The following is a 56856-nucleotide window of genomic DNA, read 5'->3' on the forward strand; positions in this document are numbered from 1 at the left end:
GCTCGACTTGCATGTGTTAAGCACGCCGCCAGCGTTCGTCCTGAGCCAGGATCAAACTCTCCGTAAAAGACTCTCGAAACAACGATCCGAAAACCGTGAATCAGTCATAAACATGAAAGAGTCAAATCACTAGCAAAAAAAACTCAACTAGCATTTCAAAACAACACCCGACAACAACCACCACAAGCGGATAGCTGATACATCGAATGCATACCACCAAAATAAAATTCGGCACTGACATTCATCGACACACTGTTGAGTTCTCAAAGAACACGCACACACCGTCGGCACCGCTTGCGCGGCAACTTCGGGGCTTACACGCTCATACCCCAGACATGACTCATCGTTCTGAATCTTGCCTGGGTGGTTCAGTGCGTACTCCGTACAACCTCGTTGTCCCGGTTTGTGAAGACCGGGTCGGTGTCCGTGTCGCTCTGACTCGACAAAAGTTACGCGAAGACCAACGCTTACGCAAATCGCCTGGTCAGATGTAATTTTCGTGTGAACATCTGACGCGCGGGGTCGATCAGACGATCGCGACGGCGTCGATCTCGACCAACATCTCTTCTCTGGGCAGTCCGGTGAAGACCGTGGTTCTACTCGGGAGGACATCGCCCGTTGTGTTCGCCGCGACGAACTCGCCGTAGGCCCCGTTCATGATCGAGAAGTCCTCGCGCTTGGTCAGGTACACCCTCAACATGACGACGTCGTCGAAGGAAGCGCCGCTGGCCTCCACGATGGCTTTGACATTCTCGAGCGTGCGGGTGGTCTGCGCAGCGACGTCGCCCGGGTACAGGTATTCGTTGGTGACAGGATCGACCGGTCCTTGTCCCGACACCTGGACGAATGGCCCTTTCCGCACTCCCTGGGAGAACGTATGTGCAGGCGCGGGGGCACCACTGGTACGGATTTCGATCTTCTCGCTCACTGTTTTCCTTCGTTCGGTTGATGGGTATTCGTTCGGTCCTGTATTTCGCGAGGATGCCAACCCAGTCCTTCGGAGATGGCGGTCGCTGCCCGTTGCACCTCGGGAAGCGTCGCAAGAACCTGGTCGTGGTCGAGCAGCATGTCGGGAACCGACATCGAGACCGCGGCCACGACGTCGCCTGTTCCATCGCGCACAGCGCAGCCGATGCAGTTGACGAACGATTCGTGCTCCTCCCGGTCCTCCGCGAATCCCTGCTCCAGGACCAGGTCCAGCTCGCGCAGGTATCGCTCGGCCGAGGTGATGGTTCGTTCCGTGAACGGTGTGTACGTGATGCGGTGTGCAATCTGTTCGCGCTCGGCCACGGGCCGCGCCGAGATCAGAATCTTTCCTACCGCCGTGCAATGCAGCGGAGCAGGTTTTCCGACCCGTGAGTACATCCGCACACTCTGTATGGCGTCGAATTTGTCGATGTAGATCACCTCGCCCGCCTCGTAGGTGGCCAGGTGAACGGTTTGACCGGTGACTTTGTTGAGCTCGGCCAGATGCGGCCTGGCAATGCTTCGAATGTCGCGCTGTTCCAGTGCACGGTTTGCCAACTCGAACAGCCTCGAACCCAACTGATACCGGTGATCGACATCGTGTTGGACGAATCTGTCGCCTTCCATCGTACGAAGCAGCCGGAGCACGGTGGTCTTGTGTACGCCGAGAACCGTCGCCAGGTCGTCGAGCGATCTCGATCCGTCACCGAGCAAACCAAGAATGGTCAGCGCTCGCGAGAGACTTTGACTCATTGCAACAACTCCGAACCTCGGGCCGACACCTCTGCGTAATCCACTGCCGCCCAGCCACAGTCGTCGAGTTCGGCCAGTTGCACCAGCACGTCGAGAGGCAGAACCGAGGCTATGTCGCCGTGCCCGGTCAGGGCACCCGCTGCACACAGATGGCCGAAGCGTACGCGTTCGGCGGCACATCTTCCCCACAGCAAGCCTGCCAGGTACCCACCAGCGAAAGCATCTCCCGCACCGATCTTTTCGACAACGTCGAGTCTGAGCGCCGGTACATCGAATCGAGCGGTGCCCTCGAAGGCCGTCACGGTGTGGGCGTCGTTCTTGATCACCAGGTGCCGCGGTTCGGGAAACAACGCGCGGAGCTCGTCCGGGTTCGACGTCCCGAACACCGACTGAGCTTCGTCGGCACCCATGAAGACCACGTCGCTTCCCCGAACATGTTCGCCGAGCACCCCCGGGGCTTCGGCTTCGCGGGACCTCCACAGCGCCGGCCGAAAGTTCAGATCGAAACTGACGACGGCGGGTCGACCCAGCAACTCCCTTGTCAGGTCGGCGGCCGTATTCGAGATGGCAACGGTGATTCCGGTGAAATGGACAAGGTCGGCATCGGACACCAGGACCGAGGCACGTTCGTCGAATCCAGTGGGCGACAGCGCGCTCGCGGCAGAGCCTGCGCGGAAGTACGTCATCGCACTGTCTCCGCGTGCGAGATCGTATTCGGTGCCGGAGCCCGAGCCGCGTTGCTTGATGTACATACCGGTAGGGCGCACGTCGTCGATCGCGACACCCGAGGTGTCGACTCCCGCGGCTGTCAGCTGTCGGACCAGATACCGGCCGAATCCGTCGTCGCCCACCCTGGAGATCCATGCAGCATCGACGCCCAACTGTGCGAACACGCTCGCCACGTTCGCTTCGGCACCTCCGGACATCCGGTGGAACGTGTCCGAGTCTTCCAGCGGGCCCGATTCCGCCACCAGAACGACGAGGCCTTCACCTACACACACCGCTCGTGGTGTTTTCACGTCGATCTCCTCGAACTCTTGCGGAACCCTGCCTGCCGTTGCAGACTACAAACCATAAACACATTGCGCAACTACCGTTGCAAAATACGCAACCACATTGATTCTTCCACGAGAGGGAGACGAACGTGATCGACGCCGCTGCCGTCGAGGCGCTGAATCAGCGAATCCTCGGACCCGAGCACAAAGCACTTCCCCCACGATCGTGGGGCCACACCGTCGAGAGCTTCTTGACGACGGATCCGCGATTGTCCGAGTTCACCACCCCGCTGCTCACCCTCGATCGCTCGCGCATCGCATCGAACATCTCGGTCATGGCCGACTGGGCCGCCCGCGCGGGGATGCTGTTGGCACCCCACGGCAAGACGTCGATGGCTCCTCAACTGTGGAAACAACAGCTCGATGCCGGCAGCTGGGCGATCACCCTGGCCACGGGATGGCAGGTTCAGGTGGCTCGCGCGTTCGGTGTCGAACGGATCATCCTCGCCAATGCGGAGATCGACCCCGTTGCTTTGACGTGGATTGCGGCCGAATTGGATTCGCACACCACCTTCGAGTTCTACTGCTGGGCAGACAGCGTCGCGACGGTCCTCGAGATGGATCGCATTCTCGCGGCACGAGGATCACGACCGGTTTCCGTCATCGTCGAACTCGGCGGCCCGCACGGTCGAACAGGAGCACGAACGGCCGAGGAAGCCACCGCCGTGGCACGCGCGATCGCCGCGTCGTCGCGCCTGACACTGGCAGGCGTCGGCGGCTACGAGGGGGCTTTGAGCCACGACCGCTCGCAACGCGGCCTCGAGGCGGTGCGGACCTACCTCGACAATGTCGCCGACCTCCATCGCACACTCGACGCCGAGGGCCTGTACGGCGAACATGCCATCGTGACCGCAGGCGGCAGCGCCTACCAAGATCTCGTCGTGGATCGGTTGCGAACACTGGCCACGGGCGAGGGCGTGCGTACCGATGTGGTGCTTCGCTCGGGTGCTTACGTGGTGCACGACGACGGCTTCTACTCCCAGATCTCGCCGCTGACTCCCGCGCGAACGGACGCGCCGCTGATGTCGGCGATGCACGGATGGGCTCGCACGGTTTCTCGCCCGGAGCCCGGACTCGCCCTGCTCGATGCAGGTAAACGCGATTTTCCGTTCGACGAGGGAATGCCTGTTGCCCAACATGTTCGAGGGGACGAGATCCTCGACCCAGGTGCCGAGGTGACCGCGTTGAACGACCAACACGCGTTCCTTCGGCTACCCGCCGAAGACGCCACCGCCTTGCCGGTGGGGACCGTCGTGAGACTGGGCCTGTCCCACCCGTGCACCGCCTTCGACAAATGGCGGCTCGTTCCCGTCGTCGACGACGCAGACATCGACGATCCCCGCGTGGTCGATCTCGTCCACACATTCTTCTAGAGAATCGAATCCCCATGCCCAGCATTCTCTTTCGAGGTGTCGATGTCATCGACGGCACCGGATCGCCGCGCCTGCGCCGCGACGTTCTCGTCCGCGACGGAATCATCGCATCGATCACCGAACCCGGAACCGTGCCCGGTGCGGACAGAATCGTCGACGCCTCGCCGGGGCAGGTCCTGTCCCCCGGCTTCATCGATATGCACGCTCATTCCGACCTTCGACTGCTGACCGACCCCGATCATTTCCCGAAAATCAGTCAGGGCGTCACGACCGAGGTCATCGGACAGGACGGCATCGCCTACGCTCCGATCGACGACGCGACACTGGACGTGGTGCGACGTCAGATCGCCGGATGGAACGGCAATCCCGTCGACTTGGACTTCTCGTGGCGTTCGGTCTCGGAGTACCTCGCTCGGCTCGACCGGGGTATCACTCCGAACGCGGCATATCTCGTTCCGCAGGGCACACTGCGCTATCTCGCGGTGGGCCCCGATCAGCGACCCGCTACAGCGCGCGAGATCGCTCACATGCAGGAGTTGTTGGCGCAGGGCTTGCACGAGGGCGCAGTCGGCATGTCCAGCGGGTTGACGTACACGCCCGGAATGTACGCGGACACCAGCGAATTGCACGCACTGTGCGAGGTGGTCGCGGACTTCGGTGGGTTCTACGCTCCGCACACCAGGTCGTACGGCGCGGGGGCGCTCGAGGCTTACCAGGAAATGCTCGATCTCTCCCGAGGTACGGGATGCGCACTGCATCTGACCCATGCAACGATGAACTTCGGCGTCAATCGGGGCCGGGCACGGGAGTTCTTGGACCGTGTCGATTCCGCGATCGCGGACGGATGCGATGTCACCCTCGATTCGTACCCGTATCTACCCGGAGCCACCACTTTGTCTGCCCTACTGCCGAGTTGGGCGATGTCGGGTGGGCCGGACCGAGCCCTGGAACGTCTCGACGATCCGGACATTCGCCGACGCATCACACAGGACGTCGACGTCGACGGCTCCGACGGTTGCCACGGAGTCACGGTCGAATGGGACACCATCGAACTCAGTGGTGTGGCCAATCCCGAACTCGATCGCTACGTCGGGCGGACGATGTCCGATATCGCAGCCGACGAGGGACGCGCACCGGTGGACGTGTTCTTCGACTTCCTTCGGCGCGACGCCTTGGCCACGACCATTCTGCAGCACGTCGGGCACGAGGAGAACGTGCGCGAGATCATGGCGCATCCGCACCATATGGGCGGCAGCGACGCGATTCTGGTGGGCGACAAGCCACATCCACGCGCCTGGGGAACCTTTCCACGCTATCTCGGACACTACGTGCGCGACGAGCAACTGCTGTCGCTCGAGGACTGCATCAATCACCTGACCGGTCGGCCGGCTGCGCGGCTCCGGCTGCAGGGACGCGGCACGATCACCGAAGGGTACGCAGCCGACCTGGTGCTATTCGATCCTGCTGCCGTTCGCGATACCGCCACCTTCGAGCAACCGAAGCAACAAGCCGAGGGCATCGTCCACGTCATGGTCAATGGCGCATTCGCGATCGATGATCGCCTCCCCACCCACTCACTGGCAGGGCGCGCCCTGCGGATGGATTCCACCGGAAAGCAGACGTCATGAACGCACTGTCGACGATTCTCGAGGACCGCGCCCTGTCGGTGGTCCGCGCCCCTCACATCTCCGATCCTGCGGCACTGGCAGATGCGCTCGCGCGCGGCGGAATTCGCGCGATGGAGCTCACCTTCACCACTCCGAACGTCCTCGAGCTGATCCGCGCTGCGTCGGCGTCGGGTGCCGTTGTCGGGGCGGGGACCGTTCTGACCGCCGATCAGGCCCGACAGGCGGTCGACGCGGGAGCCGGCTTCGTCGTGACGCCCGGGCTGCGACCGGATGTCGCGGCGATCGTCGCTGACGCAGGTATCCCGCTGATGATGGGTGCGCTGACTCCGTCCGAGGTGATGACCGCCCTCGACCTCGGGGCTGACGCGGTCAAGATATTTCCGGCACGAGCAGTAGGACCTGCATATTTCAAGGATTTGCTCGGCCCCTTTCCGGGCGCGCAACTCGTTCCGTCCGGCGGCGTCAACGCAGGTAACGCCGCACAATTCCTCGCATCCGGTGCCGTGGCAGTGACTGCAGGCACCGATGTGGTGTCACCGGCGTCGGTCGCCGAGGCCAGGTGGGACGACATCACCACACGAGCGCAGGCGTTCGTGGCAGCTATCAGTGCAGACATCAAGGAAGGCACGTCATGAATTCTGTGGTCGACTGGCTCAGAACCTCCACACCTGGTCTACTCGTGTTGTGCGGCATCGCAATTGCCGTGCTATTGGTAGTCATCATCAAGGTCAAACTCGAACCGTTCATCGCACTGCTCATCGTCGGCCTCGGATTGGCGCTGGCTGCGGGTTTGCCGGTCAACGAGATCGTCGGCACCGCGATCAAGAGCAACGAATCACTTCTCGAAACCGGATTCGGTGGCATTCTCGGCCACATCGCGGTGATCATCGGGCTCGGCACGGTCCTCGGTGCGATCCTCGAAAAATCTGGCGGCGCACAGGCATTGACCGCCAAACTACTGGGGGTGTTCGGAGAACGCGGCGCACCGGTAGCGATGGGCCTGCTGGGCTTGATCTTCGGCATCCCGGTGTTCTTCGACATCGGCATCTTCGTCTTGGCACCGCTGGTCTACGTTGCAGCACGACAGGGCGGAAAGTCGTTGGTGCTGTACGCGTTGCCGATGTTGGCCGGCCTGTCCATGACTCACGCATTCTTGCCGCCACACCCAGGGCCGGTTGCCCTCGGCGGGCTGCTCGAAGTGAACCTGGGCTGGCTCATCCTGTTCGGGTTCGTTTGCGGAATACCGGGTTTCATCGCCGCAGGCCTGGCCTGGGGTAGCTGGATCGGCAAGCGTGTCATCGTCGACGTCCCCGATGACTTCATCAACGACGGTGACGACGACGCGACCGGTGGTGGTGGCACGGGGGCCGTCGCCACCACCAAGCGCCCGGTCGTCACGACGCCTCCGTCGGTGGGAACCATCGGAGCGATCATCGCAGTTCCGTTGGTGTTGATCCTCGGTGCCACGTTCGGCAGCATCCTGCTCGATCCGGGCAATCTCCTCGAGGTGCTGACGTTCTTCGGCACACCGGCAGTCGCGTTGCTCATCGCAGTGCTGATCGCGTTCTACGTTCTGGGTATCCGTCGCGGGTCCACCGTCCAGGAGCTCAGCAAGTTGACCGGAGAATCGCTGCGGCCGGTGGGAATGCTGCTGCTCGTCGTCGGGGCCGGTGCATTCTTCGGAAAGGTCATCTCCGCCACGGGCATCGGGACGGCGCTGGCAGACACCATGGCGGCTGCAGGCCTACCCATCATCGTGTTGGCCTACATCATCAGTTGCGCGCTCAGAGTCGCTCAGGGCTCGGCGACTGTGGCCATCGTGACGACCGGCGGCATCGTCGGACCATTGGTGGCAGCGCAGGATTACTCGGCACCGGCCGTCGCGCTCATTGCCATGTCCATCGCAGCGGGTTCGATCATCGCCAGCCACGTCAACGACGGTGGCTTCTGGATCATCGCGAAGTTCTTCAATATGACCGTCAAACAGACGCTGCAGACGTGGACCGTACTCGAGACGATCCTGTCAGTGGTCAGCTTCGCGGTCGCGGGAATTCTCTTCGCGATCATCGCCTGAGGCGGTGGCGCGATCGGATGTCACTGGTGGCAGCCGGTCGCGCCACTGGGTCCGCACCTGGTCACCGACGAAGTGGGTGTTCTCCGCCGACATCTCCCGACTGCCCGATCGTCCGACGAGATCGTCGATTCGGTCGTCGAGACTGTGGGCGCGGGCCATCGCGTCGGAGGTGCGTGCCTCGTCTTCGGAGGACTCGACCAGATTCGCGAGCCGCACCAGCGCCGCCACCCGGCCGGTCAGCTGAGTCCACACCACTTCCAGTGCGCCACGACGTGATTCGACTTGGGCGGCCGTCTCCTCGTCGACCATCGTCTCGCCGATTCGGTTCAGCTCGTTCGCCACGGTCCGCAAAGACGAGGCATCGACCGAGATCTCGGTGAGCTCGACGAACAGATCGAGTTGATTGCGCTGGATCTCGAACACCGTGGACTGCCACGCCGGGGAACGACGTATTCGGTCGAACGACGTGCCCGCAAGAAACAGCAGGGTGTCGTACCGGTCGACGAAGCGGTCGTCCTTGCGATCGACGAACTGATCGACCACCCCGGTGGCCCACTCGACCTGCTCTGCCAGTGGAGTCCGCCGCGCAAACGTGCCGACCCGGTCCGTCGCCGCGTCGACCAGGGAAAGGCCACGTTCGGCAACAGGCCCGAACTTTCGCGGCGCGGGCGTCTGCATCAACGCATCGAAGACCGAATCGCGCTGGTCGAGATCGAGGTGCACGCCGTCTCGACGTTCCTTGCGCGCCGCCCGCACCCCAGCGGCATAGTGCCGATTCGACATCACCACGGTCGTGCGCTGGTGGCTGATGCGCTTGGTCAACTCGGCCACTCGAATTCGGTACACCAGCGACGAACCGGGCTTGTTGGTCGTGTCCTTGGCGCGCCACCGATCGCGCTCGTCCACGAGGTGTCGCAGAGTCCCGAATCCCCCGATCGATGGCAGCGAGCGCCCGGCGTGCCATCGGTTGACGAGAACGGCTCGTGTGGCCGCGTCCACCCGGCCGGCCGCGATTGCGATGGCACTCGCGTCGGACAGCGGTTCCGAATGACCGGGTAAACGGCAATCGGCACAGCGACTGTGTACCTCGGCGTCGAACCGAGCGCGCTGCTCGGCCGACTCGCTACCGTCATACCTGGACATCGTCTCTCCTCGGTCGGGCCGATCACGTCCGACCTAGCCGACGGATCGCTCGTGTTCGAGTGTTCCAGAAGGTCAGATCAGCCCGCGTAACGATTGCTCGGTCTGCGGCTTCTTCTCGGCAAGGAGTGTGCGCGCCACGTCGAGGCCTTCCCAGACGTTCCACATGAGCACTCCTCGAACCACGGCCTGATCGTCGAGGTAGTAGACGACGCCTTCCTTGCCTACCGACTTCCAGTCCTCGATGGTGCTCATGGACGTCGATACCGTGCCGATCGCCTGGTACCCGTCGTCGTAGATATCGGAGTAGAAGTACGGCGTGTACGAGTACGGCTCGGCCGCACCTGCCATGTTGCGTCCGGCAGCTTTGCCCATCTCGGTGGCGTTGTCGACATGCTCGACGCGTCGGCGACCGAGAATCGCGTCGGGATAGTTCGCTACGTCACCGGCGGCGTAGACATGTTCGTCCGCCGTCCTCAGCAGTTCGTCCACCACGATTCCGTCGTCCACCGCCAGCCCGGCACCGTCGGCGAGTTCGGTGCGGGGCTGCACGCCCAGCCCGAACACGGCACCGTCGGCCTCCAGGGTGGTTCCGTCGTCGAGTTGCAGTTGGACACGAGCCGACGCTTCTGCACCGGCCGTGACCTTCGTTGCCCGGCGCACGGTCACGCCGTGCTCGGCAAACCCTTTGTCGAACCCGGCGGCCAGGGTCGGCGGAAACATGTGTGCGCCGAGTATGTCCGCGGAGGTGACCAGCGTGACTTTCACACCCTGAAGCGACAGGGCCGACGCGAGTTCGGTGCCGATGTACCCGCCGCCGACGACGGCGATGTGCTCGGCAGTCTTCGTCAGTTCGCGCAGTGCCCGGTAGTCGGAAAAGGTACGGAAATAGACCACTCGCGGGCTGGGAGCGAGATCGATGCGCATCGGTTCGGCACCCGTCGCGAGGAGGAGGTCCCCGTATTCGTAATGATCTCCCGATTCGGTCGTCACGCTCGCGCGTGATCGGTCCACCGACGCAACCGAAACTCCGGTGTGTACCTGAGCGCCGGTGTCGGAGGCGGTGTCGAGCGGAACCTGATCGCGGCCGAACTCCGAATCCGTCCACAGCTTCTTCGACAGTGCCGGCCGTGTGTACGGCTCATCGGGGTCGGCTCCGAGTATTCCGATGGAACCGGTGCCGTCGATCTCGCGAATACCGCGAGCCGCACTGTCGGCAACCATTCCCCCGCCGATGATCAGGTAGTCGTAGCGCATCGTTCACTCCTCGAAAGGTCGACGTGTTCGATTCGGGGTACCCGAAACGCCTCGGGAACAACCCGGCGCACACGTGCCCGGCGGACCGCCGACGAGGAATCGGGCGGAGTGTATCGAGCATCACACCTCCAGATGGTTGGCCCAGGCCCGCCGAGTGGGCATGTTGGTTCGGGCGACTGAAGATCGTTCTGACTCGAGACGAGCTGTAACGGTTCCGTCCGGCCGAACGACTCACACCTCAGGACGCGAACAAAAGGAGACGATGTGACTGTTCAGATCGATTCGCTGGCAATCGGCACCGACACTGCCGATGTTGCGACAGCAGACGTCGACCAGCTCTTCGACGAGGTTTCAACGCTGGACGCCACCATCCTCGACGCCATCGAGCGCCGTACCCAATTGGCCCGCACTCTTGCTGCGTCGAGTTTCGAGGCCGCCCGCTCGGAGAACGCAGCAGACTCGTTCGACGATCTCGGCACCGACGGCCGCGTCTTTTCACGGATGCTGTCGCGTCTTGCTCAGATAACCCGGTAACGCTTCACACTCCCCCTTCGGCTTCGTAGTCCGCGACCCCGTCGAGCTCGGCTCGGCGGGGTCGTGTTGTGTCAGCAGGGACGTGCCCGGTGATTTTCGTGATCGGCACCTGTCAGTAGGAGCAAGGCCGTCGTACGACGGTTGTCGTCCGCTTGCTTCCCGCAGAGAAGGTGCATTCGATGTCCCGTTTGCTGTTCGCCAACATGCCTGTCCGTGATGTCGTCGCCACCCGTTCGTTCTTCGAGGGCCTTGGATTCGCCTTCAACGACGTCTTCAGCGACGAGAACACCGCCTCCATGATCGTCAGCGACCAGGCGACGGTGATGTTTCTGGCCACTTCACGTTTCGAGGACTTCATCTCCGACGCGATCTGCGACACCGGCTCGGCCCGTGAGGTCCTGATGTGCATCTCGGCCGACAGCCGCGAGGAGGTGGATTCGCTCACCGACGCAGCGATCGCTGCGGGTGGATCCCCGTGGATGGAGCCCCAGGACCACGGGTTCATGTACGGCCGGGCATTCCGAGACCTCGACAATCACGTCTGGGAAGTGATGTGGATGGACCCGTCAGCCATTCCGCAGAGCTGACCGGCAGGTGTCAGAGGCGGTCGGGTAGGCCGAATCGATCGAACAGGGACAGATCGAAGAAGCAGGCCACGTGCCCGACCCCTCGCGCATCGACATCGAGCACGTGCAGCTGGAACGGCCGGTGCACGCCGTCCTCGCCTTTCATGTACAGCCCGTATGCGGGTTGTCCGTTGGCTGCTGTCGGCACCATCCGCATATCGCCTGCTCCGTTCGCCGGGCAGTTGTTTCGGATGAGGGATCCGATCGTCTCGGCACCCTGATACCACCCCACGAACGGTGGCATCTCCCACACGGCGTCCGAGGTGAACAGCGTCACCAGGCCGTCGATGTCGTAACTCTCGAAGCACTCCACGTATCGAGTGAGCATGTCCTGCATCGCCGCGGATTCGATGGGCTCGACATCGTCGAGCTCGGGCGCGATCTCGTCCAGTCGCTCGCGGGCTCGCTGCAACAGACTGTTGACCGCAGTTGTCGTTGTCGCAAGAACCTCCGCGACCTCGGACGCTTTCCATTGCAACACCTCGCGCATCAGCAGAACGGCGCGCTGCCGAGACGACAGATGCTGCAGGGATGCAACGAAGGCCAGGCGCACGGATTCCTTCGCCACCAGGATTGCGGCGGGATCACTCGAGTCCCCCAGCTCGGAATCGGCAATGGGTTCGAGCCAGGCAATCTCGTTGTTCTGCACGAGTTCGTCGGTCGGACCGGAACTCGGCGCACCCAAGCCCGTAGGGAGCGGACGCTTCGACCTACCGTCCAGAGCGGTCAGGCAGGTATTGGTGGCAATTCGGTACAACCACGTACGCAGCGAGGAGCGGCCCTCGTACTTCTCGTACCCTCGCCATGCCCGAATGTACGTTTCCTGCAGTAGGTCCTCGGCGTCGTGGATCGATCCGGTCATGCGGTAGCAGTGCGCGAGCAGCTCGCGTCGGAACGGATCGAACTGTGCCAGGAAGTCATCCTGCTGCAGTGAGGCCGCGGTCATGCGCTAGAGCCTAAACCGCTGGCCGATACGCCACAGCTCGAACGCGCGCCGCGCCGCGGATTGCCCGCCGATCTGGGTTAATGTCGGCATCGTGACTTCGGGAGCGAGCATCGACGAGCTGGTGGAGGAGCTGTATCTGCAACGCCGCCGAGCGTGGGAAGCCGCTCTCGTCACCGCGCAGAACTTCCTCGAGACCATCGCCGACGAAATTCTCGAGGACGTCGATCGAGACCGACTCAACGCACAGACCGCACGAATCAAGGACCCAGGAAGATCGGCCGACAAATTGCGTCGGTACGTCTCCGAGGGCCGCGTGAGTGAGCCCTCGGAGGCCGATGCCGTCGCCGAGGCACTTCCCGATCTCGTCGGCGTCAAGGTGTTGTGCAAGACCCCGCGCGACCAACTGAGTTTCGTTGCTGCGCTCGAGCGTGCCTGCAACGACCCGGAATGCTCGGTTCGGTTCGCGCAACCACCCACCGATTACGTCGCTTTCCCCAAGCCGAGCGGTTACCGCGCATATCACGCCGTACTGGTGGTCAGGGTGGCAACGCATCAGGGTGACCTCGACGTGAAAGTGGAGGTTCAAGTCAAGACACGTCTACAGGACGCGTGGGGCGAGCTGACCCACGAGGACATGTACAAACCCGGTGAGGCCCTCAAACCGACCAAGAAGCACACCGATTACGCCGCGCATATGGCCCACTTGCTCGACCAGGTGGATGCGATGGCCGACGATCTCGCCGCTCAACTCGATTCGCTGACCGCTGCATCCAAGGAAGGCAACGTACTCGACACCGACCCCATCCCGAAAGACCCGGACTTCGTTCACGCGCGGGTCACTCGCACCGGGCCGCGGTATGCGTTGGCCGTCGGCCCGGACGGTCGCCGCGGGCTCGTACCCGCTCGCTCGGTGAAGGCCGTCATCGGCTCGACCGACCGCATCGCGGTCAACGACTATCTCGAAGTGGGCGACTACATCGACGTCGTTGTCGAGGATTCCGAGGACGCGCTCTACTACCATCTCACTTCGCAGCCGCCGCGCTACAGGCCGGCGAAGAAGCGCAAGCAGTGACCTGCACTTCTCAGGAACATCTCACGTCGGTCCGGTAAACATTTCTTCTCGTGACCACTACCGAGAGATCCACGGTCGTCACCGAAGTCGACACAGCGACCCATCCGACCAAGACCGACGACCGGATTGCGAGATTCCGCACTGCCGAGACGATGGTGCCTGCCATTGCGTTCGCCGTTCTGGCACCCCTGTATGCGGTGATGTCCGTGCTGGGCCATCGTCAGCTCCGTACGTCCGGCTTCGACCTGGGGATTTTCGTCCAGCAGATCGCGTCGTACTCGCAGTTTCGTGCACCCACGTCCGACCTGCTGGGCACCGGCTACAACACACTCGGCGATCACTTCTCCCCCATCACCGCACTGCTCGGTCCCGTCTATCGGGTGTTTCCGCACGCCGAGACGTTGTTGATCGCGCAAGCGGTGTTGTTCGCGTTGGCCGTGATCCCGATCAGCCGGCTTGCGGTGCAGAAATTCGGCACGGTCATCGGGATCGTGATCGCCGCGGCGTTCGGACTGTCGTGGGGTGTTCAGGCAGCGCTGAACTTCGACTTCCACGAGGTGGCGTTCGCGATGCCGCTGCTGGCCATGTCCATGGTCGCGCTGGTTCGTCGACGCTGGCTACCGGCTCTGGCCTGGGCTCTGCCGCTGGTGTTCGTCAAAGAGGACATGGGTTTGACAGTGGTCGTGATCGGAGCGCTGGTGGCGCTGTGGACGACCGGACGAACCCGAGTCCTGGGTGTGCTGACCGCCGTGTGGGGTCTGACCTGGGTAGTTCTCGCCGTCAAAGTGATCATCCCGCTGCTGAGCGCGGACAATTCATACGACCAGGGGTCGAAGCTGCCTCCTCTGGGTGAAGGTATCGCGGATACCGCGCACGGCCTGGTTGCGGGCGATTCTCGGGCGGCGACGGCCTTTCTGCTGCTCGCGGTCACCGGCTTCTTCGCTCTTCGCTCCCCTCTGCTGCTGATCGCCGTCCCGACGGTCGCGTGGCGGTTCCTCAGTGACAACACCAACTTCTGGAAGCCGATCTATCACTACAACGCGATTTTGATGGTCATCGTGTTCGTCGCACTGCTCGATGCGCTGGCGCGCAGCCACCGGCACGGCCAGCTCACGGCGCGCGGCAGGAACAGCATCGTCGCGTTCGTGGCCGTGTTCGCGGTCGTCGCGCTACCGTTCCTGCCCATGTCGCGCATCGTGCACGCGCAGGAATGGACGATCGATCCGCAGGCCGCGACTGCTCGGGACATTTCGAGTTGGATCCCTGCCGGCGACCGGGTTGCGGCGTCGAACAATCTCGTCGCCCAATTGGTCGCCGATCATGCCGTATCGGTCTTTCCGCAGCGCGCAACGGATTCGACCGTCCCGGACTGGATCGTCGTCAACCGCGAACGGCCTGCGGGATGGCCCGCCGACGAGAGCGGCGATCGCCAGGCGATCGATCGGGCGCTGTCGAGCGGCTACGACCTCGTCTACGAGGTCGACGGGATCGAGGTCTTGCACCGCGAGTGACGACGTCCTACTAGGGTTTGTTGGCATCGACCCACCGCGACGACCGCAAGGCAGGTACAGAACATCGACGCTCGAACCGGCGATCTCGGCGCCACCAAGACCGCATCGAAGCGTTCACCGTGGAACAGAAAGAACCCTTACCGCGCACAGGTGCTGAGCAACCGACTCCTGTCCGGGCCCGACTCCGCGAAAGAAGTTCGGCACTTCGCCATCGGACTGGGCGACAGTGGTATCACCTACGAAGCCGGCGACGGATTCGGCATCAAACCCGTCAACGACGCTGCACTGGTCTCTGCCGTCATCGCGCGACTCGGAGTGCCCGCGGACGTTCCGGTTCACACGAAATCGGGTGAGATCACCCTGACTCAGGCACTGACGACCGACTACGAAATCGGAATCCCGTCCGTGGACCTCATCGAGGCCGTGGCGGAAACAGCGGGCAACGCCGAACTCGACCACGTTCTGCAAAACGGCGACCGGGCGTCCTTCGACGCCTGGACGTGGGGTCGCGATGTCGTGGACGTTCTGGATCTCGATCCGTCCCTCGCTCTCGATCCGGCCGAATTCCTCGGTTTGCTTCGTCCGTTGCAACATCGGGTGTACTCGATCTCGTCGTCTCCGACAGCACACGAAGGCACTGTGCACCTGACGGTCTCGACCGTCAGGTATCGGTCGGCCGAGCGTGACCGCGGTGGCGTCTGCTCGACGTACCTGGCCGACAGAGTGGGCGAGGCGCAGGAGGCCGGTGTGTTCCTGTCGGCCAACAAGTCGTTCCGACTCCCCTCCGACGACACCCCGATCATCATGATCGGGCCCGGCACCGGGGTCGCACCGTTTCGAGCGTTTCTGCACGAGCGCCGAGCGCGCGGTGCCACGGGCAAGAATTGGTTGTTCTTCGGCGATCAGCACCGGTCGAGCGATTTCCTGTACGAGGACGAGCTCGTCGAGTTCGAGCGTGACGGCCTGCTGACTCGACTCGATGTGGCCTTCTCTCGTGATCAGCACGAGAAGATCTACGTTCAACACCGCATGCGCGAGGCGGGAGCGCAGTTGTTCGACTGGCTCGAATCGGGCGCGCATCTCTATGTCTGCGGTGATGCGGCCCGCATGGCGAAGAGCGTCGACGAGGCTGTGCACGACATCGTTGCCGAACACGGCGGCCGCTCTCCCGACGCTGCCGAGGACTACGTCGACGAACTCAAGCGATCCAAGCGCTACCTGCGGGACGTCTACTGACCGACGTGTTCTTGTCGGACCCCCTCACTACGGTCTGACTTCACAGGCATCAGTTCTCGTCCGAGAAGAGGGTTTGCACCGTGAACACACCGCAGAACGGCCATTTCGATTCCGCAACGGCGCTCGCGTGGGCTACGTTCACCGGGAATCTGCACGCCTGCATCCGGGCCCTGCCCCAGGGTGACTACGTCACGGTCACCGCCGCTCAAGCCAGTCCCGGCGAGCGTGGCCTGCGGCCGTACATCGATGTGGCGGCTTCTGATACCGGGCGCATGGTCGCGGTCGCAGCCATTCCGTCTCTGCTGTATCCGGAGGCACCCGATGCGACGGCCATGGACGTGCAATTGCTCGAGTTCGGCTGGCTGGATCGGGGCAAGCCGCTCGCAGACGGATCGGTCATCGATCTCACGCGAACCGATTCGAGAGCCGATGCTGCGCTCGTCGCGGAGATGATCACGCTCGCGTTTCGCGAGATCTGGAATGTTCCGCACCCATCGTTCCTCAGCGTCTGGGGCGTGGCGGCCGACGGTGTGTCCTCCGGGCCGGTGGACCTACAACGCGGGTCCGTCGGTAGCCCGGTCACACCGGGATCGGATGCGGACTGTCCCGAGGCAACGGTCGACGTTCCCGCCGCACTGCGGTCGCTGCAGGCGGTGTGCCAGTTGGTCGGTCGACGGGTCGACGCGCACACCGTTCTGTCCGTGTGCACCGGTAACAACCTGGACGAACTACTGGACCGTGCCATCGCGCTGCATCGCTCGGCCGCCGGTCGAGCTCACCGAACAGCGGACGCCGGTGGAGAAGGCTCCGCCGCGGTGTGGATCAACTTGGCCCGCACCTGGGGCTCGGTGGCCCGCAGCATCGACGCCGCTCTGGATGCGGATCGGCACGCGCGCAGGTGAGGGGCTACCGGACCGTTCTTCGTAGCCCACTCGCTCGCAACACCTGACGTTCGACGCCTGCACGGATCGCGTCCTCGGTCCCGATCACCCGCACGTGCTTTCGGGCTCGGGTGATCGCGGTGTACAGCAACTCGCGGGTCAGCAGAGTCGATGCCTCGGCGGGAAGAAGCACCGAAACCGTGTCGTACTGACTGCCCTGGCTGCGGTGGATCGTCATGGCGTAGACGGTGTGCACCGAGGAGAGCACGTTCGGGTGGATCAGCACGTGGCCGCGCCCGCGGGGGAACGCCGCCATCGGGGTTCCGTTGTCTCCGGAGATCACAACACCGGTGTCACCGTTGTAGATCCGCGCCTCGTGATCGTTCGCCGTTACCAGCAGTGGCTGGCCGGGGTACCAGAGCGACGGATCGAGGAACGTTCCGCTCCCTTCACCGACCCATTCCATCGCCTGCCGATCCCACCGTGAGACACCCCATCGGCCCTCGCGGTGTGCACACAACAAGCGATGCTTCTCGAGCCCGAGCAGTGCGGCGGCCGCGTCCCCTCCCGTGGCTGCAGCGGTCACTTCGGCCGTGGTGTCGATCACGTCGGAGCGCAGAGCATCCATGTCGTCGGGACCGTGGAAGGAGATCTCCTCGGCGCCGGACTCGAGCAGCGACATCACCTCGTCGGCTCGGCCGTCGCGCACGGCCACGGCCAGGCGCGCGATAGCTCCACCGAACCGCCTGCCGCGACTGAGCCGCACGACACCTCCACTGAGTCGGTCGCGCTCGTACCCGCTCAGGGCCGCCTCGGCCGGATCCTCGGTGGCTGCGAAATCCTCGGCGACGAGTTCGGCCAGCACCGGGTTCTCACTACCGGTGACCGGACGAGCCACGAGATCTGCCAGCACGGCACCTGCGTCGACGGAGGTCAGTTGGTCCGGGTCACCGACGAGGATCAGACGCGATTCGGGACGGACGGCTTCGAGCAATCGGCACATCATCGTCAACGACACCATCGAGGTTTCGTCCACGACTATGACGTCGTACGGCAGACGATTCTCGGCGTCGTGCCGAAACCTCGTCTTGCTACCGGGCTTCCAGCCCAGAAGCCTGTGCAGCGTCATCGCCTTCAGATCTGCCGGAAGTTCGAGCAGTTCGGCTTGTTCGGACACCGACTCCTGCAGCCGGGCGGCCGCCTTGCCTGTCGGTGCCGCCAAACCTATTCGTAGGTCACTTCCGTGTTCCCGGACGAGCAACGCGAGAATGCGGGCCACCGTATGAGTTTTGCCGGTTCCCGGTCCCCCTGCGATGACGGTGGTCCACTGTGTGGCGGCCAGGGCCGCCGCTATTCGCTGTCGATCGGGGGCGGCTGTCGGTGCGCCGGATTCATCGATGAACAACTCGGCCAATGCGGCACTGATCTCCGCGGCGTCGGCGACCGGGTGGGTCTGCGATCGCTGATCGAGTACATCGCGAACTATGCTCTCCTGCAGGTGGTATCGATCCAGGTACAGCAGCTCACCCTGATCGGTGTCGACCAGTTTCAACGGCGTCAGTGGTCCGTTCGAGCTCCCGACCACGAGCGGGCTCACGGTCAGGGCACCGAGCACCTCGCTCAGCTCGGGCCACGGAAGCGAACTCGGATCGACCTCGGAATTCTCGTCGACCGTCACATCGCGCAGGCGCCGCAGATCGAGGCACACCGATCCCGAACGCACCGCACGCACCGTCAGGGCGGCTGCAAGCAGCACGTGCTCGGACGACTCCCCTGCCAGTGCACCGAGCCGCAGCGCCACGTGTACGTCGGCAGCCGACAGCACCCCTGCATCATTGAACACGCGCAGAATCCCGCTGCCGCGCAGTGCAGTCGAGACGGCCGTCATCGACTGATCCTCCCGGCGAGCAGGTCCGAGAGCTCGACCACCAGAGCGGCGGGCGGATCCCAATCGAACACCCCGCACCCGGCCGGGGTCTGTGGTCCCACCATGCCCCGGACGAACAGGTAGCGAATACCGCCGAGGTGCGTACCCGGGTCGTAATCGGGTTGACGCCATCGCAGATACCGGTGCAATGCAACGGCATACAGGATTGCCTGCAGCGGATAGTGCGAGCGCATCATTTCCTGAGCCATTTTCTCACGGGTGAAATGCCCAGTGCTCAGGTCGCCGCGGGCGAGCCGGTTGGTCTTGTAGTCCACAACGACGTAGCGCGGTCCGGACACGCGGAGAACCGAGTCGATGCTGCCGGTGAGAAAGCCGCGCAGTGGTGTCGCCTCGATACCGTCGAGCAGATCGGGATAGGACGCGAGCACGTCCGCCGGATCGAGGTGATGCCGCATCGAGCGCGCAACGGATTTCAGGGTGACCGTCGCCGCCACCGGGTCCTCGCCACCGGCCAAGGGCAGCTCGAAGTCCAGTTCCGCCAGGTGATCGGTCGGTGCGATGTCGGCCAACGTTCCGAAACCCAAGGGCGTCTGCATCACCGGCAGAAGGGCTGCGGCCAACGCCATCGGGTCGACCTCTGCCATCCGTGACGCGACCGCTGCGCTGCAGCGCCGTTCCAGTTCGGCCAGTAGATCCGGAGCAGAGGCGTCGACGTGTTCGAGCGCCTCGTGGACGAGCGTTCCGAATGCGGCCCCCGCGGGCATGCCGTTCATCGGGGACGCAATACCCTCCGCCCTGGGCTCGCCGTCCAGCACGGGACCGTAGTCGCTGTCCGGCTGTGGTTCGGCAGGCTCGTCCGTCTTCTCGGGGTGCTCGGCCTCACTGGTCACACCGGAACCGAGCTGGACCAGTGCGGAATCATGGGCATGAGCTGTCAACGCGGAGTACGACGTTCGACGCCACAGTAGGTCCAGGCTTCGATCGAATCGCGCGGCGGCAACGTCGAGGTGGGTCTCGTCCGGCCGGAGCCACTGCGCGGCCGACGGCGCACCGGAGCCCACCGGTTCGACCGAGATGAGGTCGGTAGCCGATCCGACCCAGGATTGGAGCCGATTCGCGGTAGTCGCATCGTCGAGAACTTTGTAGGACCGCTCGGGTTGCGGAACTGCGGGTATGCGGCCGAACAGCATGCGATGCAGCGAGGACGTTGCGGTGTTGCGCCCCGGTGCCCACCACAGCACGACCTGACTCTCGGCGCGGGTGAGCCCGACGTACAGCAGTCGCAGTTCCTCGGCCGCTTCCTCCTGATCGTTGATGATCTTCCTGGCGGCGTATCCCGTCCCGGACGGTCCACCGACGTCTCGGATACGGTCGCCGTTCTCGTGGAGCAGCAGCGTCGAGGGCTTGCTGAAATACAATGTGTCCCAGGCATACGGCAGATAGACGACGGGAAACTCGAGTCCTTTGCTGCTGTGCGTGGTCATGATCTGGACGGCGGCCGCATCACTGTCGAGTCGACGGCTGCGGTCGGCGGATCCGCCCGCTGCCGGTTCCTTGATGCGATCGGTCAGCCATCGGGTGAGGGCGGTGATTCCGAGTGATTCGGATACTGCTGCGCGATTGAGCAATTGGGCGATGTGCCGCAGATCGGTCATGGTGCGCTCGCCTGCGTCCACGGCGAGTAGACGCGCGTCGAGCCCGGACTGGGCCGAGACGCGCTCGAAGACTGCGGCGAACCCTGCCTCGTCGAAGAGGATCGAGTACTCACGTAGGCGGCTGCTGACCTGGGCCACCGCGTCCTCTGCCCCGGAGTCGAGCTGAGCGGCGGTCCAACCGAGGAGCGGGGTCAGTGCGGCAAGGCGTACGCGATCGGTGCGATGCGGCTGCTCGATTGCCTGCAGCAACCACAGCCAGTGTCGGGCGCTGTCCGTGCCGAACACACTGGTGCTGCTCGATACGACGGACGGAACGCCGACGCCGTCCAACGCATCCCGAATCAGCGCTATCTGCTTGGTCGTTCGGGTCAACACGGCGATGTCCCGCGGTTCGATCTCGCACGGCCCGTCGGGGCGATCGATCACGGTATTGCTGGACAACAGCTCGACGATGGTGGTCGCGACGTCGGCCGCAACTCTGGATCGGAGCCGATCGACGGCCGGAAACCCTTGCCGCAGTGGACCGACACCGGTTCGCGGGAGGTAGCGAAGCCGTAGCGGAGGATGCCCCACCATCCGCGGCAGCGGGTTTCGTGCCTCGACTCGGTGCACCACGATATCGTCGTGTCCGAGGGCCGCACCACCGTACAGATGATGCAATGCGTCGAGCAGTCCCGAGTCACTGCGCCAGTTGGCAGTGAGTTCGTACAGATGGTCGGCCGATTCCACCGCGTGGAGGTAGCTGAGCACCTCGGCTCCACGAAACGCGTAGATCGCCTGCTTGGGGTCTCCGACGAGAATGAGCGTCGTGGATCCGTGAAACGCTCGCCGCAGAATGTCCCATTGCATCGGGTCCGTGTCCTGGAACTCGTCGATCAACACCACACGGAATCGGTCTCGTACTCGCGCACAGGCAGCGTCGCCGTGCGCCGGATGGGACAACACCGAATGCAGCAGTCCGAGCAGATCGTTGTAGTCACGAACCCCGAGCTGGCGCTTACGGCGCTCGACTTCCCGCCGCGTCTCTCGGGCGAATCGGACGCGGAGTTCGGACTCGCGATTTCCGTCGTCGTCGAGGTTCTCGATATCGGGGTAGAGGATCGACTGCGGGTCGTTCACTGCCGCCAGCGCCAGCTGCTGGGCGTCGTGTCTGCTGAACGCCGGAGCCGCGTCGTCGCCGCTGAACATCTGCAGATACAGATCATCCACGACCTGTTCGAGTACATCGGACACCGATTCGACGAACGTCGATTCGGGTTCACGCTCGCCAGCGATACCGAGCCCGTCGAGCATTCGCTGACAGAAACTGTGGGTGGTGACGATGGTCCCGGCGTCGAAGTCCGAGAGTGCCTTGCGGAGCCGGCCGCGACGTCGGTCCACCTCGGCATCGTCGGCGGATGCCAGGAATACGACCAGTGGATCACGTTCTGCACGAGCGGCTTCCGGGTCGGCCAGGTGCGCGGCGAGAGAAGCGAATCGACTTCGCGTGCGATCACGGAGTTCCTGGGTCGCGGCCCGACTGAAGGTTACCAGCAGCAGGTCGGATATCTCGGCGATGCCCTCGGCGACATAGCGCGCGGCCAATCCGACGATGGCGTAGGTCTTGCCGGTGCCGGCACTGGCTTCGAGCACCGTGGTTCCGGTCGGCAGCGAACCGAGCAGATCGAATCCGCGCGCGGTGGTCATGCGTTCCCCATGTTTTCGGCGGCCAGCAGTGGATCCCAGAGCTTTCGAGCGATAATCCCGAAGCGGCTCGACTCGTTCGAAGGTTCGGTCTCGTCGGGTAGGGGTGTCGCGGCCAGCAGCGTCTGAAACGTCAGGGTAGGGCCGTACAAGTACCGTAGCGATCGATCTGTTCCGTCTCCGAAGTCGCCTCGCCACGACCAGGTGGCCGACTCGTAGCCGTCCTCGATCGTTCCGCCCCCGAACCTCTTCTCGGCGTACGAGGACGCGGTTCCTGTCGAAATCGGCAACGGCGACGCCAATCCACGGTCGCGTAGGTCGACCAACTCGCGGAGGACCGTGCTGGGCTCGGCCGGTGCGGTCAGGCGAGATCGACGAGGTGGTCGCATTCCGCTTGCCCGTCCGATGGTGACGGCGCTCCATTCCCCCGGCTCCGATGCGGCCACCGCCAGCAGCCGCACCCAGGCCGCGAGGCGGTGCTTGGCAGCCAGACGCGAGTAGGACGAGCGCGCCAGAGTGCGATCGTGGATTCCGGTCACGGTGCCGGTCAGACGCCGACCCTCACCGAGATCGACGGCGATATCGATGGTCTCGGCCGGCCCGTCGTGGAAGGGGGCGGCCACGTCGGCGATGATTCCGACGATCTGCCGAATATCGGACATTTCACGTCGGCCCTGGTGGAACGGCGGCAATGTGCCGCGGCGCCACTCGGCGTCGGCGAATTCTCCGATGTCTCCCCCTGCGAGTACTGCGGCGAGCATCCGGTCACCGATGCTCCACCGAGACAACGGGTCCAGTTCGATATCCAAACTGTCCGCGAGGTCGTCCTCGAGCTCGGGAACTCGAAAGCCCAGTCGTTGACGCAGAAATGCCTGCGCCGGGTTCTCCACGAAGGCGATCAGGTCGGCGAGTTCTACGTCTCCGCGAGGTAGTGGCGGAAGTGCCTCGGGCAGAAACGGGCGCACCGGATGGGTTGTTTCTTGCTTGGCCACTGCGCCTGCCAAGGCGACCACGTCGAAGCTGAAGGGGTGCTCGGCTTCGAAATTGTGTGGATCGAACGGCTGCAGCGGATGCCGATGTTCGACGCTTCCTCCCGCGGTCACCTCGAGTACGTCCATCAACTCGCGCAACGGAATTGCAGGGGGTTTGACCGATCCGTCGACGGGGTCGGCTCCGGTGTAGAACAGTAGGAGTTTCTCCTCGGCGGACATCACCGCGTCGAGTAGGAGTTGCCGATCCTCGCTGCGGAGGTCTCGTTCGCCGATGGCAGGGTCGCGGGCGAGGATGTCGTCGCCGTCGATACTGCCCACTCGCGGGAACACCTCGTCGTCGAGCCCGAGAAGCACCACCACTCGGTGCGGCACCGATCGCATCGGGACCATGGTGCATACGGTCAGTTCGCCGGTTCGGAAGTTCGCTCGGGTGGGTCGGCCCGCAAGTCTCCCGGCGAGCATCGCGCGGACGTCCGCGAGTCGAAGCTCGGCTTCGCCGCCGTGTTCGGTGGCATCGGCGATCTCGCGATGCGCTTGTGCGAGTTGCCATTCATCCGCGGTCGGTACGTCGGCGAGCAGATCGAGGGCGCGACCGAGCTGCCGCGTCCACTCGGTCACCGACGCGGGGCCGGCAAGAGCGCGCAGTACCGAGGCAAGGCGATCGACGAGCTCGGCGAAACGGCCGGCGAGGGTGATGTCGTTGCTGTCGACATCGTCGAGTGGGAGGGCGAGGTCGAGGTAGTCGTTTCCGGTCTCGTCGGCAGCCACGCCCAGGAGAATGCGGTCCAGTGCCGACTTGAACGTGTTTTGCCGAAAGCCGTTCAGTCCGAATGCTTCTCGCTGCCGAACCGTCAAGCCCCAGCGGGCACCCGAGGTGGTGACCCATTCGCGCAGTCGCTCCAGGTCGTCGTCGGTGAACGAGAACTTCGCGCGGACCGGGCCACTTGCAGCGAAGTCGAGGAGTTCACTCGCCGTGACGCGGCCCTGAGCACAGTCGAGCAGGGTGGCGATGACGTCGAGCACGGGGTTGGTGCGGCGCAGGCCCCGATCGGCGAGTCGCACGCGCAGCCGGTGCCCCGGGTGCACCAGCGCTGCCTGCCCGAAGTTCGCGCGGATCAGTGGCGCGTAGGTCTCGACGTCCGGGCACATCACCAGCACGTCCCGCGGTTCCAGAGTCGGATCCTCGGCGAACAGGTGCAGCAGGGATTCACGCAGAACGTCCACCTGCCGAGCGGGACCATGACATGCGTGGATCTGCACCGTTCCATCGGAAGACGTTGCCTTGGCATCGGATTGAATTGCGGCGGTGGGTGATACGTTCGCTGCTATGTCCGATTGAACTCGGGCGAGCAGGGTACCGGCGACCCCAGAGCTCGGGTGATACACAGAGCTCGGGTGATAGACAGAGCTCGGGTGATAGACAGAATTCGTCGCGATCGAACCGAGGGTTGATTGCAGCTCTCGCACGTCGCGCGACAGGCTCGCCAACAGTGGGTGTTCGACCGCCAGAGCCGTGACGTCGTCTCGTCGACGCGTCACCGCAGGGATGCCTGCGAGGGCATCCCACATCGACGGGCTGGGGTGCGGCACCCAGATGTGGACGTCGCGGTGGTGTGACAGCGCAGCCAGCATCTCGAGCTGATCGGTGGTCAGCCGAGTCGGACCGAACACCGACAATCGACTCGGTAGGTCTACCGCTTCCGGCGCGTCCCGCAGCCGGGCGCATATGACGGGCAGCCGTTCGGCGGGGCTCGGGCTGTCGATCCGCTCGCGCACCATGTTCCACACTCGCGGTTGCCACTGCAGGTCGTCGTCGAGATCGGTGCCGTGGCCGTCGGTGAATCGTCCGGCCTGCCACTCGCGCAGCATCTGGGGTCGCTGGGTCCCGTACGCGCGGAACAGCTCCGCAACATGCGCCGCCGTCGACCAGCGGCGTCCCGCTCGATGGTCCTCGGTCCCGGCTCCCAGGTGTTCGAACAGTACGGCCGCCCACGGTTCGGTGCGACATTCGTCGATCACGTCCAGTGCGGTCCAGAGCACCCGTCCCGGGGCCCAGGGGTCGTCGTCTGGGTCGATGTCGTCGACTGCAGCGATGGCACGAGAGACCAGCCTCGCCGGGCTGGGGAATTCGATGTTCGCGGCGATACCGTCTCCGTCGGGGCCACCCAATGTGCGTGACAGTCGTTGAGTGAGCCAACGCTCGACACCCTTGGCCGGGACCGACACGACCTCGGGAGCAAAGCAATCGTTCAACGGAACGGAGAGCACATCGGCAAGGGCTGCCGCGAGGGTTCCTGCGCGTTCGGCGCGGTGGAGCGTCAACACCGTTGCGATCCCCCTGCCTTGCTCGTGACGAAGAGCCCGATTCCCGGACAGGAGATGACCCTACTCGAGGCTCCGACAGTTTCTGCCCGATGAGTTGGGCCGTCGAATTCGGTCGGTATCTGTGAACTCCGTATCGAGACGAAGGAGACGACATGTTCGGACACGTGTTTGCAGTGGTGGCAGTGCGCGATATCGACGCATCGAATGCCTGGTACGAGCGGCTTTTCGATCGGCCCGCGGACAACAATCCGATGCCGAGTCTGGTGGAGTGGCAGGCAGCCCCGGCTGCCTGGGTGCAGGTGACCGTCGATGCCGAACGGGCCGGTTCGTCGCAGTTCAACGTCGCCGTCGAGGACCTCGAATCGTTCGTCGCTTCAGCGCGCTCACGCGGGGTCGAGTTCGGCGACATCGTCGAGGCGAACAAGGGCGTCCGGTTGTGCTCCGTTTCCGATCCCGACGGTAATTCGATCACGGCGATCGGCGGCTTCCGAGAACGCTATTGACACACCCCGGTTGCCGTCCGGACCTCTGGTGTAACGGCAGTCGACGGCCGTACGACATGCTGGTTGGAATGCGACCGCCCGGTCCGAAAGGGATACAGGGGGTGCTTCCGGGTCCCGCGGTCCATCTCTGCCGCGGAATCGACACCCACCGACCTGAGGACGATCCCCCGTGACCAGCGCATACCCGCCACCGTTCCAGCGACCCGCTCCTGAGCCGACGACCCAACGTCGTCCCCTGCTCGGCAAGTTTTTCGCTTGGGCTGCAATCGTTTTCGGTGTCATCTTTCTGATCGGCGCAGTCACGTCGTTCGAGTTCGGCGCTCTGCTCGTCGGCGCTCTGCTGCTCGGCGCGGGTGTCGTGTACTTGCGCTCGTCGCCCGCGCAGGGCCGCAAGGGCTGGGCGATCCCGGCAATCGCCGTCCTTCCCGCCTTGGTCTTCGCGGGTCTGACCACTACCACCGAGTCCGAGACTCCCGCCGTTGCCCCGGTTGCGGCCGTGCCCGCGCTCCCGACCGTCACGACGACCTCCGCGCGGCCGACCACAACAACACCCGCACCGACCACGACCACGGTGGCCCCGACAACCGAAGCTGTCGCTGCCGTCGTCGAGGTGCCGCCGACGACGGAGTACATCCCGCTCCCGGATCCCGCGCCCGCCTACATTCCGGAGCCGGTGTACACCCCCGAGCCCGTCTACACCGCTCCTGCGCCGTTTGTCGCAGCGCCGCCCGTCGTCTCGTACGCGAATTGCGATGCTGTTCGCGCGGCAGGCGCAGCGCCGATCTACGCCGGCGAGCCGGGCTACAGCGTCAAACTCGACCGCGACAGAGACGGCATCGGCTGCGAGAACTGACCACGGTCAGCCCACCAATCGCCGCGTGAGGTCTGCACTCTCGCGGGAGTAGGCGACCAGCATGACGAGTTCGACCGAGGGCCGCGCAGCTTTCACGGCCACCACTTGCTGGGTGACGGCTTCGTGCATCGGCCATCCGAAGGACCCGCCGGAGATCAGTGGAAACGCGACTGACTTCGAGTTCATCGACGCGGCCAGGGCCAGGCTCCGGGCGTAGCACGATCGCAGCAATTCAGATCGGTCCTCGTGCAGGGAGTACCGCGGCCCGACGGTGTGGATGACGTGGTCCGCGCGCAATCTGCCTGCGGTTGTCGCAACGGCTGCGCCCACGTCGAGCCCGTGCGGCAGGGTGGTGGCCCGCAGCACCTTGCATTCCGCGAGGATCGTGGGCCCGCCGGCGCGATGGATCGCCCCGTCCACCCCGCCGCCGCCGAGCAGTTTTGTGTTGGCCGCATTGACGATCGCACTCGCCGCCACGGCCGTGATGTCGCCCTGGACGACGTCGATTATTGTCATGAAAGTTCCTTCGCTGCAATGATGTTCGTGGTGATGCGATCGAGGTCCTCGGCACGAAGCCCTGGGTAGCCGTGGACGATGTCGCGCCAGTCCTGCGGTACCGCCGATGCTCCCCAGCGCGCTCCCAGGAGTCCGCCGGCGATGGCTGCCGTCGTGTCGGTGTCGCCGCCCGCGCGGACGCAGAGTTCGAGAGCTGCGGGTAGTGGCCGCTTCTCGTCCCGGCAACGATGGATTGCCCACCATGCGGTCTGCAGGGCGTGCACCACCCAACCGTTGCGGGGGAAGTCCGAGGGCTCTCCTGCCTGGGCCAGCTGGATCAAGGGCTGCCAGAACGCTCGCACATCGGCGTCGGCCTCGTCGAGAAACTCCGAGACGCCATCGTATGTGCCGTGCAGAACTGCGTATCGAATTGCGTGAGTCCATAATTGACACGCTTCGCCGGCACGTGGGTCGGCATGCGTGAGATCGCTGATCCGCGCTGCAGCAGCTCGACATCCTGCGGGATCGTCGAGGTAGGCCAAGGCGACCGGCGCGGTCCGCATGAGCGACCCGTTGCCACCTGTTCTGCCTGGCAAGGACGCAGCCGCGGCGGCCATGTCCGCGCCGCTTGAGGTGGCCTGCGAGAGCACGGCGCGAGTCTGATTTCCGACGTCAGGAGGGTTCTGCGCGAACCACGCACGAAAATTATCGGCGATCTCGTCGATGTCACCGCCTGATTCGAGAGCCCGCGCCACGCACAGTGCCATCGAGGTGTCGTCGGTCCACTCCCCCGGAGCCCAGTCGAACGTCCCGCCGCCGACCATGGCGATCGGCGTCTCGGGCGAGGGATATCCGAACTCGTAGCCGGCACCCAATGCGTCGCCCGCTGCTGTTCCGAGCAGAACGCCCCTCGCTCGATCCTGTTGATTGTCCGTCAGTTGCACAACTACCCCTTTGCTCGATATTGAGCTAATCATAGATCAGTTTCACGCTAATATGCAAGACATGACCTGGCGAGATCGAGAGGGCAACGCCCTGACCGACTACCCACGCCCATCCGTGGCAGTCGACGTAGCTGTCCTGACCCTCCGTGACAACCGACTGCACGTCGTCGCAGTGCACTCGGAGCGAGGGCTCGCGCTTCCTGGAACATTCCTGCGCCCCGGAGAGAGGTTGTCCGATGCGGCCGACCGCGCACTCGAGACCAAGGCGGCCATCGTCGATCTCGTATTTCACCAACTGCGACTGTTCGACGTGCCGGATCGAGACGACCGCGGATGGGTTCTGTCGATGGCACACAGCGCAGTGGCCCCAGTCCGATCCCTTACCGCGACAACCGAATTCGTTCCCATCGACAATGCGAGACCGGTGTCACCGTTGGCCTTCGACCACGACGACATGGTGACCGAAGCGGTTCTCGACCTGCGTGAGCGCTACGCACGCGAGATCGATCCCGCACTGTTGCCGAACGAGACCTTCACGCTCCTCGAGCTGCGAGAGTTGTACGAGATCGTCTTCGACCGCTCGCTCACGAAAGACACCTTCCGCCGTCACGTGATCGGCGCGCTCGAGGCAACCGGGACGACGTCCACGGCAGGCGGCGGCCGACCCGCCGAGCTGTATCGGCGCGCCCCGAACCCCGCCCTCCCTCCGTCGGCCGGCTCCTTCCTGCTCGGCTGAGGGCATGGATCTTCGAAACCGGACATGCCAGCAGATAGGCTGGCAGCCATGGGATCGAAGCGGCCTGCCAACCGCGGACAGAAACGTGCAGAAAAGACCAAGGCCCGGCAACGGCGTCACCAGCAATCCCGTTCGACTCCGTCGGGGGCCGACGCCCAGCAGATAGCCGACGTGATCGACGGATTCGTCGAGTGGTTGGCCGAAAGCGAGATGTCCGAACAGTCGGAGGCGATCTCGCGGCTCGTGTCGTCGACGCTGACTCAGCTTTCGGGAGCTCGACCCGGTTTCTCCCCCACCGCCTGGCTGCCGGCCGACGCTCACTTGCTGGTGGACGCCGCAGAACGGATTCTTCAGGAGGAATCCGATACCGCCGAGGACACCGCAGTCAACCTCGTACTCACGTCACTTCAGTACCTGACATTCCTGGACGAGACCGATCTCTGGGACGGCAGTGCGGAGGATTACGCGCATTGCATGGACGACCTCTCGGACTTCCTCGAGGGCGACGAGCCAGACATGCTCGACGCCGATGACATCGACCTGCCCGATGTGACGTTGGCACAGGAGCTGGCCGCAATCTCGGCGCTGCCGCTCCTGCCTGCACTGGACGACATCGTCGAGCGGGTGAGCGACGGTATGGCCGTGTCGAGCGATATTCAGCTGCAGCACGCCCTCGGATCGGTGCAGTTCGATCCCGCCCAGCTCGGCCCTGGAACCGACATCGCCGCCATCGACTACTGGTCGACGGCCATCGCGACGGAACTCGTTCGAATCGACGGAGACACCGCAAAGCCGGGCGACAACGCCCATTCCTTGGCCGGCCGTGGCGCAGAAACCATGCACGAGCTCGTCGCCGAGCACGTGCGCGTGCAGTTGTCCGGGGACGCAGACGACCCGGACGTGTCGTGGTCGCTCGCCAATACGTTCGCCGTGCAGACTCTGCTCGCCGCGATGACCGACGAACTACCGATCAACAACGAGGGTGAGGACTACGCAGACCTCGAGGGCGAGGATCTGCGTACGGCCAAGTTGATCGATCACCGAGTTCGATCCCTGATCGAGCAGGGCATCCTCGTCAGAATCGAGGAGGTGCTGGCCGTTCCACACGCGCTGCGGCCTGCGGTGTTGGACGGCGTGGCCGAGGCGCAGCCCTTCGGTGCGATCGACGACGATTCGCTCGTCGACTCTGCCGAGGATTCGGCGTCGAGGTGACCGCCGCCGCGACCGTGTCGGTGGTCGCAGCTAGCGTGTCCGCACGCGCGTCACGTCAGCGCGATCCGGGTAAGGAGCCGACATGAGCGATTCACTCGAGTTCGACTTCGACCTCGACGCCGCGTGGATGCTGTTTCAGCGCAGCCTCGGCGACTATGTCAGCGCCATGCGTGACGGTGATGCCCTTGTGATCGAGTCTCGATACGACACCACCGACGGCATCCCCGACACCGCTGCCTGCGTACAGTTCTATGCCTGGGATCTCGATATGGTCCGCTGCGAGATTCCCGCGAACGAGCACCTCAGCAGCACTCGCGCCATCACAGGCGAACAGCGAGAATCCCTGAGTGCATTGGGCTTTCGGGTCTCATCGGATGCCGATCCGACACCGCCGCATGTGGACCGCAATCGATCGTGGTCCGACGATCTGGCGAAGAAGACGGTCTCGGTCTTTCGTGACATCTGGGGACTTCCGCACCCGTCCTTCCTGAGCTCACGCGCCACGGGGCGATACGACGTGCCCGGTTTCGATCCCTCAGCCGCCGAGCCGGACAGCACCGTCGTGCCCCTGTGTGTGCAGCCCAGGGGCAGAGAGCATCTGCAACAGCTGGTCGATCGCGCTCTCGAACCGTGGTTCGGCTTCCCGCCGGTTCACGACCCCGACGGAGACATTCCGCTGAGGTTCGCAAGCGGCACCGCCTATGTATCGGTCAAACCCTCCGAACCGGTGGTCGAGATCAATTCGACGCTCGTCCATGCAGTATCGGGTCGTACTCGCGCGGCCGAACTGCTCGTGGACCTCAACTTGCAGCTGCCCGACGTCATGCTGCATCTGGTCCAGGACTGCATCGTCGCTCAGGTGCGGGTCAGCGGCTCGCCCTTCGTCGCCGATCACCTGCTGTGGGCGGTACGCATGCTCAGTCACGTGTGGGAACAGGTCGACGAGAAGTTCGCCGAGGACTTCGGCGGGAAGCTCGGCGAGCCGACGCCGGTGACTGCGGACGTACACGAGTTTCCGGACGGTCTGTTGGAACTGGTCGAACTGGCCGCCCGGTCGGACGAGCCCCTCGACCTCCATGCCGTTCTGGTGTGCTGTTCGTCCGACCGTGATGTCGTCGTCTCGTACCTGCGCATCAGCGCAGAACAGGAGGCGTCGTGGCGTGGGATGGCGGTCGCTGCAGACCTCGGCGACGAGCATTGTGACGTCGACGAGGCAGATCGAGAAGCCTCGAGCTGGGCCCGAACCACCGCTGCACTGCGCGAGGTGCTCCGCAGCACACCTGAGCAGGTGACGCCGGTGGTCGATCCCTCGGCGATCCAGCTGCAGCTGTTCGAGACCGACGACGTGGCAGAGATATCCGACGACCGTTCGGAGGATCAGTAGCCCGAGTTCGCTCAGACGGCTTCCTTTTTATGTGAACTAGAGTTACATTAACTCTAGTTCACACGACGCTGGGAGAAGCCATGACACTGACGACAGGCACTACGTCCGTTCCGGTCGATACCGACGCCGCCGACGAGCAGCAGTACATCGAGACGCTGACGTTGCTGTCCGAGGGATCGGTGCACAAGCACTTCGACCCCTACGTGGACATCGACTGGGAGTCGGAGAAGTTCGCGGTGCCGGCGAACGATCCACGCTGGGTGCTCCCCGCCAAGACCGACCCGATCGGTGGCCACGCCTGGTACCAGGCCCTTCCGCTCGACAAGCAGATCGAGGTCGGCATGTGGCGTCAGGCCAATGTCGCGAAGGTCGGTCTGCAATTCGAGAACATCCTGATCCGAGGGATGATGCAGTACGTCTTCTCGCTGCCCAATGGATCTGCCGAGGCACGCTACTGCACGCACGAATCCATCGAAGAGTGCAACCACACCCTGATGTTCCAGGAGATGGTCAATCGCGTCGGTGCCGATGCCCCCGGTATGAGCCGCCCGATGAAGATGCTCTCGCCGTTCATCCCCCTGTTCGCCACACTTCTACCCGAACTGTTCTTCGTCGGAGTGCTCGCAGGGGAAGAGCCGATCGACCACATCCAGAAGTCGGTCCTGCGTTCCGGCGAGGATATCCATCCGATCATGCAGGGCGTCATGGCCATTCACGTTGCCGAAGAAGCCCGGCACATCTCGTTCGCACACCAACTCCTACGTCGTCGCGTCCCCAAGATGTCCAAGGCCGGACGGTTCCTGCTGTCGCTGGCATTTCCGATCACGATGCGCATCCTGTGCGATGTCATCGTCATTCCACCGAAGAAGTTCTGGACGAAGTTCGACATCCCGAAGCAGGTCAAGAAGGACCTGTTCTGGGGCACTCCGGAGTCGCAGCACGCGTTGCAGGACTACTTCGGTGATGTGCGCATGCTGGCCACCGACACCGGCATGATGAATCGCGCCGCTCGACTGATGTGGAAGCTGTGCGGAATCGATGGCAAGGCCTCCCGTTTCCGCAGCGAGCCCGACCGCAGCTCGCACCAGTTCGCCGCGTAACCTCTCGACACCTCACGCGCCAGTTATCCGTACAGCAGCGCCAGCCGTCAGGAACCCCTCATGCCCCACGTCGTCACCCAATCGTGTTGCAGCGACGCGTCATGCGTCTACGCCTGCCCCGTCAACTGCATCCACCCCACGCCCGACGAGCCTGATTTCCTGACGGCAGAAATGCTGCACATCGACCCGCAGTCGTGTGTCGACTGTGGCGCGTGCGTCTCGGCCTGCCCGGTCGATGCCATTGTGCCGCAGGCGAAGCTGACCGAAGCCCAACTTCCTTTCCTGACGATCAATGCGGACTTCTACAAGCAGGAGCGCCCACCTCGGCCGATCCTGGCACCGGTCACCCCCGCGGCCTCGGTGTCACGGGATCGTCAACCTCTTCGAGTGGCTATCGTCGGGTCCGGCCCGTCCGCGATGTACGCGGCGGACGAGCTGCTCACGCAACCGGGCGTGAGTGTCGATGTCTACGACAAACTCCCGCAACCACACGGCCTCGCTCGCCTCGGCGTCGCGCCCGACCATCAGAAGACGCGTCAGGTATCACGCCTCTTCGACACCATCTCTGCGCAGAAGGGATTCACCTTCCACCTCGGGGTCGAGGTCGGCAAGGACATCACCCACGAGGAGTTGATGGCCACCCACCACGCCGTGATCTATGCAGTCGGGGCATCAACGGACCGCGAACTTCGCATTCCCGGTTCCGAATTGCCCGGCCGCAGTTCGGCAACCGACTTCGTCGCCTGGTACAACGGCCACCCCGATCACGCACACCGCACGTTCGACCTCTCGCACGAGCGCGCCGTCATCATCGGCAACGGCAACGTGGCCCTCGACGTCGCCCGCATCCTGACGACGGACCCCGACGCACTCGCTGAAACAGACATCGCACCCTACGCGTTGGAGGCCCTGCGCCACAGCTCCATTCGCGAGGTGGTCGTCGTCGGCCGCAGAGGCGTCGCACAGTCGGCATTCACCGTGCCCGAGTTCGCCGGATTGGTGACCGTTCCCGACATCGACGTCACCATCGACCGCGATGAACTCACACTCGACCCAGTGACAGCTCGGCTCGCCGACACCGACGATCTGCCCCACGCGGTCGCCCAGAAACTGCAGCTGCTGCGTCACGCCGAGGAATCACCGGAGCACGGAACCGACCGCAAGCGCATCACACTGCGATACCTGCTCTCCCCCACTCGGATCCTCGGCACCGATCGAGTGACGGGCATCGAGTTCGAGCGGATGGACTTGACCGCAGACGGTGACGGTCTGGTGCGCAGCACCGCGACCGGAGAGATCGACACCCTCGATGCCGGACTGGTGCTCACCTCCATCGGCTACCGCGGCGTCGCGCTACCCGGAGTTCCCTTCGACGAGCGTGCCGGCGTCATCCCCAACATCGGCGGACGCGTACTCAGGGAACCGGGTGGGTCGACAGCCCTCGGCACCTACGTCACCGGATGGATCAAGCGCGGGCCCTCGGGATTCATCGGCACCAACAAGTCTTGCGCCCAGGAAACCGTCGGGAATCTGGTCGACGATTTCAACGCCGGTCGCCTATCGGATCCGCTCGAACTGCAGAGCAGCGTGCCCGCCGAGCCGAGCCGGAGTCCACTACGCCGATCGAAAAACATGCTCTCGACGCTGCGGCGGCCCTGACCGATCGCTCTCTCCCCCTCCCACCCGCGGCCTGGATCAATGCGCCCGCCAGTCACCACCCGAGCGCTCAGCAGTGTCGAGTCGACGGCACCGCCCACCGCCGCTGCTGTTCCGACCCTTCCAGCGAGTCTCGGACTGCTGTCGGTCGAAGAACTGCTGAAGATGCTCGGCCCTCGCTGACATGTTCGAATAACGTGTCGTACCCCTCCCCTACTCTGCGATTCACCGAAAAGTTCGGGGGCCACACCGGGGGAACGTGGAGGGGACAACGATGAGTCGTATAGATGTGGATGGCTTTCTCGAGTACACGCAGGCTACGAATGTGCGCGCGGATTCCGAACCGAACGAATTGCTCGACAGGGGAATCGGTTTCGCCCAGCTGGGGTCGTCGGCCAAGGTAATGACCCAGCTGATCGCAGATCGCCTGTCCGCCGCGGACGAGATCAACCGTGCTGTGTCGGTGCACGATCGCGCGGCGAAAATACTCGACGATGCTCTCGACGCGGCTTTCGAGAACGGTTGACAGCCCGCCGAACTGGTACACGTGGCGCGTCAGAGCGCGGGAGGGGACGGCGCCGTGGTCATGATCGAGGCGATCGGCTCTCATGCAGCACGAAGCTCTGCCGACAGGCTCGCTCCGGATTCCTGGCGAGATCAGTTGTCCGAGCTCGGCGTCGAATCTGCAGGCGGCACGTCCGCCGACCGACTTCGGCGATGGCGTTCGCGCACCCGGCGAACATCGGCACACTCGTGGTACACCTTGTTGCTCGTACTCGGTTGCGCAACATGGTTGTTACCCCTCGAGACACTCCTGCCCCCTCCCGCTCGATGGACATCGAAGACGTCCACCGGTCCGCGGCAGGAGGCCGACTCGAAGATGCTCGGGAGAATACGAGGGTTACTGGCCAAAGCCGAGTCGACGCAATTCCCCGCCGAGGCCGAGGCGTTCTCTGCCAAAGCCCAGAACCTGATGACGCGCTATGCGATCGACAGCGCTCTCCTCGATACGGGGAATCCTCGCAGCCTGATCGACGATGTCATCAGTCGTCGCATCATGGTGAGCAATCCGTACTCGAAAGCCAAACTGCTTCTACTGCACAGCGTGTGCACGGCCAACGGTGCCAGAACGGTATGGACGAAGAAGTATTTGCTGGCGACCGTGATCGGTATGCCCGTCGATCTCGATCTCTGCGAGCTTCTGTACACCTCGTTGCTGGTTCAATCGGCGCGCGCACTCGACGAGGTCGCCGACTCCCCGGGCGCGCGGACACGCAGCTTCCGTAATGCGTTCTTGATCGCATACGCCCATCGAGTCGGCGAACGATTGCAGGACGCACGCAGGCGAGCCACAGCGGCGGCAACACAACAACACGGGTCGGCTCTGGTGCCGATCATGGCGAAGCGATCCGATGCAGTGGACCGTGTCTACGCTGCCAGGTATCCATCGACGAAAACCATGAAGTTCGGCAGCGACAATGCCCAGGGCTGGCTTGCGGGCCGGACCGCCGCCGAACGCGCGGACCTGACCGGTGGGCGCGAACGTATCGACAAACCCGATCTGGCCTCGTAGTGCGCGCTACATTGGCTGACATGACCGGTCTGGATACTCCGTTGACGCCACTTCGCTTCCTCGAACGCGCTGCGGAGGTTCATCCCCACAAAACCGCCGTCGAGGATGGTCCACGCACCTTCACCTACGAACAGTTCGCCGCCTTCGTCACCCGGCTCGCGCACGCGTTGCGCGCCTCGGGCGTCGGCCATGGCGATCGGGTGGCCTATATCGCTTCGAACTCGGCCGAGCTGCTGTTCGCCCACTACGCGGTGCCGCTGGCCGGCGGTGTTCTGGTCGCGATCAACACCAGGCTCTCACCGGACGAAGTTCGCTACATCTGCGATCACTCCGGTTCGGTTCTGTTGGTCGGAGATTCGGCACTGCTGGCCGGGCTCGGAACCGATCCCATCGCAGATTCGGTCACCGAGATCGTCGAGACTCCCTCGGTGGACGGCACGTACGACAAGCTGCCGCACACCACTCGCTACGACGCTTTCCTCGAACGCGGCTCGGACGAGCCGATGGCGTGGGAGGTAGACGACGAGACCTCGACCATCACGATCAATTACACCTCGGGCACCACCGGGCGACCCAAGGGCGTGATGTACACCCACCGCGGTGCGTACCTCAATTCGCTGGGGGAACTGCACCACCAGGGATTCGACATCGATACCCGCTACCTGTGGACACTGCCGATGTTCCACTGCAATGGTTGGTGCACCACGTGGGCGGTCACGGCTGCGTCCGGCACGCACGTCTGCCTTCGTGGAGTGCGCGGGGACGCGATCTGGTCGGCCATCGACGACGGCGTCGACCATCTTGCCGGTGCACCGACCGTACTGACCACTCTTGCCACTGCAGCGCAGGCACATTCGCTGGATCGCCCACTGACCATCGTCACGGCGGGTGCTCCTCCGAGCCCGACGATCATCGGCAAGATTCGTGCTCTCGGGGCCACCCTCGTGCACGTGTACGGTCTCACCGAAACCTACGGACCGTACTCGGTGTGCGAGGCCAAACAGGAGTGGCTCGGACTCGCCTCCGACGAGCAGGCGCAACGGCTGGCCCGGCAGGGAGTCGGCATGCTCACTGCCGACCGACTACGCGTGGTGCGCAACGAGCCCGGTCCCGATGGAGCACTGATCGATGTCGAACACGATGGCGTGGAAATGGGCGAAATCGTCATGCGCGGCAACAACGTCATGAAGGGCTACTACAAAGACACCGCCGGCACGACGCAGGCCTTCGCGGGCGGATGGTTCCATTCCGGAGATCTCGGTGTGATGCACCCGGACGGCTACGTTCAGCTCCTCGATCGCGCCAAGGACGTCGTCATTTCCGGCGGCGAGAACATCTCGACGATCGAGGTGGAACAGGCTCTGGCCAGCCACCCCGCTGTCGCCGATGTCGCCGTGATCGGCGTACCGGACGACAAGTGGGGAGAGCGACCCAAAGCCTTCGTGGTGCTGGCACCGGGCGCGGACGCATCCGAGGCCGACCTCGTGACGCACGTGAAATCGGCCATCGCCTCGTACAAGGCCCCGCGCAACGTCGAGTTCATCGTCGAATTGCCGAAGACCTCGACCGGCAAGATCAGGAAGAAGGAACTGCGCGATGCGGAATGGGGCACGTCCGCGTCCAAGATCAACGGGTAGCCCACAAGGTCACGCCATCTGCACGCCGGCGATTTCGGTGACCCCACCCCTGCCGTCGAAGGACAACTGTCGAAACGCGACCTTCTCGACGAAGAACCTGTCGTGGCTCACGAGGATCACCGCGCCGGGAAACGCCATCAGGGCACGTTCGAGCACCTGGGTGCTCTGCAGGTCGAGATGGTTGGTGGGCTCGTCGAGCACGATGACACCTGCACCGAACAGCAGGCACTGAGCCAGAGCAACTCTCGCTTTCTGGCCTCCGGACAGCACGCCGATCTTCGATTTGAGATCCATCTCGGAGAACTGCAGCAGCGTCAGGAAGCGGTGGACCTCCTTCTTGGTCGCCGTCAGCGCGAGGCTGCCCGGCATCGCGTTGACCGAATGCGACACGGTGTCGTCCAGGTCGAGATCGGCCAGCACCTTGTTGTAGTAGATGAAGGCGGGAGCCTTGGTCTTCCATTTGATCTTGCCGGCGTCCGGTTGCTCGGCACCGACCAGAATGTCGACGAGGGTTGTCTTTCCACATCCGTTGGGCCCTGTGATGGCGATGCGGTCGCCGCGATGCACGGTGAACGAGATGTTCTCGAAAAGCCGGTGCTCGCCATAGCTTTTGGCGATTCCTGATACTTCGGCCAGGTCGTCGTGCACATGCAGTCCCCCGTAGATGGCGGTGACCACCGTGTCGACCGGTCGTGGGCTCTTGCTCTTCTTGATGTTGGCCAGTCGGCGTTTGAGAACGCCGCTGGGATTCTTCACCGCTTCCTTGCGGTCGCTGATCGCTTCCTGCTCGTAGGCCAACAGCTGTTGTTCGTTGCTGAATTCACGTTCGAGGCTCTTGAGTCGAAACTGCTTCTGCTGCACGTATTCCGAGTAGCTCCCGTCGTAGGTCTGCAGGTGATGGTTCTCGATTTCGACGATGCTGGTGACCACCTGTTCGAGAAATGCGCGGTCGTGTGAAACAACCAGTAGCGCACCGCGGAAATCTCGCAACCACCGTTCCAGCCACGCGATCCCGGCAACGTCGAGGAAGTTGGTCGGCTCGTCCAGAAGCAGGACGTCCGGTGCCTCGATCAGGATCTTTGCCAGCGCCGCGCGGTTGCGCCAGCCGCCGGAGAGCCGATCGACGGGCAGTTCGCGTCGCGCGGTGTCGAAGCCGAGCATCGACAGCACCGTGTCTATTTGCTGGTGGTAGGTCCATCCGCCTGCGTTCTCCATGGCGTCGAGTAGTTCGGCCTGGCGGTCGACGAATTTGTACATCTGCTTCTCGTCGAGATCGCCGCCGAGTGCCGACTCGACTTGCGCCAACTCGGCCTCGATCTCGTGTACCGCGCCGAACAAGGACTCGAGATCTGCCTGGATGCTGCTGTTGCCGTCGAGTTCGGAGAATTGCGAGAAGTACCCGATGCGCGCGCCCTCGGTGACGTCGACGGTCCCGGTGTCGGGGGCCTCGCGTCCGAGCAACAACTGCAGCAGGGTCGTCTTTCCGGTGCCGTTCCGTCCGATGAGACCGATGCGGTCGCCGTCGGCGAGGCGGAAGAACACCTCTCGTAGCATGACCTTCTGGTCGTAGCCCTTGGCTACGTCGTTCAAACGGATCCAGCTCAAGCGCTCACATCTCCTGCAGACGGGTGGGTTCGCGCGTGGTGTCGAACCCGACCGCTCACTCTATCGTCGCCGCGTTCGGTGCTCGATTCGCTGCATCCTGCCATCGTTATAGTTTCGTTTTCCTTTACTGTTTCATGCCCTCTGGTCTGGTGTTTTCGGGATGAGCACCACTATGCGATGCCTGTGTGCAGCGCATTTGCCCAACGGGGTCGTGATTGCCCGTGCTACGTTCAAATGCGGTAAAAGAAGCAGCAACGATATATAGAGAGCGTCTACCGGCCCGGCGTGCTCAGCTGCGGTCACTTGATCCGCCTCTGCACTGCAGGTCCGGTCCAACGACACGTGACCGGAAGGCCTCGACCCATGGCACATACTGTGCTGAACACTGTCTCCACCAAGAAGATCGCCAGTTCCATTGCAGGCGCAGCCCTCGTCGCTGCCAGCCTCGCGGCGTGCACTTCCACATCCAACTCGGGCGACGAGAATCACCTCCAGTCGCTGCAGGACGCGGGCACCATCACCGTCGGCGTCGCAGGTGAGGCTCCGTACAGCTACGAGGACAACGGCCAGTTGACCGGTGCCACCATCGCCTTGCACCGGGAAATCTTCGGCAACCTCGGGATCGACAACGTCGAAGGCGTCAACACCGATTTCGGCGCGTTGATCCCCGGACTGCAGGCCAATCGCTTCGATGTGGTCAGCGCTGGAATGTCGATTCTTCCGCAGCGTTGCGAGCAAGCAGCGTTCGGTGATCCCGAGTTCAACTACACGACCGCGCTGATGGTTCCGACGGGCAACCCGGCGGGTCTGACCGACATGCAGTCGGTCAAGGACAGCGGCCTTCGCCTGGCCACCATGACCGGTGCCATCGAGTCCGATTACGCTCAATCGCTTGACATTCCGAGCACTCAGGTTGCCTCACCACAGGACGGTATGGACGCCGTGACATCCGGGCGAGCCGATGTCTTCGCGTTGACGGCCATCTCGTTGAACTGGATGAAGAACAACAACCCGACGGCTCCCGTTGACGTCACCGAGTCCTTCGTCGCCGAGATCGACGGAGTACCGCAGGTGGGCGCGGGTGCGACCGTCTTCCGCACCGACGACCAAGAACTCCTCGACGCCTACAACGAGGAACTCGCCAAGATCACCTCCGACACGGACAAGTACCTGTCCATCGTCGGTGAATACGGTTTCACCGCAGAGGAACTGCCGGATCCCGAGCTGACCACCGCGAAGCTCTGTGAGGGCTGAACGACGCCGGGTGGCTGACTACTCGTGAACGACAATATCGAGGCCTTCCTGGATTCGTGGCCGCGAATCCAGGAAGGGATCCTCACCACTGTTTACCTCACGCTCGGCGGTGCGGTACTCGCCTTCGCGCTGTCGCTGATCCTGGGCTTGGCCGCGAGCAACCGTCACTTGTACGTCCGCGGTCCGGCCCGCGTCGTGGTCGAGTTCTTCCGCGGAACATCGCTACTGGTGCAGCTGTTTTGGCTGTTCTACGTGATGCCGTTACTGGGATTCCAACTCGATTCGATGTTCTGCGGAATTCTCGCTCTCGGCTTGAACTACGGTGCCTACGGTGCCGAGGTCGTCCGCGGTTCCATCTCGGCAGTGGCCAGGCCGCAGTGGGAAGCTGCACTGGCACTGAATTTCTCGTCCTGGCAACGCCTGTATCGAGTTGTGTTCCCCCAGGCCTGGGTCCAGATGATCCCGCCGCTGACGAACCTGCTGATCCAGCTGCTCAAAGGAAGCGCACTGGCGAGTTTCATTCTGCTACAGGACCTCACGTATCAGATCGAGCAACTTCGACGCGGAACCGGCGACACATTGTTCGCCTTCGGCATCGGGTTGGTGCTGTACTTCATCATCGCGTACATCCTCACCCTCTTCATGAATGTCCTCGAAATCCGTGCGAAGGGACGGCTCGGTGTCGGGCCTTCGCTGCGTGAAGTACTGAGCCTGCGCCCGGAGAAGGTCAACGAGAACGTGGGGGTGGGACGATGAACGGACATTGGAGTTGGGAGCGCGCATTCGATTCGCTCCCCTTCCTGCTCGACGGTTTCAAGATCACGCTGCTCGCCACGGTGCTCGGATTCGTTCTCGCGGCGGCTCTCGGTCTGTTGATCGCTGTGGTGCGGCACGCAGGACCGAAATTCATCACCGTTCCGCTGCGGATGGTCACCGAGTTCATCCGGTTGACGCCGCTGATCGTGCAACTGCTGTTCGCCTACTACTTGCTGCCGCAGTTCTCTGCCCTGCAGATCGGAATCACCGTCCTCGGTATCCACTACTCGACATACATGGCCGAGGTATACCGTGCGGGAATCGATGGGGTACCCACCGGACAGTGGGAAGCTGCGCGCGCGCTTTCGCTTCCCAGTTCCAGAACCTGGCGGGCCGTGGTTCTTCCACAGGCAATACGTAGCACAACTCCGGCCCTGGGAAACTACGCGATTTCGATGTTCAAGGACACGCCGTTCCTCTTCGCGATCACCGTCGTCGAAATGGTCACCGCTGCGCAGCAATACGGCGCACGCACCTTCCAATACCTGGAACCGATCACCATGGCGGGCGTGATCTTCCTGCTCGCAAGCTACCCGACATCGATTCTCATCAGAAGACTGGAGAAGTCCCTTGCCTACTGACGATTCGGCGAGCACACCGATGATCAGGTTCGAGAAGGTCGTCAAGCAGTTCGGCGATCATGTGGTACTCGATCACCTCGATTTCCAGGTACGCCGCGGCGAACGCGTCGCACTGATCGGGCCCAGTGGCTCCGGTAAGACGACGATCCTGCGCCTGTTGATGACCATCGAGAAGGTCAACGACGGCGTCATCTGGATCGAGGACGAGCCGCTGACTCATCAGCGCAAGGGCGAGAAACTGGTCGTCGCCTCGGAGAAGCACCTACGCAAGGTGCGCACGAGAATCGGCATGGTGTTCCAACAGTTCAATCTGTTTCCCAATATGACTGTGCTGCAGAACATCACCGAAGCACCGATCCACGTGCTCGGAAAGAGCAAGTCCGAGGCAACCGATCGCGCCCGCGAGCTGCTCGAGACGGTAGGGCTGGCGGACAAAGAGAATGCGCACCCCACCAAGCTGTCCGGTGGTCAGCAACAGCGCGTGGCCATCGCCCGAGCGTTGGCGATGGATCCGGACATCCTGTTGCTCGACGAGGTGACCTCTGCACTGGACCCCGAGCTCGTCGCCGATGTGCTCGACGTGCTGCGCACGATCGCCGAGACCACCGACATCACGATGCTCATCGTGACGCACGAGATGGGCTTCGCCCGCGATGTCGCGGACCGTGTCCTGGTGTTCGACGAGGGCAAGATCCTCGAAGAGGGCCCGCCCGCCCGGATCTTCAGCGATCCGCAGGAGGAACGCACTCAGCGATTCCTCAAAGCCGTTCTCGCAGAATGACGAACGCGTGACGGTGGGCTAGGTCGACTGCCACAGCCACAAGTAGTAGTCGAGGCGATCCTGATCAAGGTCGACGCCGTAGGCGTCCAAGAATGCGGCACAATAGTTGCGGCCGTAATTGAACTCGGTGCTCCAGATCGCTGGTGCGAGGTCTGCCCAACGGTCGGCGACGCCCATGGTGCCCATGTCGACGTGCGCCGCCCACGAGCCGTCCTCGTCGATCAGGGTATTGGGCATGCACGCGTCGCCGTGACACACGACGAGCCGATCGATCGAGGGCGATTCGGTCGGCAGGTCACGATCGCCGATCCGAGAGACCACCGACCAATCGAACGGGCACTGCGCGACGGGTACGTCGTCGTGGAACGCTCGAAGTCCCGTTGCCGCTGCGCGAACCGCAGCTGCAGGATTCGACATCCAGCGATCGGCGACCGCGTTCTCCCACGGAAGGGCACCTGTCACCATCCAGGACCCTTCGGAGTCCGAACCGCATTCGATCACCTTCGGCACTGGGCTGTAGCGAATCACCCAGTCCAGGCGTCGCCGCTCGTCATCGAGATCGATCGCGGATTCGGCCGGCGTCCATTTGACGTATCGCGTCGAGCCCAGGCGAAATGTCGTACCACCCAACTCGTTCGACCACACTGGCTCGATGCCGGCCGTACCGGCCAATTCCCGCACGACGTCGGGGATCGAGATTGCTCCGTCCGGCACACTCATCGGCCCGTGACGACCGACAGTGAATCGACGGGCGGGGACACGATCACCGGGTCGCGTCCCGACCACAGATCCAACACCGCTTTGGGGCGCGCCAACAACTCTCGCGCATAGTTGCGGACCACCGCCAAGGTGTTGCAGTCGATGCACTCGGCGGTGACTCCGTCGATCTCGAGATCCATGTCCTCGCACAACGCGACTGCGCGCGAGACGTGCAGGCGCTGGCTGATGATCAACCCTCGTTCGACACCGAAGGTCTCTTTCGCTCGGGCGCACGTGTCGTAGGTGTCGATGCCGTGATCGTCGCCGATGATCACCTCGGGATCGATTCCGTGCTCGATCAGGTAGCCGGTCATGGCTTCGATCTCATTGCCGGAGTTACCGTCTGCGTCTCCGGAGACCAAGATCGCTTTGATCTTTCCGGCCGCCATCAACGCGATCGCGGTGTCGAGACGACCCGCCAGAAACCGCATCGGCTTACCGTCACGCACCTGCGCACCGAGAACAATGGCCACCGGTGCGTCCGGCGCATCGTCGACGTCGTAGACCTTTCCCGCCGTTGCATACGCAACCCATCCCGCCGATGCCGCGATGATGGCGACCAACGCGGCGACAAGCGCACACAGGGCACGAACGAGGCGTCCGGCCACTGATCGGGGCTTCGATTCGGTACTCATGATCTCGATTCGTCGGCGACAAGAAACTTCAAACTAACGCACTCGGATGGCGTCGGATCGGCGCAGCACTGCACCCATACCGATTCCACAGTGAATCCTCAGAGCAGAGAATCCTCAGAGCAGTGAACCTTCAGACCAGGACCTGCCCGCCAGCACATCTCAGCGGCGGAGTGCCGTCTGATCGGTGAATCCGCTGCTGACCTCTCGACGTTATGTCGACTTGCGTCTGCAAGCCAGCGCTACCTGTTGACGGTTCTCTAGACCGCGCTCCCCTCCGTTCGGCCTATGCGCCGACGTGCGTCTCTGTCGTCCACCTTCGACGACACCTCTCCCCTTTCGAAAGGCATACCCATGTCTGCGCCCAGCGCTACCCGAACCCGCCGTGTCCCCACCTGGGCAACCGCGTTCGGTCCACAGATCGTTGCCGGCCTCGTACTCGGGGTCATTGTCGGGCTCATTGCACGCTCGATGCCCGAGGCCGCCGACGGCAACGAAAACTGGTTGGTCGGCACTCTCTCGACCATCGGTTCGAGCTACGTCAAACTCCTCACCGTCGCGGTGATCCCGCTGGTGTTCACAGCGATCGTCAGTTCGATCGCCAACCTACGTGAGGTCGCGAATGCCGCCCGCCTCGCTATTCAGACGCTGTGGTGGTTCGCCATCACAGCGTTCATCGCCGTCATCATCGGCATCGTGATCGGGTTGGTCGCACAGCCCGGTTCCCGTACCAGCGCCGGTATGGACTCGGCGAAGGATCCGTCCAGTGTCGGCTCCTGGTGGTCGTTCGTCACTGGACTGGTGCCGAACAACTTTCTTGCGCTCGGGGCAAAGACCTCCGTCGCGGAGAGCGGTGCCGCGACCACGTCGTTGAGTTTCAACATCCTGCAATTGCTGGTCATTGCCGGAGCGATCGGTATCGCTGCACTCAAGGTGGGCAATAAAGCCGAACCGTTCCTCGCGTTCAATGCGTCGCTGCTGGCCATCGTGCAGAAGGTGCTGTGGTGGATCATTCGTCTCGCACCGATCGGCACCGCAGCACTCATCGGGAACGCGGTGGCGACGTACGGCTGGGACGCCATCGGTTCGCTCGGTGTGTTCACTGTGTCGATCTACATCGGTCTGGCGGTTGTGTTCCTCGTGGTGTATCCGATGATCGTTCGCGCCCATGGCTTTTCGGTGCGCAACTTCTATTCGGGTGTGTGGCCGGCAACGCAGTTGGGCTTCGTATCGCGCTCGTCCATCGGTACTCTGCCGCTCACCGAGCGTGTGACCGAGCGCAACCTCGGAGTGCCGCGTGAGTACGCATCGTTCGCGGTGCCGCTGGGGGCGACAACGAAGATGGATGGGTGCGCGGCGATCTATCCCGCGATCGCTGCGATTTTCGTGGCTCAGTTCTACGGCATCGGGCTGACCGTCACCGACTACCTGTTGATCATGGTGGTGTCGGTGATCGGTTCTGCGGCGACGGCCGGAACAACCGGTGCGACGGTCATGCTCACGCTGACGCTGTCGACTCTGGGATTGCCGCTCGCCGGTGTCGGTCTGTTGCTCGCAGTGGAACCGATCGTCGATATGGGTCGCACCGCGGTCAACGTCACCGGCCAGGCGTTGGTACCGACCATCGTCGCCAAGCGCGAGGGAATCCTCGACCTCGAACGCTACAACGCTCCTCGGAACGGTGATCCGTTCGTCGACGAGGACGAAGTGGAACTTGCTCGCTAGCAACATATCTCCGTAGACGATTCCTGCCGACCGTGTACCTGGGTCGTCGGGAATCGTCTATTTCGGGGGTGTCAGCGCCTCGACTGCCCTAGCGGTGTCGGCATCCGTGGCCTCGACGCTCGCGAAATAGTGTCGAAAGTACTCCCGCATCGTCTTGATGATCTCGATCTGCTGCTTGATCGCGAAACGGGCGGAGCCTTGTTCACCGACTGCAAGACGATGAAATTTCGCACCGAGCATCTGCGCCGACGGCAACTCGCCGAACGCTTCGGGCTTCGACAAGTTCGCGGTCATCTCGAGCATTCTCGACAGATCGCGCAGGTAGTTCTCGCATGCGTTGTTGCACTGCCTGGCGACTTCGGCTTCTATGTGAAGTTCGCCCGCGAAGGCCTGGTCTCTGAGAGCCCGCCAGTGAACTAGGTTCTCGGCCAGTCCGAACGATTCGCCTGTCATTGCGTCCACTCACTCACTCGGTAGGTAGCCAACGAGGTCAGTTGCATGCTTCCGGACTTCGAGGCAGGGATCGCCGAGGGTGTCTTCCGACCCGATCGTGTCGACCACCAAAATGATCAAATTCCCGCTGGCGTCCAGAACGATGTCGCATCCGGTTGGTGGATCACCCTGGTAATCAGCGTTGTATTGCACTGCGTCGCGTGAACCGACCTTGACAGGTACTTGGCGTTGATTCTGCGGGCTACGCAAATACTCGTCGATCGAGTTGATGGACGACAACACCGACAGGTAGTACCACGCGTTCGCACCGCTGGCGTCCCAAGTGCACCCTTTCCACCCGGGGTAGGTCGTAATTCCGGCGAAGTCCGCCCTCTCCGTACTCACGTCCAGCCCGCTTGCTGTCACCGCATCCTTGGGAATGGTGCACGGATCGAAGGGCTCTCCCGGTTCTGACGCCGCGGTCGTCGTAACCATCGCAGGGGATTCACCCGTGACTGGACTCCCCTGCGTCGAGGACCCGCAGCCCGCCAGCAACAGCGCCGAAGCACAGGCCACCGCGCGCAGACCGCCTCTCACTACCCTCACGTGTTCAACCTCTCGAGACAGACGTCACTGAAAGGTTGGACGCGACAGGTGCCCGGTCGGTTCCCTATGCCGGCTGGGAGGCTTTGATCTCCTGCGACTCGACGGCGGCAGAACGTCTGCGTTCCGCGGCCCGCACCCACAGGGCCAGTGAGATCAGGGCAATGACTTCGGCGACGACCAGCACCCGCTCCACGTATCCCAGAGTGACCACCCGGTACCAGGGTCGCGGGCCGGTGGCACCGAACGCCAGGGCGTACGCGATAGGAAGCAGCGTCACCAGGGACAACAGGCTCAGTGCCAGGGTGATTCGGGCGCGGAGCGCCCACACAGCGTCACGAATCCATGGACGCGAGAACGCAATCACCGCGATGGGAATGCTGGCGAATGCCACAGCGGCCCCGATCCGGTGAATCGCCCCACCGACGCTCAGCGACGCGTCGTTGGCCCAGTCCTGCTTCGGCACGGCCACCACCGCCACGAGCCCGACTGTCCAGAGCACCAAGCAGATCGACGCCGTCGCTGTGGGTCTTGTGAGGCGCTGCCGCAGAGCGGCAACAAGAGTCAGTGCCGAGCCCAGAGCGAGTAGAGCGACTCCGATCGAGAACACCCACTGCTGTGCGCCGAGTCCGTATTCGCTGATCGTGCGACGCAGATGCGAGGGCGTCTGCCATGCGGTGTGGAGATCGAGAATCAGCACCACGAGCGCACCAAGCACAATCAACAGCACGCCGATCCTGGCTGTTCGAATCTGCACGCCGCCTCCGCCCGATGGAACGACGACGGTCGCCGTCCGTACTCCATGTTGCCCGAAGAATCGATTCGCGCTCTTGACCGAACGTGCACACCCCGCTAACGTACAACCATATGGTTGTAGATGAGTTGAGTGACGCCGAGGTCGATCGCCTGTTCCAGGCGTTCGCGGACACGACGCGTCGCGACATCGTCGCCAAGGTCACTATCGGCGAACAGTCGGTCTCGGAATTGGCTTCTCACTACGCCATGAGTTTCGCTGCTGTACAAAAACACGTTGCGGTTCTCGAACGCGCCGCGGTGATCACCAAACACAAGCGCGGGCGGGAGCAGATCGTGCGAGTTCGATTGGACACCATTGCCCGAGCCCGTGCATTGCTCGACATCTACGAACAGATCTGGCGAGATCGCATCGACCGGATCGACGGACTACTTTCCCAGGACGAGAAAGGCTGACACTGTGCCGTTCATCAGCTCACACAAAAACACCGAGACGTTGACCATTACGATGGTCGCGGAGTTCGATGCGACAGCAGAACGCGTCTGGCAGATTTGGGAGGACCCCCGCCAGCTCGAACGATGGTGGGGCCCGCCCACGTGGCCCGCGACATTCGTATCCCATGACTTCGTTCCGGGAGGCACAGCTTCGTACTACATGTCCGGACCGGACGGCGAAAAGATCGGCTATTGCTGGGTTTTCACCGAAATTGCAGCGCCGTATTCGCTGAGCTTCGACGACCGATTCACCGACGACGACGGCAACCCGTCATCCGATATGCCGACAATCCACACGGCCGTGAGCATCGAAGAAGCCGGGGCGTCGACACGAATGACGATCCGAAGCCGCTTCGATTCCCTCGAACAACTCGAGGAGCTGGTCGCGATGGGCATGGAAGAAGGCGTGGCGTCGGCCCTCGGTCAGGTCGATGCCATCGTTGCCGACTGATCGTTGCGCGTGCGGCGACGCCGCTCTACCTTGGAACAGAGCTGACAGTGAAGGGCTCGACAGGCTCTCCCCCGCGCTTGTCGAACTGACTGTTCACCACCAGTAGGCGATCGTCCACTGCTGCAACGGTTGTGGGGTAGGCGAACGATGCGTCGGTGATCTCACCGGTGACCGCGCCTGTTCTTCCGTCGTCATCGAGATCGACCTGTGCGATGAGACCATCTCTGTTGCGGACGACGTACAGGGTGTCGTCATCCGTCTCGAGCCCGTCGCCGTTGGCGAGCGTCGCACCGCCGAGCTCCACCTGCGTGACCTCCTTGCTCGTCTTGTCGATGCGGTACAAGTTGCCGGTGCTGGACTGCACGACGATCAACGCAGATTCGTTGTCGTTCTCGACGATTCCGTTGGCATTGAATCCCTCCCCGTAGACGAAGGGGGTCCCGTCGAAGTTCACGAATGTCTCCAGCGAACCGTTCCGCGTGCCTGCCGTCATCTGCTCGAACGGTATCCGGTACAGCGCCGGATTCCGTGAGTCGGTGACATAGGCATCACCGTTGTCGGCAATCGCAACGTCGTTGAGGAACGTCGCATCAGCACCGAGACCATTGCCGAAGGTGGCCACCAGATCGCCGGAATTGGCGTCGTAGACCCACACCTTGCCCGTGGCTCCTCCGGCGATCACCAGGTAGTCGGCGCGATCGTCGTCGTCGGTGACGTCGATTCCTGCGGCACCGGTCCGTCCATCCGCACCGCCGGGCAGAAACACCGACACATCCGGGGATCCGACGGTTCCGCGGAACACTGCACCATCGGATGTCGAGGTGACATAGAACGTGTCGTCGGCGGCCGTGATGCCCTCGGGGAACACGTCTCTGCCAGGCAGTTTGTAGACGATGGCGCTGCTCGGGTTCGAGGTCGTCGACGATGTCGATGCCGATGCCCGAGTGGTGTCGTCCGTGGGCGGCGGTGTCGATTCCGAGGACCCGCAGGCGCTCAGGACCAGCGTGGTGGCAACAACAGCAAGGACGATTCGAGAGACTCGGTTCACACGTTCGAGTGTTCCATATGTCTCATTTTTCGGTCGTAATCCCTGGTAAACGGCTGCACGTCACCGTCGAGAAGATGCCGTTCGTCGCCTCGGGCCGCGGTAGGTACTCACAGCTCGTCGATATCGATGAAACCGTCCTGCAGGGCACGCACCAGCAGCGTCGCCTTGGTCGGTGCGCTCCGCCCCACCGCGTCGTACTTGGCCCTGATGCGAGTCAGGTGTGTGTTGACGGTTCCCATCGAGAGATAGAGCGAGCGCGATGCCTCCGCTTTGGAATCGGAGATGAGCCAGGCGGTGAGTACTTCGATTTCACGGGCACTGAGCCGTGGGTCGGGTGCGTCGCCGACGCGGATATCGAGAACTGTCATGGACATCCTTGACTTCGGGCACCACCGCTGTCCCGGTGGCGCGAACACCGCCAATGACACCGCACTTACGCTGCTGCGTCACTCCGAGGAATGACCTGGATCGCTCTCACCTGAGAGTGAATACTGTCACTTCCGCCGACACGGTTGATCTCACCTCGGTAAAGTCCGCCGCTATGACCGACCTCGATGCGACCGCCACCCACTTCGTCGAGGCGGGTATCGCATTGTTGGTCGCGCAGCCGCAGAAGATTCTCGAACGCGGACTACGAATCGAGGACGTCGTCCACGAGGCCGACTCGTCGACTGCGACGTTCTTCAGAAAATTCGACACCAAAGCCGACTTTCTCGCCGCGGTCGTCGAGCATCTGTCCCGAACTCCTCCACCCACGGATGTTCACGACACCGTTCGAAACCAGATGACGAACAGCAGCGGATCGATTCGGGCGGCGGTGTCGGCTCTCGTCGCGCACTACTATTCGGCAATCATCGACCGGAAGGGCACCACAGCGACTCTTCTCGATCACGTTTTCAACGGACCTGGTTCCGCAGCACTGGGTGGTAGCTACCGCGTTCGAGACGATGCCGTGTTGGAGGCCTTCGAGGCACTGTTCGATCCCGACGGTGGAACCTTCCGCCGTCCCTTCACGGCTCGATCGTTCGCGGTGACGGTCAATGCCGTGATCGACGGCTTTCGCATCCGCAGTCAGGTGGACGCTTCGTCCGTATCGGCCGATGTGATGTCCGACGCGGTCCTCGCCTTCCTCGGGGCCGTCGTCGACACGTCGGGACATCATCAGCACCTCGATGATGTCGTGAAGCAAGCCGGTGTACCGGTCGAGACGCGGCCGCTCCCTCGCGATCCGCGCGCTGCAATCGTCACTGCCGCGCGCGACGAGTTCGGAAAACGCGGCTACTTCATGACGCGGATGGACGACGTCGCCGATATCGCAGGAGTGCCGAAGGCAGCGTGCAAGACACTGTTTCCGACCAAGCCGGCGGTCATCGTTGCAGCACTGCAGAACCGAGTCGACGGCCTGCGCGAGTCGGTGGCCGACGACCAGTTGCTCGGCCTCGACGAGCTCACGATTCTGCACAATCACATGCTGCGGTGCGCGCAACTCACCGCCGATGAACTCGAATTCATGGACGCTCTCCTCGTCGCCGTCGCGCACGACACCTACGGCGAGCCGGAGGGACTCATCTCGATCAAAGAGAAGCTCAACCTACCGGCGATCATCGCACCGGTCATTGCGCGAGGGCAGGACACCGGCGTTTTCCGAACGAGCTCGACCCCATTCGATCTCGCGGCAGGCATCACCAACACGCTGCTGATGAGGTGCTTCACCCGTCGGCAGAACAGCCCTCAGGACAACGCGAGGTTCGTCGGTGAACTTCTCCTCGACGGACTCAGCGCGCGCTGAGCATCGACCGACTGCGTGCTTTCGGACATGCCGAATTCCGTCGGCGAACCGCTCGCGTGCAGCGAGGATGTCGCCTGACGGCCACACCCAGCACGATTAGCAAAACGAATGGTATGAATCTTGCGCGACATTCGTCGCAATCGCTAACAACGCGAAATTCATTGTGCTGCAGGCACTCCCTGATTCAACTCTTCGCCTGAGTCAATCCTTCGGAACGCGGTACCGGCCACCTTTGACGATGTACACCACGTATCCCAGTATGGCCAGCATGTACAGCCCCGTGGGTACGGCAAGTGCCCAGACGCTGACCGAGTCCCCTGTCGTCGCACCCGCAACGCCGGTGATCCAGGCGAGCAGCAATGCCGTTCCCGCGCCGATCCACTCGAGGTCCTCGGCCATCTTCCGGTTCAGTTCGGGTCGATTCTCCGCAGCAGTCCAGTACTCGTGCACGGTCCGACTCGGCAGATTAACCATGGACGCCGGAATCTTGGGAAACCACCACGCTGTGCTCGCGAATAGTCCCACCAGCGCGAATCCGATGCCGCCCATCGTGAGCAGGAAGGATTGTTTCGACTCCGTGCGGTCGACCTGACCGGATCCGTCGAAGTGTGCGGGCACGTGGTCCCCCGCTGTGACGGCGAGCCAGGTCAGGGCACCGATGAACACCAGAGTCGACAGGACCAGGGCTACACGAGAACGCTTCATCGACCTCTACGTTAGCGCCTGCGGCGGCGGTGTGGTGCCGCGCCTGGGAGCCGCGCCCCAGGCTATGCTCCGGTGCCACGGACGGCACCTGTCCGCACCACTGCCGGAGGCACCGATGCCCAACAACGAGTTCGGGGACTTCCAGACCCCGATCGAGTTGGCGCGCGCGTTGGTGAGCGCATTGCCTCGACGACGGTGGGCTCGCGTCCTCGAACCCACGTGCGGCGTCGGGAACTTCCTGTCGGTCATCGGCGAACAGCACCCCGGTGCCGAACGCGTCGGAATCGAAGTCCAGCCCGAGTACGCGGCGGCCGCATCGACATTCGGCAGGGTGGTCACCGCCTCGATCTTCGATTTCGATCTGGCTCGCGATATCGCGTGGACGTCGGAGCCGGGCCCGATGCTCGTCGTCGGCAACCCACCGTGGGTGACCAACTCTCAGCTCTCCGTCCTGGGCTCGAGCAACAGACCAGCTCGCGCAAACACCGACAACGTCCGTGGTATCGACGCGATCACCGGCAGCTCGAATTTCGATATCGCAGAATACATCTGGGTCAAACTTCTCACCGAGTTCAGCGACCGGCCGGTGACCATTGCGATGATCTGCAAGACCCAGGTGGCTCGAAACATTCTGTTGTACTGCGCTCGACGGCAGCTTCCGGTAACCGGTTCGAGCCTACGAATGATCGATGCGAAGAAGTGGTTCGCCGCGGGAGTCGATGCATGCTGGTTCAGCGTGGAACTCGGGCCGGGCAAGACCGACTACACGGCGCAGGCATTTCCGAGCATCGATGCGTCACAACCGGACAGCAGAATCGGAGTGGTGGACGGGCAACTCGTCGCGAATGTCGCCGCTTACGAGCGAAGCAAGCACTTCGACGGCCCAAGCCCTCTGATATGGCGTCAGGGCATCAAGCACGACGCCTCTGCCGTCATGGAACTGACCGAAAACAACGGCCCACGAACCAAACTGGGAACCGGTGTGGACATCGAAGCCGACTATCTGTATCCGCTGTTCAAATGCACCGATGTCTATCGCGACAAGCTCAGCATGGTGTCGCGGTGGATGATCGTGCCGCAATCGCACACCGGTGACGACACCGCGCAGTTGGCGGACAGCGCGCCGAAGCTGTGGAAGTATCTGACCGACAACGCGATCGCACTCGATGGTCGAAAGTCGTCGATCTACCGAAATCGCGCTCGGTTCTGCATCTTCGGCGTCGGGCCGTACACGTTTGCGCCGTACAAGATAGCAATCTCCGGATTCCACAAGGTTCCGCAGTTCAGAATGGTAGGCCCGTACCACGGCAAACCTGCGGTGTTCGACGACACTACCTACCTCCTGCCGTTCGAGGACGCTACGGCCTGCGCAGTCGCCTATGCGCTACTGACGGGACAGGAGTCCACCGATCTCATTGCCGCACTGGCATTCTGGGACAGCAAACGGCCGGTGACGAAGAAGCTACTGCAACGCATCGACCTGAGCGCCATCGCCCGCGCGAGCGACCGGCGAACTCTGCGCGAGCGGGCACTGGCTGCGAACTCTTCCATCGACGCGGTCGATCAAGCGATCGACCGCTTCACAAGTCGGTCTTGATCGTTTCTGCCACCCGGTCGAGGAATTCGTCGTTGCGTTTGTAGTGCACCCAGGGGCCGATCTTGGTGCTTGTCACCAGCTGTGCGCGTTGCAGCACGGCCATGTACTGGGAGGCGGTGGATTGGGAGACACCCGCCCTCGACTGAATGTGTTTGAGGCACACTCCCACGTCCTCCGCGGGTTCGAGCTGGGGCGGGAAATCGCTGGGATCCTTGAGCCACCGCATGATCGCCAATCGCGCGGGGTTGCTGAGCGCACCGAACACTGCGGTCAGCTCTGCGGGGTCCAGTTCGTCAGCCACCGGTCAACCGTACACCAATATCGCAATATCCCGATCTATGGTTTACTTTAAGAATCGCAATATCGCGATATCCAGATAGGAGCGGGCTATGACGGGCGTAGCAGTGGTAGTGGGAGCCAACGGAGTGATCGGCGGCAATCTGGTCGATCATCTGCAGCACACAGGAGGTTGGGACATTGTCGGACTCTCACGCCGCGGTGGAATCGACGGCGGACGCGTCCGGCACATCGCGGTGGACCTGCTCGACGCCGACCAGACCCACCGTCGGCTGTCCGGGTTGACCGACGTCACTCATATCTTCTACGCCGCCTATCAGGAGAGGACGACCTGGGCCGAACTCGTTGCCCCCAATCTCGCGATGCTCGTCAACGTGGTCACAGCCATCGAGAAGAGTTCGCCGAATCTCGAACACGTGAGTCTGATGCAGGGCTACAAGGTGTACGGGGCGCACCTGGGGCCCTTCAAAACCCCCGCGCGCGAATCCGATCCGCCTCACATGCCACCCGAGTTCAACGTCGATCAGCAGCAGTTTCTCGAGACGCACCAAGTCGGTAAGCGATGGACGTGGTCGGCCATCCGGCCGTCGGTGGTGTGCGGTGTCGCGCTGGGAAATCCGATGAATCTGGCCACCGTCATCGCCGTGTACGCCACCATGTGCACGAAGCTGAACGTACCCATGCGGTTCCCGGGCAAGCCCGGTGCCTTCGACGCTCTGCTCGAGATGACAGATGCATCGCTACTGGCGGAGGCAACGGTATGGGCGGCCACCACGCCGGCCTGCGCCAACCAGGCGTTCAACATCACCAACGGCGATCTGTTTCGCTGGAGCGAGATGTGGCCGCGCATCGCTGGTCTCTTCGACCTCGACACCGCAACTCCGCTACCGATGTCCTTGGCCGAGGTCATGGCCGACAAGGAACCGCTGTGGGATTCGATCGTCACAGAGAACGGACTGCAGAAAATTCCGTATTCCGACGTATCGTCCTGGGCCTTCGGAGATTTCGTGTTCGCGTGGGACTACGACGTCATAGCGGACGGATCCAAGGCCCGTCGCATGGGCTTTCATCGGTTCGTCGACACCGAGGCGATGTTCGCGGGCATCGTCGCCGAGCTACGGCAGCAGCGCATTATTCCGTGAGGAGCCACCTGCGCCCCGAGCCGAGTAGCCGGATAGTTTGAGTCGGCACGAACGCCGATCGACACCCACGGGAGAACCAATGCATCCGTTCGACACAGCAGTGGCACTCGACACCGTCGGCAACGGCACCTACCGCGGTAGGACGTCGGCACCGTACAACAATATGGTCGGCCCGTTCGGTGGTCTCACCGCCGCGACGTTCGTTCGTGCCATCGAGCTGCATCCCGAGTGCCTCGGTTCGCCGGTCTCGCTGACGGTCAACTTCGCCGGTCCCGTCGCCGAGGGCGAGTTCGAGATCGTGGCACGTCCGGTGCGTACCAACCGAAGCAATCAGCACTGGTACCTCGAGCTCGTCCAGAACGGGGCCGTCACCACCTCGGCTACCGCGGTGTTCGGGACGAGGCGCGAGACGTGGGACGACACCGAGGCACCGGCACCGACAGTCCCCTCCCCCTCCGACACTCCCCGAGGCGGTCTCCCCGACGCGATTGCCTGGGCACAGAACTACGAGATGCGTTTCGTGGCAGGCGCTCTCGTCGACCAGGAGTCGCCGGACTCGACCGAGACTCTCTGGATACGTGACACTCCGCCTCGTCCGCTGGACTTCGCGGCACTGACATCACTCAGCGATGTGTTCTACCCCAGGGTCTTTCAGCGGCTCGGTCGCTATGTGCCGGCCGGCACCATCTCGCTGACGACCCACTACTTCGCAACACCGGAGGATCTCGACAACCACTCCGACGGGTACATCCTCGGTACTGCACGCGCACGCCGGTTCCATCGGGGCTACTTCGATCAGACGGCCGAACTGTGGACCGACACTGGAACATTGTTGGCCACGAGCCACCAGGTGGTGTACTACAAGGGTTGACCGACTCCCACTGCCTGCTCCGGCAGGCGGTTACGAGAGGTTCCTCGGGTCGGATGGTTCGAGCCTGACTGGTGAGCGGTGGCGCTCCCGGGCATCAGCTGCCACCAGGAGCACCACCGCAGTTCGAGGGACCAGAGGTCAGCAGGACGACTTGTAGACGTACTGCGCACCGTCACCGTCGATGTTCTCGGCGGTGATGACATGGAATCCGGTGGAGATGTCTGCAGTGACCGGCTTGTCGTCGATCGCGGCCATGGCCTGCTCGACGCCGTCGGTGCCGATGGTGTCGGGTTGCTGGGCTATCAACGCCTGCACGGTTCCTTCGCGGAGCTGCTTGACCTGAGCCGGACCGGCGTCGAATCCGACGATCTTGACCTGGTCCTGCTTACCTGCCTGCCGGACGCCGGTTGCGGTGCCCTCGGCGGCGAAGGTGTTCGCGGCGAAGATACCGACGATATCGGGGTCTTTCGCCAGTGCTGCCGAGACCAGACGCGCGGCTTCGGCCGGGTCGTTGTGGCTGTACTGCACGCCCAGGTAGTCGAAGGCGGAGTTGGCCTCGACTGCCTCCTCGAATCCGGCCACTCGGGCGTCGGCCGTGGAGATACCGGGGTCGGTGGAGATGACGAGTACCTTGCCGCCGGACGGGTTGAGCTGCGCGATGGCATTGAATGCCTCGGCACCGCCACCCTTGTTGTCGGACGAGATGGCCGAGACCGCGATGGACGGGTCTTCGATCGTGGTGTCGACGAGAACGACTTTGATGCCCGCGTTCGCTGCAGCAGCGAGCGGTGCCTGCATCGCCGCGACGTCGGTGGGTGCGATCAGGATCGCC

The 56856-nt window shown here is 63.2% G+C and carries 54 protein-coding genes and 1 rRNA gene (1 of these 55 only partly in view); 32 read left to right on the plus strand and 23 right to left on the minus strand.

What is annotated here, in order from left to right; translation table 11 throughout:
• From ACOQFP_RS03765 to ACOQFP_RS03780, 4 genes are all read right to left on the minus strand, one after another.
• A 16S ribosomal RNA gene (locus ACOQFP_RS03765) occupies window positions 1-67 on the minus strand; the annotation flags it as partial.
• 459 nt (window positions 68-526) lie between these two features.
• The gene (locus ACOQFP_RS03770; protein ID WP_206490787.1) at window positions 527-928 is read right to left on the minus strand and encodes a RidA family protein; all 402 of its coding nucleotides are present in this window, start codon (window positions 926-928) and stop codon (window positions 527-529) included.
• The gene (locus tag ACOQFP_RS03775; protein ID WP_421583494.1) at window positions 925-1719 is read right to left on the minus strand and encodes an IclR family transcriptional regulator; all 795 of its coding nucleotides are present in this window, start codon (window positions 1717-1719) and stop codon (window positions 925-927) included. The genes ACOQFP_RS03770 and ACOQFP_RS03775 overlap by 4 nt, the downstream gene beginning before the upstream one ends.
• Window positions 1716-2738: a sugar kinase gene (locus tag ACOQFP_RS03780; RefSeq protein ID WP_421583495.1), complete on the minus strand. Its 1023-nt coding sequence runs from the start codon at window positions 2736-2738 to the stop codon at window positions 1716-1718. Before ACOQFP_RS03780 ends, ACOQFP_RS03775 begins: the two co-directional genes overlap by 4 nt.
• Window positions 2739-2863: 125 nt before the next feature.
• On the opposite strand from ACOQFP_RS03780, the gene ACOQFP_RS03785 reads away from it, so the two are divergent.
• From ACOQFP_RS03785 to ACOQFP_RS03800, 4 genes are read left to right on the plus strand one after another with little or no spacing between them, the layout of a single operon-like run.
• Window positions 2864-4147 (plus strand): amino acid deaminase, encoded by a 1284-nt coding sequence (locus tag ACOQFP_RS03785; protein ID WP_421583496.1) that lies wholly within the window; start codon window positions 2864-2866, stop codon window positions 4145-4147.
• Between the two features lie 14 nt (window positions 4148-4161).
• Complete coding sequence (locus ACOQFP_RS03790; protein WP_421583497.1) at window positions 4162-5775, plus strand: N-acyl-D-amino-acid deacylase family protein; 1614 nt, start codon at window positions 4162-4164, stop codon at window positions 5773-5775.
• Complete coding sequence (locus ACOQFP_RS03795; RefSeq protein ID WP_421583498.1) at window positions 5772-6410, plus strand: bifunctional 4-hydroxy-2-oxoglutarate aldolase/2-dehydro-3-deoxy-phosphogluconate aldolase; 639 nt, start codon at window positions 5772-5774, stop codon at window positions 6408-6410. The genes ACOQFP_RS03790 and ACOQFP_RS03795 overlap by 4 nt, the downstream gene beginning before the upstream one ends.
• A complete protein-coding gene (locus tag ACOQFP_RS03800) occupies window positions 6407-7849 on the plus strand; it encodes a GntP family permease (protein ID WP_206490792.1) in 1443 nt (480 codons plus the stop codon). The genes ACOQFP_RS03795 and ACOQFP_RS03800 overlap by 4 nt, the downstream gene beginning before the upstream one ends.
• Here ACOQFP_RS03800 and ACOQFP_RS03805 read toward each other — a convergent pair.
• The gene (locus tag ACOQFP_RS03805; protein ID WP_421583499.1) at window positions 7799-8992 is read right to left on the minus strand and encodes a hypothetical protein; all 1194 of its coding nucleotides are present in this window, start codon (window positions 8990-8992) and stop codon (window positions 7799-7801) included. The two genes, ACOQFP_RS03800 and ACOQFP_RS03805, sit on opposite strands and share 51 nt — an antisense overlap.
• Window positions 8993-9064: 72 nt before the next feature.
• The gene (locus ACOQFP_RS03810) at window positions 9065-10246 is read right to left on the minus strand and encodes an NAD(P)/FAD-dependent oxidoreductase (protein WP_421583500.1); all 1182 of its coding nucleotides are present in this window, start codon (window positions 10244-10246) and stop codon (window positions 9065-9067) included.
• 264 nt (window positions 10247-10510) lie between these two features.
• On the opposite strand from ACOQFP_RS03810, the gene ACOQFP_RS03815 reads away from it, so the two are divergent.
• Window positions 10511-10780 (plus strand): hypothetical protein, encoded by a 270-nt coding sequence (locus ACOQFP_RS03815; RefSeq protein WP_206490795.1) that lies wholly within the window; start codon window positions 10511-10513, stop codon window positions 10778-10780.
• A gap of 179 nt (window positions 10781-10959) precedes the next feature.
• Window positions 10960-11367 carry a VOC family protein gene (locus ACOQFP_RS03820; protein WP_206490796.1) on the plus strand — a complete coding sequence of 136 codons (408 nt, stop codon included), beginning with the start codon at window positions 10960-10962 and terminating at the stop codon, window positions 11365-11367.
• 10 nt (window positions 11368-11377) lie between these two features.
• Here ACOQFP_RS03820 and ACOQFP_RS03825 read toward each other — a convergent pair whose 3' ends face one another.
• On the minus strand, window positions 11378-12352 hold the full coding sequence (locus ACOQFP_RS03825; RefSeq protein WP_206490797.1) for a sigma-70 family RNA polymerase sigma factor: 975 nt from the start codon (window positions 12350-12352) through the stop codon (window positions 11378-11380).
• Window positions 12353-12443: 91 nt separating this feature from the next.
• On the opposite strand from ACOQFP_RS03825, the gene ACOQFP_RS03830 reads away from it, so the two are divergent.
• From ACOQFP_RS03830 to ACOQFP_RS03845, 4 genes are all read left to right on the plus strand, one after another.
• Complete coding sequence (locus ACOQFP_RS03830) at window positions 12444-13424, plus strand: RelA/SpoT protein (RefSeq protein WP_206490798.1); 981 nt, start codon at window positions 12444-12446, stop codon at window positions 13422-13424.
• 50 nt (window positions 13425-13474) lie between these two features.
• Entirely contained in the window at window positions 13475-14935 is a 1461-nt protein-coding gene (locus ACOQFP_RS03835) for a DUF2079 domain-containing protein (protein ID WP_421583501.1), read from the plus strand.
• 63 nt (window positions 14936-14998) lie between these two features.
• Window positions 14999-16171, plus strand: a complete 1173-nt coding sequence (locus ACOQFP_RS03840) for a sulfite reductase subunit alpha (protein WP_421583542.1) — start codon at window positions 14999-15001, stop codon at window positions 16169-16171.
• Window positions 16172-16251: 80 nt separating this feature from the next.
• Window positions 16252-17073 carry a TY-Chap domain-containing protein gene (locus ACOQFP_RS03845; protein WP_421583502.1) on the plus strand — a complete coding sequence of 274 codons (822 nt, stop codon included), beginning with the start codon at window positions 16252-16254 and terminating at the stop codon, window positions 17071-17073.
• Window positions 17074-17077: 4 nt separating this feature from the next.
• Here the strand turns inward: ACOQFP_RS03845 and recD are convergent, their stop codons facing one another.
• From recD to recC, 3 genes are read right to left on the minus strand one after another with little or no spacing between them, the layout of a single operon-like run.
• Window positions 17078-18940 (minus strand): exodeoxyribonuclease V subunit alpha, encoded by a 1863-nt coding sequence (gene recD, locus ACOQFP_RS03850; RefSeq protein ID WP_421583503.1) that lies wholly within the window; start codon window positions 18938-18940, stop codon window positions 17078-17080.
• A complete protein-coding gene (locus ACOQFP_RS03855; RefSeq protein WP_421583504.1) occupies window positions 18937-22281 on the minus strand; it encodes a UvrD-helicase domain-containing protein in 3345 nt (1114 codons plus the stop codon). Before ACOQFP_RS03855 ends, recD begins: the two co-directional genes overlap by 4 nt.
• Window positions 22278-25595: an exodeoxyribonuclease V subunit gamma gene (gene recC, locus ACOQFP_RS03860; protein ID WP_421583505.1), complete on the minus strand. Its 3318-nt coding sequence runs from the start codon at window positions 25593-25595 to the stop codon at window positions 22278-22280. The genes ACOQFP_RS03855 and recC overlap by 4 nt, the downstream gene beginning before the upstream one ends.
• A 152-nt stretch (window positions 25596-25747) precedes the next feature.
• On the opposite strand from recC, the gene ACOQFP_RS03865 reads away from it, so the two are divergent.
• The gene (locus tag ACOQFP_RS03865) at window positions 25748-26098 is read left to right on the plus strand and encodes a VOC family protein (RefSeq protein WP_206490804.1); all 351 of its coding nucleotides are present in this window, start codon (window positions 25748-25750) and stop codon (window positions 26096-26098) included.
• Between the two features lie 169 nt (window positions 26099-26267).
• Window positions 26268-26951, plus strand: a complete 684-nt coding sequence (locus ACOQFP_RS03870) for an excalibur calcium-binding domain-containing protein (RefSeq protein WP_421583506.1) — start codon at window positions 26268-26270, stop codon at window positions 26949-26951.
• A 6-nt stretch (window positions 26952-26957) separates the two neighbouring features.
• Here the strand turns inward: ACOQFP_RS03870 and ACOQFP_RS03875 are convergent, their stop codons facing one another.
• Both ACOQFP_RS03875 and ACOQFP_RS03880 read right to left on the minus strand, forming a co-directional pair.
• Complete coding sequence (locus tag ACOQFP_RS03875; protein WP_421583507.1) at window positions 26958-27467, minus strand: O-acetyl-ADP-ribose deacetylase; 510 nt, start codon at window positions 27465-27467, stop codon at window positions 26958-26960.
• Window positions 27464-28390 carry an ADP-ribosylglycohydrolase family protein gene (locus tag ACOQFP_RS03880; protein ID WP_341243622.1) on the minus strand — a complete coding sequence of 309 codons (927 nt, stop codon included), beginning with the start codon at window positions 28388-28390 and terminating at the stop codon, window positions 27464-27466. The genes ACOQFP_RS03875 and ACOQFP_RS03880 overlap by 4 nt, the downstream gene beginning before the upstream one ends.
• Before the next feature lie 61 nt (window positions 28391-28451).
• Here ACOQFP_RS03880 and ACOQFP_RS03885 point away from each other — a divergent pair, with 61 nt between their 5' ends.
• The 9 genes from ACOQFP_RS03885 to ACOQFP_RS03925 all read left to right on the plus strand — a co-directional run bounded on the left by ACOQFP_RS03885 (window position 28452) and on the right by ACOQFP_RS03925 (window position 37688).
• Window positions 28452-29126: an NUDIX hydrolase gene (locus ACOQFP_RS03885; RefSeq protein ID WP_421583508.1), complete on the plus strand. Its 675-nt coding sequence runs from the start codon at window positions 28452-28454 to the stop codon at window positions 29124-29126.
• 48 nt (window positions 29127-29174) lie between these two features.
• Complete coding sequence (locus tag ACOQFP_RS03890) at window positions 29175-30338, plus strand: hypothetical protein (RefSeq protein ID WP_341243624.1); 1164 nt, start codon at window positions 29175-29177, stop codon at window positions 30336-30338.
• An 82-nt stretch (window positions 30339-30420) separates the two neighbouring features.
• Window positions 30421-31722 carry a T3SS (YopN, CesT) and YbjN peptide-binding chaperone 1 gene (locus ACOQFP_RS03895; protein WP_421583509.1) on the plus strand — a complete coding sequence of 434 codons (1302 nt, stop codon included), beginning with the start codon at window positions 30421-30423 and terminating at the stop codon, window positions 31720-31722.
• An 80-nt stretch (window positions 31723-31802) separates the two neighbouring features.
• Window positions 31803-32822 (plus strand): diiron oxygenase, encoded by a 1020-nt coding sequence (locus ACOQFP_RS03900; RefSeq protein WP_341243626.1) that lies wholly within the window; start codon window positions 31803-31805, stop codon window positions 32820-32822.
• Window positions 32823-32882: 60 nt separating this feature from the next.
• Window positions 32883-34481, plus strand: coding sequence for an FAD-dependent oxidoreductase (locus tag ACOQFP_RS03905; protein ID WP_421583510.1), 1599 nt, complete (start codon window positions 32883-32885; stop codon window positions 34479-34481).
• A 39-nt stretch (window positions 34482-34520) separates the two neighbouring features.
• A complete protein-coding gene (locus ACOQFP_RS03910; protein WP_421583511.1) occupies window positions 34521-34661 on the plus strand; it encodes a hypothetical protein in 141 nt (46 codons plus the stop codon).
• A gap of 91 nt (window positions 34662-34752) precedes the next feature.
• A complete protein-coding gene (locus ACOQFP_RS03915) occupies window positions 34753-35004 on the plus strand; it encodes a hypothetical protein (RefSeq protein ID WP_421583512.1) in 252 nt (83 codons plus the stop codon).
• A 21-nt stretch (window positions 35005-35025) separates the two neighbouring features.
• Window positions 35026-36051 (plus strand): DUF2786 domain-containing protein, encoded by a 1026-nt coding sequence (locus ACOQFP_RS03920; protein WP_421583513.1) that lies wholly within the window; start codon window positions 35026-35028, stop codon window positions 36049-36051.
• 20 nt (window positions 36052-36071) lie between these two features.
• Window positions 36072-37688, plus strand: coding sequence for an AMP-binding protein (locus ACOQFP_RS03925; RefSeq protein WP_421583514.1), 1617 nt, complete (start codon window positions 36072-36074; stop codon window positions 37686-37688).
• A gap of 9 nt (window positions 37689-37697) precedes the next feature.
• On the opposite strand, the gene ACOQFP_RS03930 is transcribed toward ACOQFP_RS03925, so the two are convergent.
• Window positions 37698-39293 (minus strand): ABC-F family ATP-binding cassette domain-containing protein, encoded by a 1596-nt coding sequence (locus tag ACOQFP_RS03930; protein ID WP_421583515.1) that lies wholly within the window; start codon window positions 39291-39293, stop codon window positions 37698-37700.
• Window positions 39294-39656: 363 nt separating this feature from the next.
• Between ACOQFP_RS03930 and ehuB the strand changes: the two genes are divergently transcribed.
• The 4 genes from ehuB to ehuA are packed head-to-tail and all read left to right on the plus strand — an operon-like array spanning window position 39657 to window position 42725.
• Window positions 39657-40547, plus strand: a complete 891-nt coding sequence (ehuB, locus tag ACOQFP_RS03935; RefSeq protein ID WP_206492680.1) for an ectoine/hydroxyectoine ABC transporter substrate-binding protein EhuB — start codon at window positions 39657-39659, stop codon at window positions 40545-40547.
• Between the two features lie 24 nt (window positions 40548-40571).
• Entirely contained in the window at window positions 40572-41303 is a 732-nt protein-coding gene (gene ehuC, locus ACOQFP_RS03940) for an ectoine/hydroxyectoine ABC transporter permease subunit EhuC (protein ID WP_341243632.1), read from the plus strand.
• Window positions 41300-41944: an ectoine/hydroxyectoine ABC transporter permease subunit EhuD gene (gene ehuD, locus ACOQFP_RS03945; protein ID WP_206492682.1), complete on the plus strand. Its 645-nt coding sequence runs from the start codon at window positions 41300-41302 to the stop codon at window positions 41942-41944. Before ehuC ends, ehuD begins: the two co-directional genes overlap by 4 nt.
• A 19-nt stretch (window positions 41945-41963) precedes the next feature.
• Complete coding sequence (gene ehuA / locus ACOQFP_RS03950; RefSeq protein ID WP_341243635.1) at window positions 41964-42725, plus strand: ectoine/hydroxyectoine ABC transporter ATP-binding protein EhuA; 762 nt, start codon at window positions 41964-41966, stop codon at window positions 42723-42725.
• A gap of 18 nt (window positions 42726-42743) precedes the next feature.
• Here the strand turns inward: ehuA and ACOQFP_RS03955 are convergent, their stop codons facing one another.
• Together ACOQFP_RS03955 and ACOQFP_RS03960 are read right to left on the minus strand one after the other, a co-directional pair.
• Window positions 42744-43445, minus strand: coding sequence for a phosphotransferase (locus ACOQFP_RS03955; RefSeq protein ID WP_421583516.1), 702 nt, complete (start codon window positions 43443-43445; stop codon window positions 42744-42746).
• Window positions 43442-44119 carry a SanA/YdcF family protein gene (locus tag ACOQFP_RS03960; protein ID WP_206492684.1) on the minus strand — a complete coding sequence of 226 codons (678 nt, stop codon included), beginning with the start codon at window positions 44117-44119 and terminating at the stop codon, window positions 43442-43444. Before ACOQFP_RS03960 ends, ACOQFP_RS03955 begins: the two co-directional genes overlap by 4 nt.
• A gap of 351 nt (window positions 44120-44470) precedes the next feature.
• Between ACOQFP_RS03960 and ACOQFP_RS03965 the strand changes: the two genes are divergently transcribed.
• Entirely contained in the window at window positions 44471-45841 is a 1371-nt protein-coding gene (locus tag ACOQFP_RS03965; RefSeq protein ID WP_421583517.1) for a dicarboxylate/amino acid:cation symporter, read from the plus strand.
• Between the two features lie 57 nt (window positions 45842-45898).
• Here the strand turns inward: ACOQFP_RS03965 and ACOQFP_RS03970 are convergent, their stop codons facing one another.
• The 3 genes from ACOQFP_RS03970 to ACOQFP_RS03980 all read right to left on the minus strand — a co-directional run bounded on the left by ACOQFP_RS03970 (window position 45899) and on the right by ACOQFP_RS03980 (window position 47633).
• Complete coding sequence (locus ACOQFP_RS03970) at window positions 45899-46294, minus strand: hypothetical protein (RefSeq protein WP_421583518.1); 396 nt, start codon at window positions 46292-46294, stop codon at window positions 45899-45901.
• A gap of 9 nt (window positions 46295-46303) precedes the next feature.
• Window positions 46304-46879 carry a DUF3558 domain-containing protein gene (locus ACOQFP_RS03975; RefSeq protein ID WP_421583519.1) on the minus strand — a complete coding sequence of 192 codons (576 nt, stop codon included), beginning with the start codon at window positions 46877-46879 and terminating at the stop codon, window positions 46304-46306.
• A gap of 64 nt (window positions 46880-46943) precedes the next feature.
• Window positions 46944-47633: a DUF998 domain-containing protein gene (locus tag ACOQFP_RS03980; protein ID WP_421583520.1), complete on the minus strand. Its 690-nt coding sequence runs from the start codon at window positions 47631-47633 to the stop codon at window positions 46944-46946.
• A 110-nt stretch (window positions 47634-47743) separates the two neighbouring features.
• On the opposite strand from ACOQFP_RS03980, the gene ACOQFP_RS03985 reads away from it, so the two are divergent.
• A complete protein-coding gene (locus ACOQFP_RS03985) occupies window positions 47744-48085 on the plus strand; it encodes an ArsR/SmtB family transcription factor (protein ID WP_421583521.1) in 342 nt (113 codons plus the stop codon).
• A 52-nt stretch (window positions 48086-48137) separates the two neighbouring features.
• Window positions 48138-48575 (plus strand): SRPBCC family protein, encoded by a 438-nt coding sequence (locus tag ACOQFP_RS03990; RefSeq protein ID WP_421583543.1) that lies wholly within the window; start codon window positions 48138-48140, stop codon window positions 48573-48575.
• A gap of 25 nt (window positions 48576-48600) precedes the next feature.
• On the opposite strand, the gene ACOQFP_RS03995 is transcribed toward ACOQFP_RS03990, so the two are convergent.
• Together ACOQFP_RS03995 and ACOQFP_RS04000 are read right to left on the minus strand one after the other, a co-directional pair.
• Complete coding sequence (locus tag ACOQFP_RS03995) at window positions 48601-49623, minus strand: SMP-30/gluconolactonase/LRE family protein (RefSeq protein WP_421583522.1); 1023 nt, start codon at window positions 49621-49623, stop codon at window positions 48601-48603.
• A gap of 107 nt (window positions 49624-49730) precedes the next feature.
• Window positions 49731-49991 carry a LuxR C-terminal-related transcriptional regulator gene (locus ACOQFP_RS04000; protein WP_206492692.1) on the minus strand — a complete coding sequence of 87 codons (261 nt, stop codon included), beginning with the start codon at window positions 49989-49991 and terminating at the stop codon, window positions 49731-49733.
• A 173-nt stretch (window positions 49992-50164) separates the two neighbouring features.
• Here ACOQFP_RS04000 and ACOQFP_RS04005 point away from each other — a divergent pair, with 173 nt between their 5' ends.
• On the plus strand, window positions 50165-51412 hold the full coding sequence (locus ACOQFP_RS04005; RefSeq protein WP_421583523.1) for a TetR/AcrR family transcriptional regulator: 1248 nt from the start codon (window positions 50165-50167) through the stop codon (window positions 51410-51412).
• Between the two features lie 201 nt (window positions 51413-51613).
• On the opposite strand, the gene ACOQFP_RS04010 is transcribed toward ACOQFP_RS04005, so the two are convergent.
• Window positions 51614-52117: a hypothetical protein gene (locus ACOQFP_RS04010; RefSeq protein ID WP_341244243.1), complete on the minus strand. Its 504-nt coding sequence runs from the start codon at window positions 52115-52117 to the stop codon at window positions 51614-51616.
• A gap of 115 nt (window positions 52118-52232) precedes the next feature.
• Here ACOQFP_RS04010 and ACOQFP_RS04015 point away from each other — a divergent pair, with 115 nt between their 5' ends.
• Window positions 52233-53714: an SAM-dependent methyltransferase gene (locus tag ACOQFP_RS04015; protein WP_421583524.1), complete on the plus strand. Its 1482-nt coding sequence runs from the start codon at window positions 52233-52235 to the stop codon at window positions 53712-53714.
• On the opposite strand, the gene ACOQFP_RS04020 is transcribed toward ACOQFP_RS04015, so the two are convergent.
• The gene (locus tag ACOQFP_RS04020) at window positions 53698-53940 is read right to left on the minus strand and encodes an ArsR/SmtB family transcription factor (RefSeq protein ID WP_374222428.1); all 243 of its coding nucleotides are present in this window, start codon (window positions 53938-53940) and stop codon (window positions 53698-53700) included. The genes ACOQFP_RS04015 and ACOQFP_RS04020 overlap by 17 nt on opposite strands.
• 163 nt (window positions 53941-54103) lie before the next feature.
• On the opposite strand from ACOQFP_RS04020, the gene ACOQFP_RS04025 reads away from it, so the two are divergent.
• Both ACOQFP_RS04025 and ACOQFP_RS04030 read left to right on the plus strand, forming a co-directional pair.
• Window positions 54104-55153, plus strand: a complete 1050-nt coding sequence (locus ACOQFP_RS04025) for an SDR family oxidoreductase (protein ID WP_421583525.1) — start codon at window positions 54104-54106, stop codon at window positions 55151-55153.
• A gap of 79 nt (window positions 55154-55232) precedes the next feature.
• Window positions 55233-56024: an acyl-CoA thioesterase gene (locus ACOQFP_RS04030; protein WP_421583526.1), complete on the plus strand. Its 792-nt coding sequence runs from the start codon at window positions 55233-55235 to the stop codon at window positions 56022-56024.
• 138 nt (window positions 56025-56162) lie between these two features.
• Here ACOQFP_RS04030 and ACOQFP_RS04035 read toward each other — a convergent pair whose 3' ends face one another.
• On the minus strand, window positions 56163-56856 hold the 3' portion of the coding sequence (locus tag ACOQFP_RS04035) for an ABC transporter substrate-binding protein (protein ID WP_421583527.1). The gene runs 278 nt beyond the window's last position; only the last 694 of its 972 coding nucleotides appear in the window; the start codon falls outside the window, past its right edge; its stop codon occupies window positions 56163-56165.

This window comes from Rhodococcus sp. MALMAid1271 (assembly GCF_049195265.1).
GTDB lineage: Bacteria > Actinomycetota > Actinomycetes > Mycobacteriales > Mycobacteriaceae > Rhodococcoides.

Excerpts from the sequence above, each read along its gene's own strand:
- ACOQFP_RS03795 (WP_421583498.1), top strand. The coding sequence starts at position 5,772 with ATGAACGCACTGTCGACGATTCTCGAGGACCGCGCCCTGTCGGTGGTC.
- ACOQFP_RS03800 (WP_206490792.1), top strand. The coding sequence starts at position 6,407 with ATGAATTCTGTGGTCGACTGGCTCAGAACCTCCACACCTGGTCTACTC.
- ACOQFP_RS03925 (WP_421583514.1), top strand. The coding sequence starts at position 36,072 with ATGACCGGTCTGGATACTCCGTTGACGCCACTTCGCTTCCTCGAACGC.
- ACOQFP_RS04010 (WP_341244243.1), bottom strand. The coding sequence starts at position 52,117 with ATGAAGCGTTCTCGTGTAGCCCTGGTCCTGTCGACTCTGGTGTTCATC.
- ACOQFP_RS03965 (WP_421583517.1), top strand. The coding sequence starts at position 44,471 with ATGTCTGCGCCCAGCGCTACCCGAACCCGCCGTGTCCCCACCTGGGCA.
- ACOQFP_RS03900 (WP_341243626.1), top strand. The coding sequence starts at position 31,803 with ATGACACTGACGACAGGCACTACGTCCGTTCCGGTCGATACCGACGCC.
- ACOQFP_RS04015 (WP_421583524.1), top strand. The coding sequence starts at position 52,233 with ATGCCCAACAACGAGTTCGGGGACTTCCAGACCCCGATCGAGTTGGCG.
- ehuB (WP_206492680.1), top strand. The coding sequence starts at position 39,657 with ATGGCACATACTGTGCTGAACACTGTCTCCACCAAGAAGATCGCCAGT.
- ACOQFP_RS04025 (WP_421583525.1), top strand. The coding sequence starts at position 54,104 with ATGACGGGCGTAGCAGTGGTAGTGGGAGCCAACGGAGTGATCGGCGGC.
- ACOQFP_RS03805 (WP_421583499.1), bottom strand. The coding sequence starts at position 8,992 with ATGTCCAGGTATGACGGTAGCGAGTCGGCCGAGCAGCGCGCTCGGTTC.
- ACOQFP_RS03955 (WP_421583516.1), bottom strand. The coding sequence starts at position 43,445 with ATGAGTGTGCCGGACGGAGCAATCTCGATCCCCGACGTCGTGCGGGAA.
- ACOQFP_RS03885 (WP_421583508.1), top strand. The coding sequence starts at position 28,452 with ATGACCTGGCGAGATCGAGAGGGCAACGCCCTGACCGACTACCCACGC.
- ACOQFP_RS03895 (WP_421583509.1), top strand. The coding sequence starts at position 30,421 with ATGAGCGATTCACTCGAGTTCGACTTCGACCTCGACGCCGCGTGGATG.
- ACOQFP_RS03810 (WP_421583500.1), bottom strand. The coding sequence starts at position 10,246 with ATGCGCTACGACTACCTGATCATCGGCGGGGGAATGGTTGCCGACAGT.
- ACOQFP_RS03915 (WP_421583512.1), top strand. The coding sequence starts at position 34,753 with ATGAGTCGTATAGATGTGGATGGCTTTCTCGAGTACACGCAGGCTACG.
- ACOQFP_RS03890 (WP_341243624.1), top strand. The coding sequence starts at position 29,175 with ATGGGATCGAAGCGGCCTGCCAACCGCGGACAGAAACGTGCAGAAAAG.
- ACOQFP_RS04005 (WP_421583523.1), top strand. The coding sequence starts at position 50,165 with ATGACCGACCTCGATGCGACCGCCACCCACTTCGTCGAGGCGGGTATC.
- ACOQFP_RS03855 (WP_421583504.1), bottom strand. The coding sequence starts at position 22,281 with ATGACCACCGCGCGCGGATTCGATCTGCTCGGTTCGCTGCCGACCGGA.
- ACOQFP_RS03820 (WP_206490796.1), top strand. The coding sequence starts at position 10,960 with ATGTCCCGTTTGCTGTTCGCCAACATGCCTGTCCGTGATGTCGTCGCC.
- ACOQFP_RS03865 (WP_206490804.1), top strand. The coding sequence starts at position 25,748 with ATGTTCGGACACGTGTTTGCAGTGGTGGCAGTGCGCGATATCGACGCA.
- ACOQFP_RS03990 (WP_421583543.1), top strand. The coding sequence starts at position 48,138 with ATGGTCGCGGAGTTCGATGCGACAGCAGAACGCGTCTGGCAGATTTGG.
- ACOQFP_RS03910 (WP_421583511.1), top strand. The coding sequence starts at position 34,521 with ATGCGCCCGCCAGTCACCACCCGAGCGCTCAGCAGTGTCGAGTCGACG.
- ACOQFP_RS03790 (WP_421583497.1), top strand. The coding sequence starts at position 4,162 with ATGCCCAGCATTCTCTTTCGAGGTGTCGATGTCATCGACGGCACCGGA.
- ehuA (WP_341243635.1), top strand. The coding sequence starts at position 41,964 with ATGATCAGGTTCGAGAAGGTCGTCAAGCAGTTCGGCGATCATGTGGTA.
- ACOQFP_RS04000 (WP_206492692.1), bottom strand. The coding sequence starts at position 49,991 with ATGACAGTTCTCGATATCCGCGTCGGCGACGCACCCGACCCACGGCTC.
- ACOQFP_RS03905 (WP_421583510.1), top strand. The coding sequence starts at position 32,883 with ATGCCCCACGTCGTCACCCAATCGTGTTGCAGCGACGCGTCATGCGTC.
- recD (WP_421583503.1), bottom strand. The coding sequence starts at position 18,940 with ATGACGGCCGTCTCGACTGCACTGCGCGGCAGCGGGATTCTGCGCGTG.
- ACOQFP_RS03985 (WP_421583521.1), top strand. The coding sequence starts at position 47,744 with ATGGTTGTAGATGAGTTGAGTGACGCCGAGGTCGATCGCCTGTTCCAG.
- ACOQFP_RS03775 (WP_421583494.1), bottom strand. The coding sequence starts at position 1,719 with ATGAGTCAAAGTCTCTCGCGAGCGCTGACCATTCTTGGTTTGCTCGGT.
- ACOQFP_RS04020 (WP_374222428.1), bottom strand. The coding sequence starts at position 53,940 with ATGCGGTGGCTCAAGGATCCCAGCGATTTCCCGCCCCAGCTCGAACCC.
- ACOQFP_RS03960 (WP_206492684.1), bottom strand. The coding sequence starts at position 44,119 with ATGAGTACCGAATCGAAGCCCCGATCAGTGGCCGGACGCCTCGTTCGT.
- ehuD (WP_206492682.1), top strand. The coding sequence starts at position 41,300 with ATGAACGGACATTGGAGTTGGGAGCGCGCATTCGATTCGCTCCCCTTC.
- ACOQFP_RS03970 (WP_421583518.1), bottom strand. The coding sequence starts at position 46,294 with ATGACAGGCGAATCGTTCGGACTGGCCGAGAACCTAGTTCACTGGCGG.
- ACOQFP_RS03875 (WP_421583507.1), bottom strand. The coding sequence starts at position 27,467 with ATGACAATAATCGACGTCGTCCAGGGCGACATCACGGCCGTGGCGGCG.
- ACOQFP_RS03825 (WP_206490797.1), bottom strand. The coding sequence starts at position 12,352 with ATGACCGCGGCCTCACTGCAGCAGGATGACTTCCTGGCACAGTTCGAT.
- ACOQFP_RS04030 (WP_421583526.1), top strand. The coding sequence starts at position 55,233 with ATGCATCCGTTCGACACAGCAGTGGCACTCGACACCGTCGGCAACGGC.